This is a genomic window from Pirellulales bacterium, assembly GCA_019694455.1.
Classification (GTDB): Bacteria; Planctomycetota; Planctomycetia; order Pirellulales; family JAEUIK01; genus JAIBBY01.
Genome location: JAIBBY010000010.1, coordinates 57,672 through 104,509, shown reverse-complemented (window position 1 = coordinate 104,509; position 46,838 = coordinate 57,672). Strand labels below are relative to the sequence as shown.

The window sequence follows — 46,838 nt, the reverse complement described above, 5'->3', positions numbered from 1 at the left end:
CAGCCGACGCGCTTTCCAATCGGCGCTCGCCAGTTTGGGATCGGCCAGCCAACTCGCCAGCGGTCGCGCCTCCCACGTGGTGGCGGCAAATCGCCGTTCCAACAGTCCCGCGCGGCGCGCCGCCGCGTGATAGAGCCGATAGCCAAAGTTCCACGCGCCGTATTGCCGCCACAAGTCGTAAGCGATGCGAAGCTTGCCAACCGGTTGCGACATCAGTCTCGTTGAATCAAAGTCTATCGAGGCCGCCCATTCACGGGCGGCGCTTGGCGACTACTGGGTCAAGCGCCGCCGGGCATCGGCCGCAGTCCACCGCCGCTAGCGCCGGGCGTCAGCGGAACCCAAACGTAGCGCACGGCGGGGACAGTTTGCGCCTGTTCGCGGTGCATGATCCACAGCCGACCCACCATCACGAAGACAATGGTCAATGTGATCGTAGAGAAGTTGCTGGGCGAGTTGGCCGTTTCGAACATGCCGGCCGCGAACACCGCGATCAACAGCCCCAATAGCACGCGTCCCAGATCGCGCATGTCAGGATCGCGCGATTTGCGCATGACGGCAAACGCCTGCCAGGCCGCCACCCCAAAGGCGGCAAGATAGACAATCAATCCAAAAATCCCCGTCGCGTACCAAACCGCCAACAAAGAATTGTGAGTGGGACGCGCGTACTTGATGGCGAACTCGCGATCGCTGCCATGGCCGTGGCCAACCATCGGGTTCTTCATGCACTCGTGAATGGCGTTGGCCCAGATTTCGGTGCGGCCGGTGGTGCTGGACGAGAAGTATCGTTTCTTGAGAAAGTCGACCTGCTTCTTATTGGCGGTCGCCAGACCAAACGCCAGCGCCACGACCATGGCGGCCGCGGCAACCACGAAGATGAGGTTGCTCGCCCGCTTGCGGATCAGCATCGGCAGGCAGCCGAGCATGCCGGCAAAGGTGCCAGTGCGTTGTCCGCTGGCCAATAGCAGGGCCACGAGCGACATGGCCAGCGCGCCACAGATTGCCTTGCCCCACCAGCGCTTGCTACAGAGCGTTCCCCAGACCGCGATGACCAACAGCAAACCGCCGGTGATGACGAACAGCGGCGCCGAGGTGATCACGCCCGATTGCCGCCCCACGTCGTTTCCGGCGGCAACCAGTTGGCGTAGCGTCAACATGCCCAGCACAAACCAGCCGGAGGCCGCTATCAGGTAAAGGTAGAGGATGCGTCTCAAGTCAGCGGGAGTCACCATCACGTCCGACAGTGCGATGGCGGCCGCCATCGTAAGCAGAAGCAGCCCCCCCGTCTGGATTGACCAGACGATCACGTCGGACAGAGGGATCATGCTAATGCCAATGATGCCATAGAGCAGAAACAGCAACATCGGCGTGCCGAAGTAGACATTCAGTCGCAGGCAGTTGAACGCCAGCAAAATCAAGATGGTCCAGCGCAACAAGGTGCTGCCGGAGTCGACTGCGGACCACATGGCGCCCGAAAAGGTCGTGGCCACGATCAAGAGGAACATCAACTCGCGCCGGCGGCCGAATAGCGCCATGGTCACCAGCGCAAAGACCGCCAACAGGCCGATCATGATCCAGATCGGACCGGCCGTCTCCGCCAACCGGGTGATTCGTCCTATCAGGTCGTTGTTACGAGCCTGGACGTCGACATTCACGACTGTGGTTCCGAAAGAGCGTTAATGGCGGCGAACGACATTGCCAGCAGACGATCGGGACAAATCGACTAAGCGGCAACGCGCGAGAAAATGACCAAGATTCATCGTAAGCGAATCATGCGACCAGTAGAATGGCCCGACTACTTTGCCGCCGCCAATCGGCGCCGACCGGGACCGGATGCGCCGGCTGCGCCGGTCGCGCAATGCCTTTCGCACCAAGTATAGGCGATACAGGCGACTTTGGCGGCGAGTTTCTGGGGGCTACGATGGAAAATCAACTCCGCCAGCGATTTGCGCTTTTCTCACCTTTCTAATGACAGACAACATGCAATCTGCATCAGCTTTGCCGTCCAGCGAATCCAGCAATTCGGCCGCGCCTGCCGACCAACGTCAGAATCTATCTCAACTGCGCGTAGCTCTCACCTATCGCGTGTTGCAGTTTTGGCGGGTGCCTGTCTTTCGACGACTTACCAGCTACCTAAATGGCCGGTTCCGCGCGTTTCACGGAGGCGACTTTCCCGGCACCAAAGCCGTGAACGCCAAGGACTTGAGTGGTGTCGACCATTGCCAGTTGTCGACCATTCGCCTCAACTTGTCGCGAAAGGGAGACCATGTGGGCATCCCGATTTGTCCAACCCTGTTGTTTCATCTATTGCGCTACCGCCCGGACGTGATCCTGGCCGAAGGGGGGAGCAACCTGATCAACAATATTCAGGTTTGGCTCTTTTCCGCGTTGACCGGAACTCCCTACGTTTGGTGGACACTTGGCGATTTGCAACCCGAAAGTCGGGTGTCGCTGCCCCTGCGCATGTGGCGCGGACTGATGAAGTTTCAGGAGCAGAGAGCAGCGGTGTACCTGGGCTATAGCTCTCTGGCGCTGGCCTATTTTGACCGTATGGGTTATCCGAAGGATCGGCAGTTTCGCGCAGTGAACTGTGTTGACACCGATGCCGTCCTCGCGCGCATTCCGCGCTTTGAGACCATGGCCCACGAACTGCGCCGAAAATTTGATTTGGAAGACAAGCGGGTGCTGCTTTACGTCGGAGCAATGTACCCTTCAAAGCGGCTCGAGGATCTGGTCGAAGCCTACCTGACGCTGCGGCCCAAGTATCCCGATGTGCGCGTGATGTTCGTGGGCGATGGCCCGCATCGCGCCGCGCTAGAACAGTACTGTCGCCAGCGCGGCGCCGATGTGATCTTCGCCGGTGAACAAATCGAAAACGCGTCGGCTTATTTTCTGCTGGGCGATCTCTTCGTGCTGCCCGGCCTGGGGGGCCTGAGTATCTCGGAGGCCATGGCGCACGGGCTGCCGCTCATTGCCACTCAGGCCGATGGCTGCGAAGTCGATCTCATCGAGCAGGGCCAGAACGGCTTTATCCTCGAAGTCGGCAACGTGGCGCAGCTTACCAGCCAGCTCGACGAAATGCTGGCCGACCCAGATCGCTTGCGCCGCATGGGTGAGCATTCACGCTGGATCATCGACCACCGCTACAACATCAACACCTACATGGACAACGTGATCGCGGCGCTCAACCGCGCAAATGAACTCCGTCGCTCGCGGCGTTAAAAATCCAACTCCATTCGGTCCTCGCCAATCTCGACGCGCGGAAAGATCCGTCGCGCCGCCGCCAGGCCAATCGGGTCATCCGCTTCCGAAAGTGGATTCACATGCACCAGCACCAGCCGTCCCACTCCGGCCGCGCGCGCCAACTCGGCCACCGCGGAGGTATGGCTGTGCCCGGTTGTTTCCGCCCATTCCCGCTGTTCGTCGGGAAAATAGCACTCATGCACCAACAGATCGACGCCCCGCAGTTGATCGACATACGGCGCGTCGGCCCGTGCGGTGGTGTCGGTGACATAGGCCAGCGAATGGCCGGGCCAATCCAGTCGATACCCAACCGCGCCTCCGGGATGGTCGAGCAAAAAATGAGTCAGCCGCCCCCCCGAAGCAAGCCGTACCGTGGGGCTAGCAAGCACGGCGTAGTCGCACGGCGGCGCGGCGGGAAAGAGCGCCGGCGCCAGCAGATGCTCGCGCACCGCGGCCAGATGTTCCGCGGCGCCATGCACGGTGCAGCGCTCGATGGATCGCTCGAAGAACACATCAAACAAAAACGTGACGCCGACGATATGATCAAGATGCGCGTGCGTGAGAAAAATATCCAGCTCGGGCGTGGCCAGATAATCGCGCGCCCGGTAGAGCGCCGTACCGGCATCGAGCAGTATCCCCACTTCCGGCAGCATGAGGCAGGCGGTCTGCCGTCGATCGTTGGGATGATAGCCCGTGGTGCCGAGCAAGATCAGCTTCATGGCCGCCTCGCGGACGAGGCCTGCGACGATGCGTCTGTGGCGTCGGTCTTATCTGGCTCGCGCCGGGCGGCCCAACGGCGGAACTCGGCTTCGTCCAGAAAAACCGCCTCGCGCGTCAGTTGAAACATAAGCGGCGTCGCTGGCCAGCCGAGCGCGCCCAGGAATCGATCAAACTCTTCGACAGGGCAAGCTCCCTTCACATCGACGAACAATAACAGCTCGTTGCGATCGTACAGATTGCCATCCAGTTGCCACGCCGGCGCCCCGGCCGACGACACCCAGACAAACGAGCCATCCGGTTCGACAAACATCCGCTCCCAGTCACAAACGGCCTCGATGACCGACTCGAAGTCGCGTTCAAACGGCTGGCTCAACAGCGGCGGCGGAATATGCAGTGTGCGATACGTGTTGCCTTCCAGTTCAATTACCGCGGCGGGCGTGGCCTCGGCGGGTCGCGCGTGGATGGTGGCGAAAAATCGGTACATCACATCCGCACCTGCGCGTCGAGCCAGGCCAGATAATCAGCGCTGCCGGCCACGATCGGCACGGCAATAATTTCCGGCGTGTCGTAGCTGTGCAACTCGTGAATGGTCCGCTCAACTTCGCCAAAGCGGTCCGCCCGCGTCTTGGCAGTGCAAATCCACTCTTGGCTCGACTCGATTTGGTCTTGCCAGCGGTAGACGCTATCGATCGGTCCCGATACCTGCACGCAGGCCGCCAATCGGCGCTGGACCAAGGCTCGCGCTATGGATTGTGCCATCTCGTGGCTGGCAGTGGTGGTCACGACCTGTAGATAGTCGCTCATAGCGGCTTGATTCTAGCATCTGGCGACTGCCATTCGCAGCTAGCACCGGCCGATTGACGTTGGACGGCCGCCCTCGCTTGCGGATAATCGCCCCTCGGCCGCCAAGGATGGCGAACCACCCCGGCAAGGACACGACGCCATGCCCACCATGTACCCGCATTGGTTGCGACGCCCTTGGCGAACGCAGATGGGCCACGCCCCACGCGCCGCCGCGCAGGTGTTGGAACACGGCGGCGAGTCCCTTCCCTTCTGGCCGCGACTGGTCGACGCGGCCCAGCGCCGCGCTCGGCACTACGCTCAATTCGCCAGACCCCAATCCCCGGATTCGTCCACCGAGCGTGCGCTCGATTGGCTGGAACGTCACGTCGCCCAGTACGGCAGCGCCGCTACGCCTGGCGGGGCGCCATGCTCGGGGCTGGCGGGAGCGATCCTCGCCACTGCGTCTCGTTTTGGCCGCGAAGCCCTGGCGGCCCGATTGGCCGACTGGCTGATGGACATACAGCTTGCCGACGGCTCGCTGCCCGACGGCAACCGACAGGCCACGTCGCTCTGGAACACCGCGCTCGCCGCGCAGGGGTGGCTCGCGCACCTGCCCTCCGATCGCCGCCATACCTTCGCGGCCCGGCGCGCCTGCGACTTTCTGGCCGACCATATCGACTACCACGGACGCATCCACGCGCCGCAGTCCCATGCCTCGCTCGAGCGCTGGGCAGGCGCCGCCATGCACCTGGCCTACCTGCCGGCGCTCGTGGCCGCGGCGGAACACTGGCAAGCGCCGGAATACATGCAGGCGGCCCGCTCGTTGCTCAGCGCGCACCAGCGGCAAGCGCGTGTCGCATGGGGCGCGCCGCTGCGCATGCTGGCGGCGCAGGCCGAGGGAGCGCTCGCCTGCGGAGACGAACAACTCGCTCGCGATCTCTTGCGATTGCCAACTGCCAGCCAGCGGCCGACCGGCGCCGTGCCCGATCGTCTTGGCTCGCGCGAAGTCTCGCTCGCTGGCTTGGCACGCCTGGCCACACTTTGGCTTCGCCTGGGCGAGACCGATCGCGCCCACCGCGCCATCGGCTGGATCAGTCGACATCAACAAGTCGATGGTGGCCTGATTGCCCGCCGCGCGCCTGGCTGGCGGCGTGCTGAGCCTGCCTCGGCCTGGGCCGTCACCTGTTACCTCGATGCCGTGCATGCGCAGGTCGAGACCTGTTTTGAATGCGTCACGCCCGACCTGCCGCAGGCGATCGATCCCGCGGATGGTCGGCTGCGCGCGGTGGCGGCATTATTAGCGACCTTGCCAGCGGGCAGTCGCGTTGCGGATGTTGGCTGCGGCAGCGGCCGCTATCTGCATTGGCTGGCGCGGTGGTTTCCGAATCTTCGATTCACCGGCATCGATCCGTCGCACCGGTTGCTGGCGTCCTTGCCAAAGGAAGTGGAGGCCCGCGCCGGAGGTTTGCTTCGCATTCCGGCGGAAGCCGGCGAATTCGACGCCGTTTTCTCCGTGGAGGCGGTCGAACACGCGCTCGACGCTCGGCGCGCAGTTGCCGAACTGGTGCGCGTCACACGACCCGGAGGCCGAATCATCGTCATCGACAAGAATCGCGCCTTCCGCGCGCTGTCGCACCACCAGCCGTGGGAGCGCTGGTTCGATCGCGCGGAGCCGGCCCAGTGGCTGGCCGCCGGTTGCGATCAGGTCCATTGCATCGAGGTCGCCCACGGCGCGAGCTGTCAGCCCAGTGGGCTATTCTTAGCCTGGCTCGCCCAGCGCTGCGACGCGGTTGCGGTGCGCCGCGCCGCATGACTCGATCGGCATATTCCCTCGCGCCCAATCAACGCGTAGGCTCATGGGCTGCTTATGCCTTCCCTGTTGCCTGCCGAGCCGAATCGCGTGCGCCGTCAAAACCAACCTGATTGGGTCCACGATCTGGTGCTGCCCACCTTGCTGTTCGCCGCGCTAGGCGGCATGACCTGGGCGGTGCGCGGCAGTTCGGGCTATGGCGCCTCGGCCGGTTGCGTCTTCGCCGGCGTGCTCTGGGGAACGGCGTGGTGGTTCATCGCCCGCGATCCCGCCCGGCAGCAGTCGCGGCGGTATAGTTCGGGCTGGATCGTGCTCGCGCTCACCGTCGGCGTTGGCATCTCTGGGGCGCGCGGCTGGATGCAGTGGCCCAGCTTTTTCGAAGGCAAACTGCAAACCAATTTCGCGCGCGGAGAGTTCGTGCCGATCTCGCGGATGTATGGCTTTGTTTGGCTGTTCATTGCCGGAGTGCCGTGGGCCGGCGTCGGCGCGTGCCTCCTGGCCTGGACCGCTTCGCTCCGTGAAACCCGGGCATGGCACTGGGCGCTGCGAGTGGCGTGCGGAATTGGCGGCGCGCTATTGGCGAAGTTGCTCTTCGACAAATATCCGGGAATCTTCCTGCCGATGTATGACTCGCTAGAAGCCCGCTACCGCGATCTGGAACACAATCCCAATCTACGGCGGCTGATCAACGACAGCGGATCGGCCATGTTGCATCTGGGGCTATATCTCGGGCTGCTGTTGTACGAACTGTTGCGCCGTGACTGGAAGAACGTGTCGCTGATCGCGACGGTGGGCATGGTCAACGGCGTCGGCTGGGCGCTATTGCAAAATTGGAAATGGGCGCCCGACGTGTGGAGCGGCGCCAACTTCAACTGGTGGCGTTGCTGGGAGTCGTCGGCCGGCGTCAGTATTGGCATTGCCTACGGGCTGGCGTACTTCTTGGTGAACCGCCCCATGCCGGCCACGGAGCAGTCCGCATGGCGAGCCCGGCGCGTGATCGAGGGCCCCAATCTGGAGTGGCTGCTGGTCTTTCTGGGACTGGCCTCACTGATGGCAGTGCTGATGCTCGAGATGGGGGGCGCCTGGGGACCGTGGTACGTCGGCGTGGTCATGTTGTTTGGCGTGGCCTACTATCTGCGGCGGCGCGGAGCGACTGAAAGTGAACTGACCGCCGCTGGCGATCCCAATCTGGAGCGATTCGGCCTCTACCTGGGTCTGCTGCTCGGACTGGGGCTGTCGCTGCGCAGCGGCCTCAAAGGTTGGTGCAACATCTATCTCGGCAACGAGGAATATTGGAGCCGGCTGCTGTGGCAGGTCTTGGGGCCCCTCTACCTGCTGATCTTATTGGCCATCTGCGGCTGGATACTGTGGCGCCCCTTGCCGAGAAGCTTTCGCGGCGACCTGTTTCCCCGCGCCTACGGCCTGACGTGGCTCGCGCTCGTCCTGCAAAACGTCCTCGCGCAGCTTGTCACCGGGCCACTCAGCGCGTGGAACGAGTTCGCGTTCAGCGTCTACTACGCGCTGTTGTTCGCCATTTCGGCGGTCATCATCGTCCACTACCAGTACGTGAAGCGAGACCGCTTGCGCGCCGCGCCCCAGACTGGTTAGCGGCTATCGCTTTTCGTGCTTCAGCGCGGCCGAGTTGATGCAATAGCGCTGCCCCGTTGGCTGCGGGCCATCTTCGAACACATGTCCCAGATGCGCGCCGCACTGCTTGCACAACGCCTCGGTTCGCACCATGAAAAAGCTGCGATCGCTGTGCGTCGCCACGCCGCCCGGCAGCGCGTCGTAAAAACTGGGCCAACCGGTGCCGGAGTCGAACTTCGTCTCCGAGTCAAAGAGCTTGGCGCCGCAGCAAGCGCAGTGATAGACGCCCGGCTCCTTGTTGTTCCAATACTGTCCGGTGAATGCCCGCTCGGTTCCTTTCAGGCGGCATATGTCGAATTGCTCGTCGGTCAGTTCGGCGCGCCACTGTTCGTCGGTCTTTTGCACGGGGTGGTTTTCACTCATGGCGGTGTCTCGCGCGTTGTTAGAGCAGCCGCCGCCCAGCAAGCAGGCGGCAAACAATAAGCCGCAATGCTTCAGCCGACGGCGCATGACGATTCTGGTTGCGTAACGCATTGGCATCTATTGTAGCCGCGCCCCGGCTACGCGCTGCCCTGCGCGGAGAGCAACATTTCGAGATAGCTGCGGCGTTCGTTGCGCGACAACCCTAACCGCTGGGCCAGCGCCGCGATGGCGGCGCGGGCAGCGTCCAGTTCGTCGGCGGCGGCCTCGATTTCCAACTCGGCGAATGTGCCCACCTGGTCCACCGAGTCCAGCGCAATGACGATCTCGCGCCCTGCGCGCTGCACGATCGCGGTGCGGCGCGACTTGGACACTTTCGCCACCGAACGAAATCCCAGCGACGTGAGCAACTCAAAAAAGCCCGCGTAGCCTGCATCCCCTGTAGCCAGCGGCAACTCGATTTCGCGACGCGTCTTGGTGTGCGGATCGAGCTTGGGCCCCTTGTAGGTCACCCGGTTTTCGCCGCCTATGCGCCGGATGCGCAGCGCCTCGTCGCTGGCGGCGAAGTCGCGGCAGGGGTGGGCAAAGTACTCGTCAACCTGCCGCGCCGTGCCACGCCATTTGGCGGGCAACGCATCGACCGCGCTGGCGAAGCGCTCGGCGTCGTCCACCCAAAATTTCTGCTCCACCTCGAAATGCGCGCCAGCTTCCATGATGGTTCGTATTTCGCTTGGATCTACTCGCTTGGCTCGCTCGCGGCAGCGCTAGCTGCCGGCGCCCACCTCGGCCTCGGAACCCGGCGACTGCACGCGATCACGATTCCATTGGTCCCACTCGCTGCGCAGCTCGCGCTTGAGGATCTTGCCGGTCGGTCCCTTGGGCAGTTCCGCGCGAAACACAATCTCTTGCGGCCGCTTGTATTTGGCCAGATTGCGTTCCAAGTGGCTCATCACGTCGGCCGCTTCGAGTTGCTGTCCTGGCTTGAAGGCGACGACGGCCACAATATGCTCCCCCTTGGCCTCGTCAAAGGCGCCGATCACCGCCGCCTCGGCGACCTGCGGCAGTTGGAACAACACCTCCTCAATCTCGCGCGGATAGATGTTGAACCCCCCCTTAATAATCATGTCCTTCTTGCGATCGACGATGTAAAAGAAGCCGTCTTCGTCGCGCTTGCCCAGGTCACCGGTGTGGAACCAACCGCCGCGCAGCGCCTCGGCCGATTCTTCCGGCTTGTTTAGGTAGCCCAACATGACGTTGGGCGCGCGAATCACCACCTCTCCCACCTCGCCGTGCGCGACCTCATTGTCGTCGTCGTCAAAAATCTTCATTTCGACGCCCGCGAACGGCAGACCGATCGAGCCCACCTTGCGCGCCTCGGGCCGGTTGATGCACACGCTCACCGTGGTCTCGGTGAGACCAAAGCCCTCATAAATCGGCACGCCGGAAGCCTGCTCGAATTGATTGAGCACCTCCACCGGCATGGCCGCGCCGCCGGAAATGCAATACCGCAGGTTGCTCCCCTTGACCTGCGCGAACTGCGGGTGTTTGAGCATGTAAAAATACATGGTCGGCACGCCCGCGAACGACGTAATGCCGTCCTCGGCCAGACTCTTGAGGCAAGCGTCGAGCTCGAAGCGGGGATGCAGCGCCACGGTCGAACGATTCTTGATCGCCGCGTTCAAGATGCCATTGAGCGCAAATACATGGAACAGCGGCAACACGCACAGCCACTTGTCGCCCGCGTCGGTCGGTATGATCGACTCGAACATCTCTAGGTTGGCGATCACGTTGGCGTCGGTAATCTGCGCGCCCTTGGGCTTGCCGGTGGTGCCAGAGGTATAGAGCGTCATGATCGGCTTGGAGACATCGGTCTCCACCGGTCGGAAGTTGGCGTCGTCGCGCATCAACTCGTGATACAGGCGCTGGCCGTGCGCGTTGGCGCCCACCACGAAGATCTTGGGCGGGTTCTTGAGATGCTTGGTTCCCTCGATCACCTGCGGCGCGAACATCTCATAGGTGACGATAAGGCGGATATCGCTGTCCTGCACCAGGTACTCGATCTCCGGACCTTGCAGCATCACGTTGAACGGCACCACCACGCCCCCCGCCATCAGGGTGGCGTAATAGCAAGTGACAAACGGTGGAATGTTCGGCAACATCAATCCCACCGATTGGCCGGGCTCGATTCCTTCCGCCACCAGACCGACCGCGATCTGTCGGGCTTGCGCCGCCACCAACCCAAACGTGTACTGCTGCTCCATGAAATCCAGGGCAATCCGGTCCGGTTCCTGCTGGGCCGCGTCGAGCAAGTACTGATACATCCGCATGGGACTAAGATTCCCCCGCACAAAGAAGATATGGATGGTGGAGGCACGAACAGGCGAGGCGCGCTCGGCAAGCGGGCCGAATCGATCCCTGGCGCAATCGTCCTGGGAGCAGCCATCACTTTTAGCCACTGGCGCAAGCGGTGTCAAAGAGTTCGGACTCGACGCACGCTCGCGCCAGGTTCCCTACCGCGGCGCCGCGCTCGACCGAAAGCCAGTCGCCGGCGCGCTCTTGGCGGGCAGTTCGGGCAGCAGGCCGGCGCTAAAGCCAGCGTCGCGGCCATCGGTCGCTCCGCGCACGGCGCTGTTGCCGCTCGCTGCGTCGTCGAGCGCGTAGTCGGCCACAACAGCCTGATGCACCGGGAATTTGGCATCCGGCAACTGCTTCCACACCACGCGACCCCAACTGCGTTCGCCGCGCCAAAAACTGAACCACGGAAGTTCCACTTTCGGCGGGTCGCCGGCGCCACGAATCTCCCAGAAGTGATGAAACCCGTCGTAAAAGTTGTGGTCGCTGTCCCACACCAGTCGCCGCTTGAGTTCGACGATCGGCTCGATCCCCTCCTGCGTGATCAAAGTGGCCATAGGCCGTCCGAGCAAGATGCTGTTGGCGCATTTGATCTCGGTGCGCAGTTGATACGGCGCGTCGATTGTGGCCGCCACGCGGCACAAGCCGCGGCGAATATCGGCCGTCACATGCGCCAAGTCGAGTGTGAGTTGGTCTCCCGCCGTGGGAAGCGAACGCGCGCCGCTGGAATCGAGCAAGCGCTCGGTGGTGGCGAGCAAACCATTGGTCCAGGTGAATTGGCAGGCTTGCGCGTCGCGATGCGCAAGCAAGGTGGCCTCGCCCCGCGCGACGCAGTCGCGAAGCTGAATCGACAGCGAGCGGGCCAGTTCGGCGTCGGCGCCCATCAGCGACCCGCTCCCTGGCGCCGCGCTCACCGTGATGAACGCGACGCGGTCATGGAGCGGTTGGCCATCGTCGGCCGCGTTCAAGATGGTCAAAGAGCAGCGCTCCAGTTGCAGTGATTCCGCCTGCTGAACTTCAAACAGCGTCCACGACTCCGCGGCCACGTCGGCCGTCAGATCGAGTTCGACGGGCAGGTTGATCAATGTCAGCCGCCCCCCGGTCAACGAGATCATGCCCCGCGCGTACTTTTGCGGATCGGATTGTCGCGGCTGAAAGACGAGCACCGGCCGAAAACCGGCGGCCGGGCGAATCGTCACCCGCGAGTTGCGCAGATCGAGCGGCCGTTCGACCAGCCGGCCATCGAAGCGCAGTTCCACCACGTCGTGTGGTCCGGCCGCGGCGCAAGCGGCTTGCAGTGTGGGAAAGACATTCGCTCCGGCGCCTTCCGGTTCGACGATTAGCGCGCTGGTCGATGGCTTCTCGCCGTCCGCCGCGGCGGGCGCCACAATCTGCCCCGAATTCGACGCATCAACCCCTCCCGACAGCTGGTTGGCGGGATCAACCACGCTCACGCCCGCCGCCGTTTGAGGTGCGCTAGAGACACCGGCGGCAAGTCGTGGCGCGCCGGCGCCTTCGCTCCCTTGGCGCAACCGCGCCGCCAGTGAGTTCGGCGGGCCCGAAATCGAAGGCGCCAATCCTTCCTCGACTAGCGGCGGTGTCACGGGCCGAACTGGTGCTTCGACAGCCGGCGCCGGCTGCGTGCGGGGCGTGGCGACCTTGGTCTGGGGCGCGTCGCGTTTCGCATCGCTGGGGACCACGGTCTGAGGACGCGCCGCGGGCAACTCGCTCGGCGGCAGCCGCAAGGCCATTTCATCAGTGCGCCAATTTGCCAACTGCAGCATGCCGACAATCAGCGCCAGCACCAAGATCGGTATCGCCCACACCAGGTGCCGTTCCCAGCCAGCCGGCCGATCGAACACCGGCGAGCCAGAAATCATCGTCGTCGCCGATGGCTTGAGTCCTAGTTGATCGCACAAAACCAGCAGATCGCCGACCAGCTCTTCAGGCGTTTGATGCCGTTGTCGCGGCTCTTTGGCCATCATTTTGCGCAGCAAACGGACGACCGCCGGCTGTACGTTCGGGTTCAGCGATTGCGGATCGGGTGGTTCGTCTCCCTGATGCTGCAACAACTTTTGCAGCACCGTCCCTTCGGGAAACGGCGGCTGGCCCGTGAGCATGAAGAACAGCGTGCAGCCCAGCGAATAGATGTCGCTGCGCGTGTCGGCGCTACGCGGATCGCGGGCCTGTTCGGGCGAGATGTAGTCGAAAGTCCCGAGCGTGACGCCGGTGGCCGTCAGATCCTCGCTCGAACGGTCGATCTGGTGCAGCCGCGCCAGCCCCATATCGACCAATTTGGCGCGCCCCTCCTGCGTGATGATCAAGTTCGAGGGTTTGATGTCGCGGTGGACCACGTCGCGGCCGCTGGCATGGGCCAGCGCATCGGCCACCTGCAAGGTGAAATTGAGCGCGTCCGACACCGACAGCACGCCGCGCTCCACCACCAAATCGCGCAGGTTGCGCCCTTCGATGAACTCGTAGGCGATGAAGTGCAGTCCCTTGTCCTCGCCCACGTAATACACGCGCGCGATATGATCGTGATCGAGTCGCGCCGCCGATTGCGCCTCGTTGCGAAAGCGCCGTACGACTTCCTGATCGCCAGCCTGCTCGCGCGGCAGCACTTTGACCGCCACAATCCGGTTCAGCCGGTCGTCGAGCGCGCGGAACACCGCCCCCATCCCGCCCCCGCCAACAAACTCTTGCAACTCAAAATGCTCCAGCCGCTCCCCGACAAGCCATTGGCCCAAGTCGGCGGGGCGCAGAATCTCGCGGGGGGGCCCCCCCAAAGGCGGCCGGGAAGAGATTTGTGTCGGCTGCTCGCCCACTGGCCAGCCGACCGGTGGGGTGACGATCTCGGCTGGCTCCCCGCCAAATTGTCCCTCAATTTCCGCCGACCATCCGCCGTGGGTTGTGTCGACTCGCGCGGAGTCAGCCTCCGTGCGTGGCGAATCGGGGGAGTGTCGCGACTGCGAGTCGCTCATCAGGACTCCTCGATTCCTTCCTTGGATCGACTACGGGTGGCGCGGGGGCAAAACGGCAGCGAACTGCGCCAATTGGGGCGCCGGTTCGGGTCTTTTCTGGCTTTCTGCCGAACGAATGTTCGGGGACGAAGAGATTGTGAAAATTATAACTAGGAACGCCGCCGCCGGCAACGAATTGCCGCGGCTTTCCTATTCTACCCCCGCCAGGCTAAAACGCGCCAATCGATCGCTATTTTAGCGATTCCAAAAACGCCACCAGATCGCTCCGCTGCGCAGGGGTCATCGTCTTAAGCAACCCCTCCGGCATGATCGACTGCGTGGCCGGCGACATTTCTTCTATCTCCGCTCGCGGCAGGCGAACTTCTGATCGATCGGCCAGCCGTAGCCAGATTGCCTCGGGCGATTCTCGACGCAAGACACCGGTGAACACCTGCCCATCCGCCGTCGCCACCGCGTAACTTTCAAAGCCACGTGCAAACGACGCGCTCGGCAATGTCACCGCTTCCAGCAGATCGCGGCGCGTGCGTATGGATGCAATCTTGCTGAGGTCGGGGCCGATGTTGCTTCCTTCCCCCGCCACGGAGTGACACGCGCTGCAAGCAGCCTGCGCGCCAAAGAATATTTGCCGGCCACGCTCCGCACTGCCGGGCGCCAGTTCCGCCAGGGCCGCGTTGAGACGCGCCTGACTCTCAGCGGGCGAGGTCGCGCTGGTCGCCACCAATCGCTGGGCCGCTTGTTGAACTTCGGCCGGATACTCGCGCAGCGCCTCTTCCAAACGCCTGGCGCCAAGGCTCGGCAGGCCAGGCGCATGGGCCAGTGCCGCCACAAGCTGGTCTCCCAGTTGCGGCACAGGCCGCTTGGCGAACGCGCGCAGCGCCGCCGGCAGTTCCAGCGCCCCCAGATGTTCGATCTTGGCGACCAACTGGGCAAGTTGCCTGGCGTCTAGCTCCGCGGCGCCAAGCGCCTCGGCCGCTTGCAACCGGGTGAGCGGGGGAGAAGTATCGGCCAGCGCGTCCATCAAGGTGGCAAACGCGCTCGGCGCCAGCGCTGGCTTGTCGCGCGCGAGCGCCGCCGCGGCAGCCAATCGCGTGTCCGCCGGAGCGGCCTGTCGATCGACTACGGCTTGCAACTCACCATGGAATAGCTCCGGGTGCGGCGCCGCCGCGGCCAGCGCCAGCGACTGCTGCTCTTCGTCGCCATCCGCCAGTCGCTGCGCCAGAGGTTTGCGCCACACTTCAGGCAGGCGCTCCAGATCGCTCCGCGCGATCGCCTCGAGCAACACGCGCTGCGACCACCGCGGCAAATCGGCCGACAGCCAACCGGCGATGGCCTTCTGCAGTTCTGACTCGCGCAAGAAACCCAACAGCGCGCCGCGCGCCGTGGCCTGCCGCGAATCGCTCGCCTCTTGTTCCGTCAGCCATTGGCCAATACGCCCATCGATGCCTTCCGCCAATTGCGGACGGCGTTTAAGGATTTCGAGCGCCGCTCGCTCCAGGTCGGCATCGCTCGTGTCCAGCGCCGCCATCACCGCATCGCTCGATAGGTTGCCCGCCTCCATCTGGTCCAGCGCCACCAGCGCCGTGCGGCGAACTTGAGCATCGGAATCGGCCAGCCCGGCCGCGGTCGCCGCCGGGTCGTTCAGTTCGATCAAGGCGTAAACGATGGCGTGGTCGAGGGCGCGATCCACCTGGCGCCGCGCCGCTTCGAGCAGCGCCGGCGCCGCCCGACGGTCGCCGATCCGCCCCAGCGCAGTGGCCGCTTCGCGCCGCACTGGAGGTTCGTCCGCCTGCACCAACTCCAATAGCCGATCCACCGCCCCCGCGTCACGGGTGGTGCTCACGCTGGCCACGGCCGTCAGACGCGCCGCAGGGTCGGGATCGGCCAAGGCCACGCGCACTGCCGCGCACGCGGCCGGAGAATTGATGCGCGTTAGCGCCCAGATCGCATGCCGGCGCACAGCCAGGCTGGAACTGGGGTCGAGCGCTGTCGCTAGCGCCCCCACCGCCTCGTCGCCGCGCGCGGCGACCGCCGCAATCGCTCGGCCAGCGACCGGCGGACGCGGATCGTCCAACAGTTCCACCAGGCGCGAAATCGAAATCACTGGCCAGTCGATCAGCAGTCCACGCGGGTCGTCGTGATGGACGGTCTCGTTGCGGCGGATACGATAGATCGTTCCCAGAATTTCAGGCTTGGCGATCTGCGACGTGGGGCATCCGTTACGAAACCAGCCTCCCGTGTCAATCACAAGCAGGCTACCGTCGGCGTCTTGCAACACATCGGTCGGATGGCAATCTGGGCTGGGATGCGTCCAAAACTCTTCGGCAACGGCGCGATACGTGGCGCCTTCGCGCGCCAGCGTAATGCGCATCACCTTGTGCGTGTTGAATTCGGTTTGAAAGACATTACCGCGATAGGCATCGCCCCATTGGTTGCCGCGATAGCGAGTCATGCCAGAAACGGCGACATGACCCAGATCGAGCACTGGCGGCAGCAGGTCGCCGCTGCGACGAAACTCGGCGATCATCGCCTCCTGGTCGCGGCGCGGATAAACGCCGCCGTACAGCCAATGCACCAGGCAGTCTCCCCGCTTCTCATAAAACAAGTTGACGCTACCGAGCATCTCACCCTCGGCCGAGAAGTCGACCTCGACCGGATTGTCCATTCCGCCGCCGCAATGCGACTCGATATCGGAGCCATCGAGCCGGCAAGAAAAGATGCGGGCCGCCTTCCCTTGGCTGCGCACTTGCCCCTGTTCGTCGACGAACTCATGACCGTGTCGGCCGTCGCACCAGTACAAACGTCCGTTCGGGCCCAGGAAGCATCCATGAATATCGGCCGCGTTGCCCACAAAGCCGAACTTGCCGACAATCGCCTCGCGCCGGTCGGCCACGCCGTCGTCGTCGGTGTCTTCCAGTCGCCAGATATGGGGCGGGCTGGCCACATACAACGCGCCCTGATGCCATAAAGCTCCAGAGGGGAAGGTCATTTGATCGGCGAAGATGGTCGTGTGGTCGAACTTGCCGTCGCCGTCGGTGTCTTCGAGACGGCGGATGTAATTCGGCTTTTGCGTCAAAAGTTCGGCCGCGTCCAGATTCAGCCCCGCGCTTTCCGCCACGTAGAGCCGGCCGCGGTCGTCGAAACCCGCCATCAACGGATGCTGAACCAGCGGCGACGCCGCGGCAATCTCCACCGTAAAGCCATCCGGCACTGTGATGCCTGTCGTACCCTGGCCGAAGAGCGGCAGCCGCCCTCCGCCCAGCAAGAGCGTTACAGTCAAAACGATCCATTGGCAGCGTCGCACGGCGAACATCGGTCGGCTCCTCTTTAGGCAAGGCAGGAACAGACCGAGAATAGCCGCACGTGCCGGCGCGGGCAAATCACCCGCGCCGGCGCGTACCCTCACACCAGTGGGCAATATACAGCCAGTCGACTACGAAAATCGGCTGGCGATCGGCTCGGGCAGGTACTCCGCCAGGGCATCGAGCACTTTCTGCCGCACGCGTTCGGCCTTGTGTCGTCTCAAATAGCGCTCGCGAGTCGGCGCCGCGATCGATATGGCGTTGCCGATCAAAATCCCCAGGCCCAGTCCGACGCCAAACACAATCAAAGCAGAACTGGCCGGATGGCGCGTCACCAGATCTTCGGCGCTGTGATAGCCATGCTCGAAGTACGAGCGAGCTTGATCGGTGGCGCGGTGCATGGCGCCTGCGGCCTTTTCCTGCGCGCGGCCGGCGCCTTGGTTTCCATAGCGACTGGCGACATAAGATTCGTGACTCGACATGATTTTTTCTCCAGGCAAGGAAAAATGACACAGCTTTAATGCGACCCGGGTTGGGTCAGCGCTCGGTGCTGAGCAGGCTGATCCCCAAGCCAGCAATTAACCCCGCGCCAAACAGCGCCGCGAGCGAAGTGGCGGGGCGTTGTTCGACGAAGCGGCGCGTGTTGTCGTAGGTCTGACGCCCCATCTCGCCCGCACGCTCCGTCGCATGGCGCGCGAATTCGCCGAAGCGCGAAGTCCCGTCGGCGCCCTGCTCGACGAGATGGTTCAAGAAGTTCTCGATGGTCTCGCGCGAGTCGCCGGTCTTGCGCTGAATCATGCCCACCAGTTGATCCACGTTGCCACCAAAGGCCAGCACGTCGTCCTGATTGAGTTGCCCCCAATGCTTGCGCAATTGGCCTTGGATTTCGTTCCAACTCCCACGTAATTGTTGTTCGTTCACCATGACCAAAGGCTCCTGACAAAAGAGGTGATCGGGCGAGGCGTCGCCCGAAATTGGACAGCGATTTCATGCGTTTTTCAGCCCAAATCCAGGCTGAAACTCGCAACCGTGCATGCGGCGTGCCAGACGCGTGAGAAGCCACCCGCGACCGACAATCCAGCGCCATCCATCCGTCGCCTGGGCGAAACTCGTTCAGCATGAATGCCCGCTGCGCAGCGTCGCGCGGCAGTAAGCGCGCCGACGGTATTCCGTCCGCGGCGCGTCTCAACCATCGCTCGCGTCATGCGCAAGCGGACACGACGCATGCGCCGCGCTACCGACCGACACGGCGTGGCTTCTTGCTCGCGCGATAGCAATCAAAACTTGTCGCGCGCAGCGCAGCGCGAAACAAAAATCAGCATGCGCGCAATGTCGCAGCGCCGCGCGCTGTACGAGCGCAGCGAAGTAGCGCACAGCGACAACGATGAAAAAAATCATAGCGCGCGACACCGTCGCGCAGCGCGCAACATCGATTCGCGCTGAGAATCGTGCGCAAAGGGCCAAGGCCGCGCGGAAAAAATGCGCAAAAAATTTTCGCTGGCGCGGGAAATTTCTGTTGCAGAATTTTGGAGAATGCGTACAAATATTGTCCATAGTTCCCCAGCGCCTGGCACGCAAGACAGAAATCAGACGACCAACGCACCACAACAAGCCGCAGTCGTCCGACCAAATCAAGCGTGTCACCTGAAGGAGTGGTTAATGGTGGGACTCGCTCGTGGTCCTCAAATGTTTTGAGGCGCTGAGACGGATCTCGCCGAGTTTTTTAGGAGACTGAACGTGGCGAAGAAGAAGAAGAAGGCTGCTGCCCCGAAGAAGAAGGCCGCCGCCCCCAAGAAGAAGGCCGCGAAGAAGAAGACCGCGAAGAAGAAGAAGTAACTTCGATTCGCGTTGCTGACCGCGTCAGATTGGTGGCCGAACGCGGTTGGCGACAGCGATCCTTAGCGATTGCGGTCGTTTGTCACAACGAGAAAGAGCCGTCTCTGGATGAACCCGAGACGGCTCTAATTTTTTCCCCCTCGCGCCCCGCTGGGCCGCGAATCCACTACAAAACCGGCAGACTCGGCATCGGCGGGGCCGCCGCCCGCGACGCGCAAATCCCCCGCACCAGCCGCTGGCAAATCCCCTCCAGAAACGGGGCCGACGCCGGGTCGTCAAAGCTCGCCCCCACCCGACCCTCGTCGCCGTTCACGCGCATCTGGATATTGATCGGCACCTCGCCCAAAAACGGTATCTGCAACTCCGCGGCCCGCCGCTTGGCGCCTCCGCTGCCGAAAATCTCGTAGCGCTTGCCGCAATCGGGGCAGGCGAAGTAGCTCATGTTCTCCACCATGCCAAGCACTGGGATGTTCACCTTGCCGAACATGGTGATCGCCTTCATCGCGTCCAACAGCGCCACGTCTTGCGGCGTGCAGACCACCACTGCTCCCGTCAGCGGCAACAACTGCGACAAGGTGAGCGCGATGTCTCCCGTGCCCGGCGGCATGTCGATAATCAAATAATCGAGCGCGCCCCATTCGGTGTCGCGCAAAAATTGCGTGATCGCGCCATGCAACATGGGGCCGCGCCAGACCACCGCCTCGTTGGCCGGAACCAGAAACCCCATCGACATGACCTTCAGCCCATCGACCTCGATGGGCTGAATGCGCTTGTCGATCAGCGCCGGGCGCTCGTTGCGGCCCACCAGGTGCGGGATGCTGGGGCCATAGACGTCAGCGTCCATCAACCCTACCGCGCAGCCAGCGCGGCGCAGCCCATAGGCGATGCTCGCGGCGATGGTGCTCTTGCCCACGCCCCCCTTGCCAGAGCCAACCGCGACCACGCACTTGGCGGGCAGGCCCACCTCGCCCAATCGTTGCGGCGGACGTTCGTGCGCTTCGATCTCGATGTCGATGCGTTGAACTGCCGGAAACTTCGCCCGCAGCAGCTCCTCGACGCGGGCCCGCGTTTCCTTCCACAGCGGCGCCGAAAGCGTCGTCAGCCCCAGCCGCAGTTCAATCGCGTCGGCCGAAACGTTGAGCGCATTGACCTGGTCCATTTGCGTCAGGCTGCGCCCGCTTTCGGGATCGGGAAATTCGGACAACGCGGCGCGAACCTGCTCGGCGGAAATGCTCATAAGACTCTCGATGGAAGGGACAGATAGCGGCGGTGGCGGCGGACACAAACGGCCGCGCAATGTGATGGTCGCGTTCGTGGGGTGTGGCGTCGATCGCCCCCAGCAGTTGGTCGCGACGAAGGGTTCATGGTACGCCTCTCCCCCTCATTTCGACAAGGAGCCGCGCGATTCTGGCGCTCCTGTTTTGCGGCGCGGCGCCGTCACGGTTAACATCGGCCCAGCGAATCGAGCGCCGAAAACCGGATTCCGACCTATGCGCGTCCTGATCGTCTCCGCCGGCAGCCTGGGAGACACCCTCCCCGCCTTGGCCTGGGCCAAGGAGCTGCGCGCGCGCGGACACGAGGCAGTGATCCAGGGAAGCGGCTATTACCGCGGTCTGTTCGATGAGGCGGGCATCGAATTCGAGCCAATGTGGGACGCCGAGCAGCATCAAGAGATCGTCCGCGGCATCCAGCATTGGCCGCATGGCGAGGCCGCCGACGCCTGGATGAACGCGCTGCCCCAGACCATCGAGCGGGCTTACGACTTCGTGCTGCGCCGCTACAAACCAGGCGAGACTCTCGTGGTGGCGCAGTTCTACATGTTTGGCGCGCGCATCGCCAACGAGCATCTCGGCGCGCCGCTGGTCACCATGCACCTGCAACCGATGGTGCTGCGCAGCGTGTACGATCCCGTCGGCCTGCCGCGCTGGACACCACGCTGGACGCTGCGCGTAATCGACCGCGCCATCGACCTGGTGGTCGATCGCGCCGCCGGACCCATCATCAACAATTTCCGCGCGCGGTTTGGGCTGCCGCCGCAGCGGCGAGTGCTAAAGGGGTGGTGTCATTCGCCGCAACTGGGCATTGGCTTTTTTCCAGATTGGTTTTCGCCCCCCCAGCCCGATTGGCCTCCCAATACGCAACTGGTCGGCTTTCCCATTCCCGAATTCGACTCGGCCCGGTACGACCCGGCGCCGGTTGAAAAGTTCTTGGCCGCCGGCGATCCACCGCTGGTGTTCACCACCTCCTCGGTGGCGCGCGGACCAGAAGCGTACTTCGACGTGGCGGTCGAAGCGGCCAGGCGGTTGGGGCGCCGGGCGATTCTTCTGAGCACGCAAACCGATCGGCAAGCGACCGACCTGCCGCCGCACGTGCGCCAGTTTCCCTTTGTGCCGCTGAAGAGCCTGCTGCCACGCTCCGCCGCGCATGTGCATCACGCAGGCAGCGGCAGCATCGCGCAGAGCCTGCTGGCGGGAGTGCCGCAACTGACCGCCCCGCACGGTTTCGATCAGCACGATTTGAGCCGTCGGCTCGAACGGCTTGGCGTGTCGGCGCACTTGCGGGCCGGCGAATTCACCATCGAGCGCGTGACCAGCGAACTGGCCCGCCTGCTCGCCTCCCCCGCCGTGGCCGAGCGCTGCCAGTACTACGCCAACCGGCAACGCGAGTCGAATCCGATCGAGACAGCCAGCGAGCTCCTGGAATCGTTCTTCGCAACGACCCAGCGCGCGCCTTCCGCCGCCGCTCGCTAGTGCGGCGCCAAAACGGCCGCGGCCTCCGCCAGGCGCTCGCCAATCGCGGCGGCCTGTTCCCCAATGAACCGCAGCAGTCGGCAAATTGCTTCGATTTGCGCGGCGTCGACTCCCGTGCCGGTGGGCAGCGTCAATGTGCTGCCGCAAAGCCGCTCGGTATTGGGAAACTGACTCGGATCGGCCTGCGCCACGTACGGCTGGGCGCGATGCACGCCCGGATAAAAGTAGCGCCGCGCATGCACGTTCTCACTCGCCAATAGCCGCCAAAGCTGATCGCGATCGAGTCCAAACCGCCGCGCGTCCACGTCGAGCACCACATACTGATAGTTGCGGGCCTCCTGATCGCAGTACTCCATGAGCGTTAGACCGGCGATATCGCGTAGCCCCGCTCGGTACGCGTGGTAGTTCGACTGGTTGACCGCCACGAACTCCTCAAAACATTCCAGGTTGGTCAATCCCATGGCGGCGGCCGCTTCGCACAGCTTGCCGTTGGTGCCGATATCGACCACCTCGTCGGCCTCGTTGAAGCCAAAGTCGCGCATCTGCCTGGCGCGCTCGGCCAGTTCGTCGTCATCGGTGGCGATGGCGCCTCCTTCGAACGAATTGAGAAACTTGGTCGCGTGAAAGCTGAACACCTCCGCCAGGCCGTTTCCGCCAATCGGCCGACCGCGATACGAACAACCAAAGGCGTGCGCCGCGTCGAACAACAACCGCAGACCATGCCGCCGCGCCAATCGCGACAACTCGTCGACATGGCACGGCTCGCCCCAGGTATGCACCGCCAGTATCGCCGTGGTGTCGGGCGCGATCGCCGCCGCAACTCGGTCGGGATCGAGGTGATAGGTTCCTGGCGCCACGTCGCAAAGAATCGGGCGCAGGCCCATCCAAGATGCCGCGTGCGCCGTGGCCACGAACGTGAACGCCGGCACAATCACCGAGCCGGTGACGCCGGCCGCGCGCAGCGCGATCTGCAATCCCACCGTCGCGTTGCAAACGGCCACGACGTGCCGGGTTTCAACCTGGTCGGCAATGCGCCGCTCAAACTCTTGCGTCAGCTCGCCATGATTGGTGAGCCAGCGCCGCTGGAGCACGTCTTGCATGCGGCCAAAAAATTGTCGCGGATCGCCCAGATTGGGTCGGCCAACGCATACCGGTTGGGCAAATGCCGGCGGCCCGCCCAATAGCGCGAGGTGATCGATGTCGGTCTTGGCTGGCGACTGCGCCATCAGGCGGCCCGCTGTTCCCTCAATAGCGCCGCGAGAACCCGGCGCTGCGCTGTCTTACGCAGCTTGCCAGTGTACTACCCGATAGGGGGGTGGTTCAAAGCAATTCTCAGGCGCGCTGGAGTCCGGTCATGCCCCGGCACGGGCGTTTGACAGCTCGCGCCCATAATTCCTAAAATCTGGCCTTTCACGGATTTATGCACGGCGGCGCATGGCCAAAGTCACCTACAAGGATTCGGGCGTCGATCTCGATGTCTATCGCGAGTCGATGTCGCGCCTGCCAAGGCTGCTGCGCCGCACCCATTCCCCCCGCGTCTTGCCGCTCGAAGGGGGATTTGCCGGGCTGTTCCAACTCGATTTCGAAAGCCCGCTCTTCGCCCGCCGCTATGTCGACCCCGTGCTCGTCTCCTGCACCGATGGCGTCGGCACCAAACTCAAGGTGGCCGCGCTGTGCGGCGTGCATAACACGGTCGGCGTCGATCTGGTGGCGATGAGCGTGAACGACGCCTTGTGCTGTGGCGCCGAGCCGCTGTTCTTTCTCGACTACGTGGCCATGTCGCACGACGACCCCGCGCTGCTCGAACAGATTGTCGAGGGAATCACGGCCGGTTGTTTGGAAAGCGATTGCGCCCTGCTCGGCGGCGAAACGGCGATCATGCCCGACATCTACACCCGCGGCGATTACGATCTGGCCGGTTTCTGCGTCGGCGTGGTGGAGCGTCGCCGCTTGATCGATGGCAGCCAAATCGCGCCCGAAGATGTGGTGATCGGCGTGGCGTCGAGCGGATTGCACTCCAACGGCTTCAGCCTGGTGCGCAAGATCGTCTTCGAAGTCGCCGGGCTCCAAGCGAGCGACACGGTGGACGAACTGGGCACAACCGTCGGTGAGGCGCTGCTACGGCCCACGCGCATCTATAGTCGCGCCCTGCGCGCCATCCTTTCGCACTATCGCGTCAAGAGCGTGGTGCATGGCGTCGCCCATATCACCGGCGGCGGACTCCGCGAAAATCTCGAACGCATCTTCCCCGCCGGCGTGCAATTGCAAATCGATGCCAATAGCTGGCAGGCGCCCCCCATCTTCAACTGGCTTCAGCGACTGGGCGAAGTGCCAGACGACGAGATGGCCCGGGTGTTCAACATGGGTATCGGCCTGGCGCTAGTCGTTAGCCCCTTCTATGCCGACAGCATTCGCAGCCAACTTGCCGACCTGGGGCTGGAAAGCTGGCTCATTGGCCGAGCGACCAGCAAGAATTAGCAAGCCGACCCGAAACGGAGCCTACTTGGCGACCGACATCGCCGTTGGCGCAGCAGCCACTGTGCTCATATCCTTCGATGGGCCAGCCTGAGCCAGCGCGTCGAGATACTTGCCGCGCGCTTGTGGTCCGCGCAGCACGATCGGCCGCTTCCAATCGCCCGCCGGAAAGATCGCCACCACCGGTATCTGCTCGCTTTTGAGCTTTTCGAGCATGCGGCCCGTTTCTGGATACTCATCGATCCATTGCGCTTGCAGCGTGGCGACATTGTTCTTCTTGAGCAACTCGCGCATTGGTTTGGTGTCGAGCACGGCGCTCTCCAGCACCTGGCACGTCAGGCACCAGGGGGCGGTGAAGTCGACCAGAATGGTTTGGCCTGCCTGCGCCAACTCGTGAAAGCTCGCCAAATCGAATGGTCGCCAGTCGATGTGCCCCGCGTCGCTCGCTGCGACGGTTGTCATCGGCGTGGTCAACCGCTTGGCGAATTGGGCGTCAAACGATTGCGTCAGCCGCGCGTCCATCTCGCGCTGCAGATAGGTGAATGCGAATACGCCCACCACGCTGGCCAGCGCGATTCCTTGTCCCCAGGCCAGCCACTTCACGCGACTGCTGGTGCTCCATTGCTTGCGGCCAATCCACCAGCAGGCGGCCCATACGCCAAAGAGCAGCGCGATGGTCGGCACCACGCTGGCAAACGGCACGAGCGTCAGCAGGTAGACCAGCGTGGCCAACAGCACAAAGCCCATCGCCTGCTTGAAGGTTTCCATCCACGCGCCCGGCTTGGGAAGCCAGCGCACCAGTTGCGGAAACGCGCCAATCAGAAGATAGGGGCTCGCCATCCCTACTCCCACGCTGGCGAAAACCGCATACACCAGCGCGGAGCTGTTTTGCGAGGCGGCCCAAAAAAGCGCCGTGGAAAGAAATGGCCCCGTGCAGGGGGTGGCCAGCACCGTGGTGATCGCCCCTTTGCAAAACGCGCCGGTCGCCCCCTCCCGACTTGCCAACTGATGCGAGGTATGCCCACCGATAAAACCCGGAATCGGGATCTCCCACAAGCCGAGAAAGCTCAAGCTCATCGCAAACACCACCGTGGCCAGCACAATGTTGAACCACGGTCGCGAGAACATCTCTCCCCAGCCCATACCGGCGAATGCCGCCAGGGTGGCCAGCACCATGAACACCGAGATCAGTCCCAGCGAGTACCAGATGTTGAGGGCCAGGATGCGGCCCCGGCTCTGTCCGCTCTGCTCGACAAACGACAAGACCTTGAGTCCGATCACCGGCAGCACGCAGGGCATCAGGTTCAGCAGCAACCCGCCGAGAAAACCAAAGATCATCACCAGCGGCAGCGACATCCGGCTCAACTCGTCGTCGTCGGCAATCTCGAACACCACGCCCGCCAAGGGATCGGCCGCCGCCAAGCTCGCGGCGGGTAATGGCGCTGCCGCGACCACTCCCTTATCCGGCGCTTGCTCGGGCGCGCGGGCGAGTTGGCTCGCCTCCTTGTACTTGGCCGGCGAGAACGCCACCGGCAGCGCGCTGGCTGTCCCCGCGCTGGCATCCTTGGCAACTGTCACCGCCGCCTCAAAGCGAGCGGCGGTGGGACGATCGCATCCGCCGTCAAAGCAGCTTTGGTAGCCGATGACCCCCGCCAGCGTCTGTTGGCCCGGCGCGGCGTCGCGCGGCACGGCCAGTTCGATCGTCCAACTTACGGGTTTGTCGTAATACCGCTGCAGTTCTTCCTTGTCGCCACTGACTAGCTTCTTTTCCGTAGGCGCGGCGCTAGCGACCGGTTCACTGGCGGTCCAGCCCCCCGTTTGCGTCAGTTGGATCAAGGTTGGCTTGTACGCCCCCTTGCCGCTGTCCGCCGCCTCCAAGGCGTAAACATGGTACGGCGACTGCGGCTCGGCCGTGATCGTCAACCGCACCGTACCGCCGGGCATCGCCAGCGCCGGGTAGACTTCTCCGCGCAGCATGGTGTGCGTGCCCGGTTGGAGCAACTCGCCCAGCGCGGCCCCCTCGTTCGTTGCGGGCTTGTCGGCTGGTTTCTCGCGTTCGCTCTCCAAAGGCCCCACCGGGTCGGCCTCTGGCGGCAGCTTCACCCCTTCGCCCAGCTTGGCCACGAATTTATGTTTCTTTGGAGGCAGGCACCCTTGCTCGTTGCAGGCCTGCGCGGTGACGCTCCCTTCGATCGCAAAGGTCTTCAGATCAACATCCGGCGCGAACTGGACCGGCGCGTACCAAGTGACCTGTCCCTCGTGCGTCTCTATCGGCAGGTCCTTCCAAACCTCCTCGGTCTTGACATGCGGCTTGGGCCAAACTCTGGTGGCGCCCACGATCGAAAATTGCTTGGAGTAGATCGGCGCCACCCGCGTTGGCACGGGTCCGCCCTTCTGCTGGGTGATGGAATAAATATCCCAACCCTTGGCGATCTTGGCGGTCACGTAGAGCGCGCCAAAACCGTCCGCGCCCGGCGCCGTGAATTGCGCCGAGACTTCCAGGACTTCCTCGGCTGGTCCACCGGCGGCCAGCGAGCTTGCATCGGTGAACACGCCTTGCGCGTGGATCGCAGTAGGCAGAAAGAACATCGCCAAGGCAGCGACCCGTGCTATGCCGCGAGACATCATTGCATTCCGTTCTTTAAGACGCCCGACTCGTGTGGGGCAACAGCGCCCATCTGGCGACTCGTCCCTGTCCATTTCCAGCAACGCGGCGCTTGGCCGACACCCAAGTGGCTGCGCCAACGATTTGCTCGGCGCCGTCCGTCGAGCGCCGTCTGTGCGAGTGGCTGCTGTTCGTCGGAAACTCCGTCTGGGGCTTCATTTTACTAATCGGCGATTTCCAGGGTCAAACGCCAGCGCGCAGCGCCCCCGTGCCTGCCAATACGAAACACGGCACACAATGGTTCAGGCCAGCGAGACATTGAGACCCAATTCATGCGATCAAAAAGCGGCTAAGTTGGTGGCATTAAAAAGGAAAAGGCCACACGCCGAAACGTATGGCCTTTTCTTGGAATGCTGAACTTGCAGTGCTTTAGTAGCGCGAACGGCCGCCGCGGCCACCGCCGCCGCCGCCGCCACCACCATAACCACCGCCGCCGCCTCCACGTCCACCACGGAAACCACCGCCACCACCACGATCCTCGCGGGGTTTGGCTTCGTTCACCGTCAGCGGGCGACCATCATGGGATTGACCATTCAATCCTGAGATCGCGGACTGCGCCTCCTCATCAGATCCCATCTCGACAAAACCGAACCCCTTGCTGCGGCCGGTCTCGCGGTCCTCGATAACCTGAGCGCTCTGCACATTTCCATACTGTGCGAAAAGCGTTTGCAGGTCCGAGCTGCTGACACCGTAGCTGAGGTTCCCAACGTACAACTTCTTGCCCACCTGGACTTCTCCTATAGGGGCTTTTGCTGACCCGCAAGGGATAAACTTTCCCGGGTCAAGGAGGAAAGGGGCCGCGAACAAGCCGGCCCTACTGTTCAGAGGAGGGGGGACTGAGGCGTTGAACAAGATCGAACTTGAGACCGTCTCAAACAAACCCGACCACGAACCACGGGGAAGTATATCGTCGCCAGCGAACAGGACACAATGGCAAGCTGGCATTATGAGCTACTTTTATTCAGGCAAATCAGGCGGGCTAGGCAAACATCCCCCGCAGCCGGCTGGATTCTCCCGCCAGCGGATCAACCCCGCCATCCAGAAAGCGACGTAGTTCGCCGCCTGCTACGGGGCCGCTAGGCGGTCTACCCGCCAGGCCCCCCCCTCGTTCGCCACCAATATCCGCACCGAATGTTCGCCCCCTGCCGCTCGGTACAGAAACTCGGTCCTGGGCGCATCGCCAATCGCCACTGTCTGCACCGACCCAAACAGCAACGGTTGCCGAAGATAAGGCCGCGCTTGGACATACCGCGCAAATGACTCGCGCCCCTCGGCGCTCTTGAATTCCGCCGTGGTCGCTTGCCACGCCTCAGCCGCCTTGCCGCCGCGAATTTGCTCCAGGAACACGTCGCAAACCGCTTGCCCCGCCGCCATGCTCGGCTGCGACGGTCCGCGCCGCCACACCGTCCATAAGATCACCGCCAATAGCGCCGCCAATGCCACCAGTCCCACCAATAGCGCTTTGCCCGCCCGCCGCGCTGGCCGCAGCCGTGTCCGTTCGAAATGGCAAACGCGCGGCGTCATTCAGGTAGGCTCGCGGCTTCTCGACCGGCGCGGGTGCCTAGGGCGCGCCACACCCGCGCGTCGATGGTGTCTGGGATGCTCCGCGCCGATCCATCGAGCAACAGCACATTCACGATCCCCGGATGATAACTGCGCGCGGTGACGGCCGCATACGTCGGCGCAGTGGCCGATTCGCCGTCGCGCATCGATGTGAAGTCGATGCTGTACGTGATGCCCGAGTCGGTGTACGGCACATCCAAATTGGGCGTGAAGGTGGTGGTGAAGCCGCTCTCGTGTACGTCCCCTTCCACCCATTCGGTATGTCCATTGGAGTCGAACGTCCCGCCGTAGTAGGCGCTCAACTCATTCGGCGAGCTCGGCGCCGCCACTCCCAACGTGGCCGGTTGATTCGTGTCCCAAAGATTGGGTTGATAGGCCTTCACCTCGGCGGCGGCCAACGTGTTCGACAGTCCGTCGGTCATGTCCGCGGGACGATACGCGTGGTTGGGCGCGAACGCGCCGTCTCCCACGGCCCCGGTCTTGGGATCGTAGATGAACCACGTTCCCTCGTTAAAGCCGTAGTTCAGCGGATAGTGAACCAGCGTCGGCGTGTGGCGCTCGCGATCGTTGATTTCGCTCGGACACAGGTAGATCGGCACCCGCGTGCGCGCCGCCACCGCGTTCTCGGTGAATTCATTGCTGGCGCCAAAATCAATCAGGTTGGCCAGACTGGCTTGCTCCAAATATGGCAGCAGCCGCGCGTGGCCAGACCACGGCTCAAATGTCTGCCCCACCGGCACCACCGTGACGGGCGGAAATCGAGAAATGGCCGACAAGTAATTGTGCAGCGCCAGCCCAATTTGCTTGAGGTTGTTCTGGCACTGCATCCGCCTCGCCGACTCGCGCGCGGCTTGCACCGCCGGCAACAAGAGCGCGATCAAGATGCCAATGATGCCGATGACCACCAGTAGCTCCACTAACGTGAAGCCACGCGCGTTGCGAGGCGCCGTTCGCTGCGTCATGGGACGTGCGCTCCACTTGCTGTTGTTCGGCCGGCGCGCGGCCTTGCCCGCGGCAATCGCCGCGGGCAAGCACAGTGCGAACCTGACGCCGGAGTTGGTCATCCCCCAGCGGTCATTGTAGCGGGGCGTCCCCTGGCCGTCGCAATACTTACTCAAAAGCAAGCAGATCGTCGGACAGGTCGTCCTCGTCCAGGTTGCGAATCTTGCCGTCGGCCGTCATCACGAACTCAACCTCTTTGTTGGACGTAACCAGCTCGATCTCGTAGTCGGTGGCCACCGACTTGCCGTCTCGATAGCGCGTTTGCTTCTCGATGACGTGCAGCTTGGCATCAGGATAGGCCGCCTGGATCATCTCGCGCGCCGTAGCCGGCAGATCATCGACGCCGATATGACGCTCGACCTCGTGCAGCGTGCCGTTGGGCCACACCTTGACTTCCACCAGTTGGCCTTGGTCGACGAGATGGACCTCGTAATACACCACCCCATCATCCTCGTCGCGGCACGCCCGGCGCAGCTCTCCCTGGGGCCAATGCTGCTTCACGGTCCCGGCGACGGCTGGCGGCAGATCGCCCACCGGCATCGCCGCGTCGTCGGCCAACAGTGGCGACAGGCCCGCCAAGGCCAGAATCGCGAACAGGCCGCTTCGATTCTTGAAAGTTCCCATGACACAGACTCCTTGCTTCGTTTCCAGTGAACAGGCACATGAAACACTGAAGGAAGCCTATACCCACAACCTAAAACCACCGTGAAGCGAAGATAAGAAATGATTTATCGACCGGCCGCGCTAGCACGCCAAGCAGCGCCAGCCGTGCAGTGCCTGTCGGCTGGCATCGCGGCAAGGACATGCGCCCAGCGAATGGCGGCAAGCGATGTGGCCTACTGAATGGCCGTCAGCGCCGATTCCGATACTTGCTCCAAGCTTGCGCCGCCCCCCGCGCGCAACTGATGGCGATCACCAGCGCGATCGGCGATGCCGTCAACATCAGAAAATACACCAACGAAGCGCCAGACCCCATCTGCTGCGACTCGCGCAACATGCCCCCCAGCGCCGCCAACAAGATGCCCGCCAGCACCATCACGGCCAACAGCGTGGCGAGCGAAAATTGAAATCGAAACGGCAATCGCATGCCGCCGATCATACCGCGCCGCCCGAGATGCGTGCGGCCAGCGCGGCGACAGATCACTGCGCAAACCACGCCGACTAAGCAATATCGCCGGCCGGTATTGCTCAACCCAAGAACTGGACGCGCTGCACCATTTCGGCGTGTGTTAGCCGCTGCGCCACAGGCAGAATCAGATACGTCGCCTTGTCCGAACAACAATCCAAAATCACTTGTCGGTCGTTGGGCGCCTGAAAGCCGGCCGGACACGGGTCGTGTCCATTCACCATTAAGTCGGCATCGACCAGTTTGGCGAAGGCGTCGGCGTTTTCGGGCCGATAGTCGCGCCCCCACACCAGTTGAAAAACGTCGCCGTGCTCTTGGTAGTCCAGCGCGTCGAGCTCGCGCTCGAAGATCCCCCGGTCGAAACCGTGACGGTCCACCTCCTCCGGAAGGCTGTGCGAAATAAACACGCGGTTCTCCAGTCGCACCGCCAGCGGACAGGTGCGGATGAAGTTGAGATACGCGCCGCGCACCGTGTCGGTCGCCGGCCCATAAATCTCTTGCATGCCCAACCGAAACATCAGGTTGAGCATCTTCTTCGACTTGAGTATGGGATAGTCCGTCAGCTCGGCCAACTCGTGATTGCTGAGCAAAAAGTGGACGCGCTCCGGATAGCGGGTCTTCAGCCGCGCCACATCCTCCAACATGGCGTGCGACATGCAGCCGCCATTGGAAGGATACGTGGGGCCGCCGTGGCACACCTCCTGCAAGATGAGATGCCGCCGCGGATGCTCGTCGAGCGCGGCGATGCGCTTGATGAGGTTGAAGTTGCGCCGATGGCCGTGCAGATCGGCGGTGATCATCACGTCGTCCGCCGTCTCGCCCGACAGGAGCACCACGTTCCCCACGCGATCGGCGGTCGTCAGGTTGGCCTCGGAGGCGCGCCGATAGTTGGCGATCACCTCTTCGATGTAATCCAGCGTCGCGACCATCGGGTCTGCTTTTCCTGGCTGCGCTGAAATCCGATTTGCGATAAGCCGCTAACCTGCCCATTCGACGAGGCTACTGCGCCCCCGAGGTCGCCGCCGGCGCCTCCAGACTGGCCACCCACTCGCGGATGAGCGCCAATCCCTCTTGATGCACCAATCGCCGGCCGATCTCGGGCATCATGACTTCAGGATGGTCCGACCCAATCCGAAACACAAGCACCGACTCGTCCGGTTTGCCGGGCACAATATCGTAACGCAGCCCGCCCGATCCGCGACCCGCCGCCACTGGCGGCTTAAACACGCCAAACTCAAAGGGCCGCTCCGTGCTGGCCATCAGGTTCAGTCCCGAGTTGCGGGCATTTCCCCCGGGATTATGGCAATGCGCGCAGTTGATTTCCAGCCAGGCGCGGGCCCGATCGTTAAGCGAACCACTCGATGGGTCGTTCCACACCGCCATGCGCGGAGCGGCGGCGGGGTCAGCCGGGGCGCCTTCCAAGGCGCCAATACGCGTCCAATGCGTCAGTTGATTCTCGGTATACGGCTGGTCGCGATCGTGGTACACCAAATCGCGATTCATGTGTCGCGCCTTGGGGCCAATTGGCAGCATGGTGTCACGCTCCGCCTTGTGACACCCTTTGCACTGGTTGGCGTTGGGAATCAGATAGTCAATCGCTCGCTCGTTGCCGTCGGTGTGAATCCACTTGACCGGCTTGACGGCGCCCACCACCTCGAGCCGCGCTTCGGTCTGTTCGTCGTTCCAGACGTACGGCAGCCCCACCCAGCCATCGGCGCGGTGCAACAAGATGCGCGTCTCCATCAGGCGCTCCCCCTGGGTGGGATCACGCATGTCGTGCGGGTACGCGAATGTCTTGGCAATGATCGTGCCGACCGGAAAATCGAGCGCGCGGTCCGCGTTGTATTGGGCCTTGCCCCCCGCCGGCAGCTTTACAAAGCGGTACTTGGTGGCGTAGTCGGAGAACAGCGGCGTGTTGATGTCGTACGGAATCACCCCGGGCGCTGGCTGTTGCGAACGACCATCGCCCACAAAGATCCCCAGCGCCGTCAGCGACTCTGGCGGCTCGGCGTCCGACGCGGGATCAAAGCCGCTCGTTGAACGGCCGCAACCGGCGGCCGCCAATAGAGAAAAGAAAAGCAGCCCGAGAAGCCAAGCCTCCCGAGCTGCTTGTGTCCGACGCGGCATCTTATTCCACTCCGGCGATCTTGACCGCGGGCAGGCGGACCGGCTCTCCGGCAAAGGCCGCCAGGTCGGTCGAAACTTCGGGCTCCTCTCCCTTGAGCAGTCGGCCCAGGTCCAGATTGGCGAAGGTCACTTCGCCATTGTCGACCAGAATGATCTTCAGCTCTTCCGGCGCCTTGCCGTCCTTCAGCTTGGCTTCGTCCACAATGCCGTCGTAAACGATGTCCGGAAACTCCTTCAGCTCAGGCGCCTTGGCCTGTAGCAGCGGGGCCACCAGTTCGCCAAATGCGCCACCCGGCTTGTCGCCGCCCCCCTTAATACGGTTGTTGTGCACTGAGATGCCTTCCGGATACGGATCGTATTTGGGATCGTCGAACTTGTTCTGCGTGACGTAGTAGCTGCTGATCGAAACGTTGGCGGTGGCGTTGTCGTAAATGTCGTTGTCGAACAACTCCACATCATCGTTGGCCATGATGATCACGCCCGTTCCCGGCGGCACCGTGGCCACAATGTTGCCCGGCTTGGCGAAATTCTCGTGGTTATTGGCATACACCTGGTTTTTGAACGCCCGGCATTGCTTGCCGATTTTTTGCTCCAGCCCCGGCAACGAAAAGATCAATAGCCCGCCGGCGTTGTTAGTGGCGATGTTCTCATACACGTCGGCGCCAATGGTGTTCTCGATCTCGATGCCCGCCACGTTCTTCTCCGCGCGGTTGCGGCGCACAATCGCGTTCTTCGATTGTCCGACATACACGCCTGCGTCCGAGCAATCGGTGATGTGACATCCCTCGATCAAGATGTCTTCGCAGAGCACGGGGTATACGCCATAAGCGCCGTTGTCAGGATGCGGGCCGCGTGTCCACTCCACCTTCACGTTACGGAAAGTGATGCCCTTGCCGCCTTGCACCTTCACTCCATCTCCCTTGGTGTCTTGCACGGTGAGGTCCGAGATGGTGAAGTTGTCGGCCTTGACCAATATGCCTTCGGCGCCGGCGCCCGGCTGTTGATCTTTGAAGTTGAGCCGCGTCTTGTCCTGTCCCTTGCCGCGGATCGATACGCCATTCACGTCTTCCAGCGACAACGTTTGCGTAAAAGCAAAGTCCCCCTCGGCAAACTCGATCACGTCCCCTTCCTTGGCCTTGATCAACGCTTCTTGCGCTTCTTTCTGCGCGTTTTCGCCCGGCTGGATGACAATCACATTCTCTCTGCTCGCCGTGGCGGCGCCCTTCTCCTGCATGCATCCCACAAAGCCGGCGACGGCCAATACCGCCAACAAGCTGGTTGCCAAACGACGCATGGTGACTCCTTCAAAAAATTGGTTCGTATGCGAGGCGCAGGCGGCAACGGTCAAAGAATGCGTGACCGGCCGGCTCAAAGTAGTCAAGGCGATCCGAAGCGATTAATCGTACCGGCGTCAACCGCCGCAAGCAACGCACCCAAACGCTGCGATCCGCGCCCCAATCGCAATGGTCCAGCTAAGTCCCGCTGCCGGTCGTCTTACGCACCAACCAATCCCCCAGCCGAGCCGATGCTTGCGACGCCACAAACAGAATCCGCGCCTTCCGCGGCACGACCAACTCGATCTCCCGCCGCTGGCAGGCCAACAGCGTGCGCTCTGCCAGCCAGGCCGGATCGATCGCCCGCACCGCCACGCCCCCCCCCGGTCGGCGGGCGCTCTCGGGCAACCGGTCCATCACCTCCTTGCTGTATCGCCCCTCTCCGCCCCCCGCGATGGGGCCAGGGCATACCAGTAGCACATGCAATCCGTCGGCCGACATTTCCAGCCGAAGCTGCTGCGTATAGGCGCTCACCGCGAACTTCGCCGGCGGATACGCCCCTAGCCAGGCCGCCGCCGACTTGCCGGCCAAAGACCCGATGTTCACCAGATACCCACGCGACTTCAGCAGGTGTGGCGCCGCGGCGCGCGTCATCCGTACCACCGAAAGGAAGTTCAAGTCCCACGCCGCCTGAAACTCCTCGGGCGTCGTCTCCAACACCCGCCCCCGGGCCGAGCGTCCGGCGTTGTTGATCAATAGATCAAGTCCGCCAAACTCGCCGACAGCGCGCTCGACCAGCCGTTCGACCTGTTCCTGGCGGGTGACGTCGGTTGGCACGGCCAGCGCCTTGGCGCCTAACCGCTGCAGCTCATCGGCGACCCGCTCCAGCGCCTCAGCGCCCCGCGCGGCGATGACCACGCGCGCGCCGTGCCGCGCCAGCGCCTGGGCCAGCGCCAAGCCAAAGCCAGACGAGCCACCGGTGACCAGAGCCGTCTTGTCGCGCCAAAAATCAGCCATGTGCGGCGCGCCGCCGGTCGGTGTCGTGCGCGGGCTGTGTCACTTATCCCTCGATGGTGTACGGCGCCCGTTGCGGCCGCGACAACATCGAGTTGGCCTCGCTGTCGTCCACAAACTCTTCCTTGGCCGGGTCCCAATTGAGCTTGCGCCCCAGCCGCATCGAGATGTTCGCCAGGTGGCACGCGCTCACCGACCGGTGCTGACTCACCACGTCCGATACTGGCTGCTGCCGCGTGCGCACGCTGTTCACAAAGTCGGCCATGTGATCGTCGCTCGCGTGCAACTTCACCGCGCGATCGTCGGGCAGCGGGTTTGTGGCCAGTTCTTCGTACGGCTTGCCGGTGATCCGCCCGCGGTTCACATACACGCGGCTCTTGTCCCCTTCGAACAGCACGCCGTTGTCCCCGATATTGACATGCAGTTGCACGTCGTCGGGATACAGCATGTCGATGGTGAACTGGTTCGGCGTGTTGTAGCCGTTCTCGATATGCGGCAAGTTGGCCTTGCTTTCGATCGTCAGCGGGCCGCTGTTCTCCATGCCCATTCCCCAGTGCGCGATATCCATATGATGCGCCCCCCAGTCGGTCATGATGCCGCCTGAGTACTCATACCACCAACGAAACTGGTAATGGCAGCGCTCGGGGCAATACTCCACCAGCGGCGCCTGACCGAGCCACATGTCCCAATCCAATTGCGGCGGCGTCGGTTTGTTGGCGAACGGGCCACCGGCGGGCGAGTCGGGCAGCGTGACCGTCACCTTCTTCAGCTTGCCAATGCGGCCATTGCGGACCAGCTCGCAGGCCGTGCGAAACCGCTCGTCACTGCGCTGCTGCGTCCCCACCTGCAAGATCTTGCCCGTGTCCTTGACCGTGCGCACCAAAATCTTGCCTTCGTCGATGGTCAAGGTCAGCGGCTTTTCACAATACACGTCGCGCCCGCTGCGCAAGGCCGCCAGGCAGACGGCGGTGTGCCAATGGTCGGGCGTGCCGATGGTCACCGCGTCGATGTCTTTGCGATCGAGCAACTTGCGAAAGTCTTGATACACCTCGGCCTTGCCGCCAAACTTGGCCTTGGCCTCCTCGGCGCGTCCCAGGTCGACATCGCACACCGCCACAATGTCGCCAAACCGCCGCGACTGATCGGCGATCGACGACCCTTGCCCCCCCACGCCAATCGCTCCCAGCACCAGCCGGTCGTTCTTCGACTTCGGCTCCAAGGCGCGCGCCAATGGCGTGGTGAATCCTTGTGGCCCCAACAGGCCGGCGGCAAACAAACCAGCGCCGGTCTGAACGAAACGACGACGACTAACCGAAGATCGAGACATCGCAACTCTCGCAGCGGGTGATAAAGGCGGGAAGTTTGGCTGGGGCGGTCCGCGGATGAGACTATACAAATCCGCAGCCCGCGCGTCGCCAGTGTACTGCCCCGCCAAGCGGTTTTCCAATTTCTCTACGGCGAGACCACTTCAAAGTGGGTAATCCGCCAACCCACGTCCAGATCGGCGCCCAGCACCGTGCGCTGATATTCCGCCGGATAGCCATAGCGCGGGTCAAACCGCGCCCGCAGCAGCACCTGCTCGGGTGAATCGACCCCGAACGCGCTGCGCGGCGACTCCGCCGATCGCATGTCTTGCGCCAATGTCGCGAACTGATTCGGCACGCTCCAATACTCCCAGGTGCGTCGCTGGCTCGGCGCGCGGCCATCGCGCGTCATCCGCGTCACGCGTCCGTCGCGCACCTCCACATGCACCCGGCCCGCGCGGGCGCCCGAAATCTCCAAATCAAGCGCATAACTGGCTGGCCCGTTCTTGCTCCAGCGAGCGCGCGCCGCCTCGAGCGCGGCCTGCGTCAACGGCGGCGCGCCCCCCTGAGCCATAGTCACCACCACGGCCAGCACCCCCGCCAATCCCAGCAATATCCCTAGCGCGATGCCCACCAGTAACGTGGCCGGTCGCCAACGGCGGCGCGGCGCCACCGCGGCGGCTGCAATCTTCAATTCGTCGCCTGGCTCGTGCATGCGGTTGCCTGTTCGATTGGCGCGCTGCGATAACAGGGGCGCACGGCGCGCCCGGGCGAATTGTCACTCTGGCGCGGTCGTCGCGTCAACGGACTCGCGCGAGGGTACTGCATGATGGCAATTAGCGAAGCGGAAGGTCGCCCCGGCAAGGCGCGCACCAAGATCGTGGCCACGGTGGGCCCCGCCTGTTCAGATCCGTTGGCGCTGGGCCGCCTGATCGACGCCGGCGTCGATGTCTTTCGGCTCAACATGGCGCATGGCACGCTCGATTCGCATGGCGCGGCGATCGCCGCCATCCGCGCCCTCTCCGCAGAGCGCGGCCGCCCCGTCGCCGTGCTGGTCGATCTCTCTGGTCCCAAGATTCGCCTGGGCGAGTTGCCCGGCGGCAAGATCGAATGTCGCCAAGGCGAAGAATATCGCTTCGTCCGCGGCGCAGCGTCCGATCAGCCGGGCGAACTGGTCACCAGCTACGAAAAGCTGGTCGACGAACTCGATGTCAACGATCGTGTCATGATCGCCGATGGCTCCGTCGGCATGCGGGTCATCGCCCGCGCGCCCAACTCCGCCATCTGCCGCGTGACGCAACCCGGCCTGATCCGCAGTCGGCAAGGGGTGAACCTGCCATGCGTCAAACTGAGCACCCCCGCCATGACGCCCGACGATCGCGCGCACGCCATCTGGGCGGCGCGGCAAGAAGTCGATTTCGTCGGCCTCAGTTTTGTCCGCGCGCCGCAAGACATCGAACAACTCAAACAGTTGCTGCGCGAGCATCAATCGTCGGCCCGCACCATCGCTAAGATCGAAAAGCCCGAAGCGCTTGCCCATCTGGATGCGATCATTCGCGCGGCCGGCGGCGTGATGATCGCGCGCGGCGATCTGGGGGTCGAGATCGACATCGCCCGCGTCCCGCTGGTGCAAAAGGAGATCATCGCCGCCTGCCGGCGCCTGCAAAAGCCGGTCATCACCGCCACGCAAATGCTCGACAGCATGCAGGTCTCCTCGCGCCCCACGCGCGCCGAGGCCAGCGACGTGGCCAACGCCATCCTCGATGGCGCCGACGCCTGCATGCTCAGCGGCGAGACGGCCATCGGCAAGTATCCCGTCGAAGCGGTCGAAATGATGAACCGCATTGCCGTCGTCACCGAAAGCAGCCTCTCGCATCAAGACCACGTCTACACCGAGAGCGAAGCCGCCGAAGGCCTGCACCCCGTCACCGAGGCCGTGGTGCATGGCGCCAGCATTATGGCCCATCAGCTCGACGCGCGGCTCTTGGTGGTCGCTAGCCACTCTGGCGCCACCGCCTTGGCCTTGGCCAAGCAGCGCAACATCGTCCCGGCGGTCGGCGTCAGCGAGTTGCGCGGCACGCTGCGGCAGATGTGCCTCTACTGGGGCATCATTCCGCTGCCAGGGCTTGGCGACGGTGGCGCCGCCGAATTGATCGAGCAGGTCGTGGCCTGGGGCCGACAGCGGCAACTGCTCGACTCGGGAGATCGTCTAGTGGTCGTCAGCGGCACGCAAACGCGCGTCTCTGGGCACAACCTGGTAATGGTTCATCAAATCGCCTGACCCACGACTGCTGCCGATCGGTCCTAGTGGCCGCTGGCCAAAAACTCTAAAATCGGCGGCGGTTGTCCCTCCCCTTTCGTCTCCCACCTTGGTTGCGATCCTATCATGGCAGAGCGCGTCTACAATTTCTCTCCCGGCCCCGCGGTGCTCCCCGTTAGCGTGCTCGAAGCGGCCCAGCGCGACCTGCTGGCACTGCCCGGCGTCGGCATGTCGGTGCTCGAAATCAGCCATCGCTCACCGCCGTTCGAACGCATCTTGCAAGAGACGCAAGACAACCTCCGCACGCTTCTGGCGATTCCGGCAAACTACAAAATCCTCTTTCTCCAAGGGGGATCGCTGCTGCAGTTCTCGATGATCGCCATGAATTTTCTGCGCGGCCAGAAACTGCCGGCAGACTATGTCGTCACCGGCACGTGGGGCAAAAAGGCCCTGGCAGACGCTAAGCTCGAAGGCCCAGCCCGTGCGGCCTGGGATGGCGCCGCCAGCAAGTACGACCACCTGCCCGCGGCGACCGACATCGACTTCAGCCCCCAGGCGGCCTACATCCACACCACGTCGAACGAGACGATTCAAGGGGTGCAGTTCGCGGCCGCGCCCCCATTTGCCGGCGCCGCGGGCAAAGCGCCGATTATTTGCGACGCGTCGAGCGATTTTCTCTGCCGACCCATGCCGGTCGATCAGTACGGAATGATCTACGCCTGCGCCCAAAAGAACGCTGGCCCGGCCGGAGTCACTGTCGCCATCGTCCGCGAAGACTTGTTGGCCCGCTCCCCCAGTAACCTGCCGGGCATCTTGAGCTTCGCGGTGATGGCCGAAAACAACTCGCTGTTCAACACGCCGCCGGTGTTTGGCATCTATGTGGTGATGCTGGTCACGCGCTGGCTCTTGAACGACGTGGGGGGCCTGGCGCGAATGGAAGAACTCAATCGCGAGAAAGCGAAGCTGCTTTACGACGCGATCGACGGCAGCGGCGGCTTCTACCAGGGGCATGCCCATCAAGATTGCCGCAGCCTGATGAACGTGACCTTCCGCCTGCCCGACGCCGACGCGGAGAAGACATTCCTTAAGGGCGCCGAGTCAAAGGGACTGTATCAACTCAAGGGGCATCGCTCGGTCGGCGGCATCCGGGCGTCGATCTACAACGCCATGCCGCGCGAAGGGGTGGCGTTGTTGGCCGACTACATGCGCGACTTCGCGGCGGGGCGATAGTTCAATCGCACGCGCCCAATTGGAGAATAAACGCATGCGACACATTGGATCGAGCACCGCAATCCTGCTGGCCCTGGCAATGGCTCTATTGTCCGTCGGAGGGACTCGGCAGGCGCTGTCGGCGCCGTCGCCCCAACTAATGGTCGGCAGCGCGAGCACCAGCATCACCCCCGATCGGCCCGTCGCCCTTTCCGGGCAGATGCACACGCGCATCTCGCAACAGGTGCAAGCCCCCTGCACCGCCACCGCGCTGGCCCTCGAATCGAAGCAGGCGGACACGGCGCTCGATCAGGCCATTTTTGTCTCCTGCGATCTGGCGGCCATCGACGAAGGAATCGCCGAAGGCGTCCGCGACGCCGCGCGCGAGCGCCTGGCCGGCTTCGACCTGCAAAAGCTGATCCTCAGCGCCACGCATACCCACACGGCGCCTGTCACGGATGAAACGCTCTACGCCATCCCGGAGCAAGGAGTCATGCCGGTCAACGAGTACCGACAGTTTCTCATCCAGCAGTTGGCCGATGTTGCGGCGCGGGCCTGGACCCACCGTCAGCCGGGCAAGGTCGCTTGGGGACTGGGGCACGCGGTCGTCGCCCACAACCGCCGCGCCTGGTACGACGACGGCCATGCCGAGATGTACGGAGCGACCGAAGTCGCCACCTTTCAAGGAATCGAAGGGCACGCCGACCATGGGGTCGAGGTGCTGTTCTTCTGGAACAGCGACGGCGAGCTAACCGCCACCGCGATCAATCTCGCCTGCCCCGCGCAAGAGGTCGAAGGACTCTCGGCGGTCAACGCCGACTTTTGGCATCCGGTTCGAGAATCGCTGCAAAAGCGCTTTTCCAAAGACCTGCATGTCTTGGCCTGGATCGGCGCCGCCGGCGACCAATCGCCCCATCTCATGTTTCGCGATCGGGCCGAAGAGCGCATGCAAAAGCTGCGCGGCCTCAACCGCCTGGAGGAGATCGCCCAGCGCATCATCGCGGCCTGGGACGAAGCCTACGCCGGCGCCAAACAAGAGATCCACACGGAGGCGCCGCTGGTTCACCACGTCGAACAAGTTGCCTTGCCGGTGCGCCAAGTCACCCAGGAAGAATACCTGAATGTGAAAGCGACGCTGGCCAGCATCGGCGACGATCCTAAGCGCCACACCGAGCGCGTCTGGCATCAGCGCGTGGTCGACCGCTTCGAGAACCAAAAAGAGCGGCCCACATACCAGATCGAATTGCACGTGCTGCGATTGGGAGATGTCGCCATCGCCACCAATCCGTTTGAGTTGTTCAACGACTACGGCATTCAGATCAAGGCCCGCAGCCCGGCGATGCAGACCTTTGTCATCCAGTTGGCAGGGCCGGGCACCTATTTGCCAACGGCGCGGGCCGTGCAAGGGGGCGGCTACAGCGCGATCGTCCAGAGCAGCCTCGTCGGCCCCGCGGGGGGCAAAGCCCTGGTGAACAAAACGGTCGAGTTGATCGACTCGCTATGGAAGTAAGCGCGGGCGAAGAATGCTCCAGTAGGTTGTTACCCTAGACAACCAACAGTGCTCTGGCCTGTTAACGGCCTCGTCGCGCGAAGATCAATAGCGCGCCCAGGCCAGCCAGCGCCAGGGCCATCGCCGCCGGCTCGGGGATCGGGGTGAGCAGAAAGCCACGGCTTGCTCCGTTGCGCAGCCCCCAGCCTACGATTTGCCCCTTGCTGTTGATGTCGTTGGCGTACAAGAGTTGCCAGCCGGAATCTGACGGAAGCAATTCGTCGAGCTGCTTCATGCCTCGTGTCGAATCATACACAAAAGCACGAACTTCGAATTCGCCGGGAATCGTTTGCGAAACCCCAACAACTGTGCCCGCATCGTTGATTCCCAGAGCGGTGCTGCCGTCGCCGCCTAACGTGCCCAAATCAAGCAGACCCTCGTTTTCGCTCCAAAGAAAACCGTGGCTTCCTGATACGCCAACGACCTGCCCGTACTCATTAATCTTGTAGGCAGCACCCGAAGTTGATGAGGGGTCGAGGATCGTCAGTTCGCCATCCTGGTAGAAAAATGCGTTGGATTGCTCGCTTGATGAACCAACGGTGCCAACGACCTGTTCCAACTCGTTGATGCCATATGCCGCGTTGAAGCCGTCGTAGTCGTCGCCAATTTCTTGCAACCCGGACTCAGGAGAATAAAGGTACGCCCGGCGATGACCGACGCCGGCAATCCATCCGGTGTTGGTGATAGATTGGGGCACAAAAGGACGATCCAATGGCAGGTCGCGAAATCCTGTGATTGCATCCCAAAGGAAAACGGTGCTTGTGCCCGGTATCGCCGAATACGACCCGACCGTCACGCCCAATTGATTGATGGCGTACGCGCTGCTGGTGAAGGCCCCCGGCGGCACAAGACTGGTACGCGCTCCGTGTTGATAATGAAACGCATGTTCGTAGCCATCGTTGCCCGAAACTGAAATTCGACCGACAACCGCGCCCATGTCGTTGATCGCGGCTGCCTCGATAAGTCCATCGTCTACAGCGCCAAGATCGGTGATGCGGTACTCGGCGGCACTCGCGATCGCAGATTGGAGGGTTAGAGCGCCCGCAATTGCGACCGATAGTCGACGCAGATTCACTTTTGCTTCTCCAATTCGGCGAGCGCTTCTACAACGGCAGAATCATATCGGCGGTTTACGAGTGGCCCAATAGGTGTACCGTGTTGATTGCCAATCGCTTATCGTTACCATGTTTGTTCCTTCATAGCATCGCCGCAATTGACTTGAGAAATCCCGTTGATGATGGACTCGAAACGGCTGCACGTGTCGCGCATTGAGATGCTCGAACGCCGAGAAGTGTTGACTCCCACCTTCTGGGTCTCTCATACCGGTGGGAATGTCAACCAAGTTGGGACATTGGCATGGTGCGTAAATCAGGCTAATTTGCGGCCCGGATACGACGAGATCGGTTTCGATGATACGCAGCTTGGGACGGCAATCACGTTGAATTTCAGCGGATTCACGCAACCAGCTATCACGTCAACCACAAGCATTCTTGGCAAAGCTAGCAGGAGCGGCGCCAACATCAACGTGCAAATCATTGGCGGAGCCACGCCGCCGAGCTACGCGATTCGTTTTTCAACGACCAATTCTGTGTACGGCGTGAGCGTCGTAGACTCGCTGGAAATCAGCGGTTTCGCCGCAGGCGGTATCTCGGCCGCCACCACGGATTCGGTGCCATCCTATTTCCGCTTCGCGAACAATGTGATTCATGACAACGGCGCCGCCGTGATGAATGGAGCGGCGGGTATTAAACTGGATGGCGTAGCTCGCTGGGAGATTCAGAACAATCAGATTTACGCCAATCAATCTAGCGGCATTTACGTTGGCGCCAACGCAATTGGGGGCGTCGGCACGCAAATCATCTCAGGCAACTACATCGGCACCAACGCCGCCGAGGCGCCCAATCTCGGCAATGGCCAACACGGCATCTATTTCGACGGCTTCAGCGCTGCGAATCAACAGTCGAAGAACTGGTCGGTCACCAACAATCGCATTTGGAACAACGGTTTCCTCACGGGCACGCTGCGCGGTCCGGGAATGTCGTATTATGGCGGCTTCGATCAGGTCGCGCTGAAGTACGAGCCCATCGTTGCCGCAAACCCCTACGCGGCGGGCGATCAGATTTCGATCACCAACAACAGCTTCAAGCTGCTCTACGAGCCCGATGGCGATCCTGTCGGCATTCCGATCGACCTGGGAGACTCTGTTCAGAAGACCAATAGCTGGCATCCGTATGAGGGGCCGACCGCCAACCTACCCGCAAACGTCGGCTCGACCATCAATGGGCTGTTGAACCATCCCGAAGTCGATGTGGCCGGATTCACGATGTCGGGCAACACCTGGACGGTGCGCGGGACAGTGCCGATCATCGGCAGCGCTCAAATCTTGATCTACAAGAAATTGGCGGATGGCAGAATCATTCAGATTGGCTCCACGAACAACACCGGAACTGTTTGGTCGGAGACGTTTGCGAACGGCACGGCGGAAAATCAACTCAAACCCGGCGATGAAATCGCCGCGCTGACGGTGCAGGGCACCAACACCTCGGAAATGAGCGCGTTCACCAAGGTCTATCTTGTGCCGCAGGTCATCGCGGTCAAAGTCAGCAACAACGTCGACGGCGTGCTTACCAACACCTATTCGGTGCCGGCAGGCAGCGGCGAACAGATTCGTACCGTCCCCGTTGGCGGCATGGACACGCTTTCGATTACTTTCAACACGCCGCTCGACGTGACCATCAACCCGATCTCCGATATTTCGATCCATGGGCAGGGCGGAGGGGGCTTCGCTAGTCGATTTTACTCTAGCACCAACTTTGTATGGGACGCGGCTACGAACACTGGCGTCTGGACGCTGGTGCCGACGCAAAACCAACGCCCTTATTTATACGACCAGATCGTATGGACATTGATCGACGGGTGCGCAATCCCAATGGCGTGGCGCTCGATGGCGAATGGTCGAACCCGTCTTCGCTCACCGATACGGGCACGAGCGTTTTCCCTTCAGGCAACGGGACGCCCGGCGGCAATTTCGTGTTCCGCATGACCGTCCTGCCGGGCGACGGCAACCGAGACAATGTGGTAAACGGCGCGGATTACACCCTTTGGTCTGATCACTATCAACAGTCGGGGGGATTCGGCGAAGGCGACTGGAATGGCGACTCCTATGTGGATGGCGCTGACTATTCGATATGGGCGGATCGCTTTCACCTGGACTACACCACTTGGCCCACGGGCGGGTCAGGGCTGATGGCGATGGGCGGCGGCGAGTCGGAAATGAGCGACGAAGAGCGACAACAGGCAATCCATGACGAACTTTTGGCCCTCTATCAAACCAAGCAACGCTCGCTGGCCAAAGACGCCGCTGCCTTGTTGGGATTGAACGCGCAGGCCGCCAAGGTGATGTCGTTTGACGCGTTCTTTGCAGAGTTGAGTCAATGGTAGTGCTTCAGCCGCCTGTGCATTGGCGTCCTCGAATTCAGTGGACCGCTATGCGAACCGCGTTTGCAATATCGATTCTATTTGCGCTTTCTACCCCCTGCCGCGCCGCGGACCCAGAGACGCTGCTCGTCTGGCCGCAAGGGGCGCCCGGCGCGGTCGCTGCGGAAGAAGTCGACCGGCCCACGCTCGCCATTTACCAGCCGCCGGCTGAAGGTCGGCAGCGGGCTGCGATTGTGGTCTGTCCGGGGGGCGGCTACTCCGGTCTGGCGATGGACCACGAAGGCCAACAGATCGCCGACTGGCTCAACGCCCACGGCGTCACCGCCTGCGTGCTCAAGTATCGGCTCGGCCCGCGCTACCATCATCCCGCGCCCCTGAGCGACGCCCAGCGCGCCATCCGAATCGTCCGCGCCCAGGCTAGCGAGCTGGAAATCGATCCCGACAAGATCGGCATCCTCGGCTTCTCCGCCGGTGGGCATCTCGCCTCAACCGCAGCCACCCATTTCGATCGCGGACAGAGCGACGCCCAGGACCCCATCGACCGGCAAAGCTGCCGACCCGACTTTGCGGTGCTTCTGTATCCGGTGATCGCGCTAGCCACCGAATACGCCCACGCCGGCTCGCTCAAGAATCTGCTCGGCGACGCGCCAGACGCCAAGCTCTTGGAAAGCCTCTCCAACGAGCGACAAGTAACGGCCGAAACGCCCCCCTGCTTCTTGGTCCACACCAACGAAGACAAGCCGGTGCCAGCCGAGAACAGCGTCCTCTTTTATCTCGCGCTGCGTAAGGCGGGCGTGCCCGCCGAGATGCACATCTACGAGTTTGGCCGCCACGGCCTGGGACTTGGCAAAGTCGATCCCGCCTTTTCCACCTGGCCGGCGCTGTGCATCCAGTGGATGACCCGGCACGGTTGGCTGGCCGCGCCCGAGCCAAACCGCGCTCGCTAGCCCCCGCGTTGCTGGTCAAAGCTCGCGCCGTTGACCGTACGCTGTACACCTGTTACGGTCGATGGCTTGGCAATCTGCTACAATCGGCTGCACAAATCCCTGCCCTCTTTTTTCCGCCTTTTCTTGCTGGTGAACCCTTGAGGTCCGAGCCCACGCCCCCTTCCGCCACGCCCCAATCAACTGCTGCGGCGCCCGCCGACGCCGACACCGCCGACTTCACCACCCTCGGCCTGTCCGACGTTACCCTCGCCGCGCTCGAACAGGCCCAGTATTTTAGCCCCACGCCAATTCAGGCCAGTTTGATTCCGCTGGCGCTTACCGGCGGCGACGTGCTCGGCCAGGCGCGCACCGGCACCGGCAAGACCGCTGCCTTCGTCATCCCCGTGCTCGAGCGCTTGCGCCCGCGCAAAGAATCGTCCGACCCGCAGGCCCTGATTCTGGTCCCCACCCGCGAACTGGCGGTGCAGGTCCGCGACGAGTTCGCCAAGCTCTCGCATGGCCGGCGCGTCAACACCGTCGCCCTCTACGGCGGCAAACCCATTCGCAGCCAGATCGAAAAGCTCCGCCGCGGCGCCGAGGTCATCGTGGGCACCCCCGGCCGTGTGCTCGACCACATCGCGCGCGGCACGCTGACGCTGGAGCGTCTGAACGTCGTGGTGCTCGACGAGGCCGATCGCATGCTCGACATCGGCTTTCGGCCCGATATCGAAAAAATCTTGCGCCGCTGCCCGCGCGAGCGGCAAACCCTGCTGCTCAGCGCCACGGTGCCGCCGCCGGTCGAGCGACTCGCGGCCCGCTACATGGGCGAATACGAAAAGCTCGATTGCTCGACCAACGACATGTCGGTCGAGACGATCGATCAGTATTACTTCACAATCGATCCCGAGCGCAAGTTCGAACTGCTCGTCAAACTGTTGGATCGCGAAGAGCCGCACCAGGCGATCATCTTCTGCCGCACCAAGCGCGGCACCGATCGAGTGCACCACAATCTGAAAAAGAAGTTCGACAACGTGGGCTGCATCCATGGCGACCTGCCGCAACGCGCGCGCGATCGCGTGATGACCCAGTTTCGCGAGAACGGCGTGCGCTATCTCATCGCCACCGACG

Annotated in this window: 40 protein-coding genes (1 of these 40 only partly in view); 13 read left to right on the top strand and 27 right to left on the bottom strand. The window is 62.9% G+C overall.

The features are described 5' to 3' along the window. A partial coding sequence (locus K1X71_06410; GenBank protein ID MBX7072764.1) for a hypothetical protein occupies positions 1-213 on the bottom strand: 213 nt, incomplete at its 3' end. A 65-nt stretch (positions 214-278) separates the two neighbouring features. Beyond that, positions 279-1,652, bottom strand: coding sequence for a hypothetical protein (locus K1X71_06405; GenBank protein ID MBX7072763.1), 1,374 nt, complete (start codon positions 1,650-1,652; stop codon positions 279-281). A gap of 325 nt (positions 1,653-1,977) precedes the next feature. Between K1X71_06405 and K1X71_06400 the strand changes: the two genes are divergently transcribed. Continuing rightward, complete coding sequence (locus tag K1X71_06400) at positions 1,978-3,219, top strand: glycosyltransferase family 4 protein (GenBank protein ID MBX7072762.1); 1,242 nt, start codon at positions 1,978-1,980, stop codon at positions 3,217-3,219. On the opposite strand, the gene K1X71_06395 is transcribed toward K1X71_06400, so the two are convergent. The 3 genes from K1X71_06395 to K1X71_06385 are packed head-to-tail and all read right to left on the bottom strand — an operon-like array spanning position 3,216 to position 4,764. Next, positions 3,216-3,959 (bottom strand): MBL fold metallo-hydrolase, encoded by a 744-nt coding sequence (locus K1X71_06395; protein MBX7072761.1) that lies wholly within the window; start codon positions 3,957-3,959, stop codon positions 3,216-3,218. The two genes, K1X71_06400 and K1X71_06395, sit on opposite strands and share 4 nt — an antisense overlap. Continuing rightward, the gene (locus K1X71_06390) at positions 3,956-4,444 is read right to left on the bottom strand and encodes a hypothetical protein (GenBank protein ID MBX7072760.1); all 489 of its coding nucleotides are present in this window, start codon (positions 4,442-4,444) and stop codon (positions 3,956-3,958) included. Before K1X71_06390 ends, K1X71_06395 begins: the two co-directional genes overlap by 4 nt. Further along, positions 4,444-4,764 (bottom strand): divalent-cation tolerance protein CutA, encoded by a 321-nt coding sequence (locus K1X71_06385; protein MBX7072759.1) that lies wholly within the window; start codon positions 4,762-4,764, stop codon positions 4,444-4,446. Before K1X71_06385 ends, K1X71_06390 begins: the two co-directional genes overlap by 1 nt. A 139-nt stretch (positions 4,765-4,903) precedes the next feature. Between K1X71_06385 and K1X71_06380 the strand changes: the two genes are divergently transcribed. Next, the gene (locus K1X71_06380; protein MBX7072758.1) at positions 4,904-6,556 is read left to right on the top strand and encodes a class I SAM-dependent methyltransferase; all 1,653 of its coding nucleotides are present in this window, start codon (positions 4,904-4,906) and stop codon (positions 6,554-6,556) included. Positions 6,557-6,610: 54 nt separating this feature from the next. Next, positions 6,611-8,161 (top strand): hypothetical protein, encoded by a 1,551-nt coding sequence (locus K1X71_06375; GenBank protein MBX7072757.1) that lies wholly within the window; start codon positions 6,611-6,613, stop codon positions 8,159-8,161. A gap of 3 nt (positions 8,162-8,164) precedes the next feature. Here K1X71_06375 and msrB read toward each other — a convergent pair whose 3' ends face one another. The 7 genes from msrB to K1X71_06340 form a co-directional block, all read right to left on the bottom strand. After that, entirely contained in the window at positions 8,165-8,563 is a 399-nt protein-coding gene (gene msrB, locus K1X71_06370; protein ID MBX7072756.1) for a peptide-methionine (R)-S-oxide reductase MsrB, read from the bottom strand. A 137-nt stretch (positions 8,564-8,700) separates the two neighbouring features. Next, positions 8,701-9,273, bottom strand: a complete 573-nt coding sequence (gene cyaB, locus K1X71_06365) for a class IV adenylate cyclase (protein MBX7072755.1) — start codon at positions 9,271-9,273, stop codon at positions 8,701-8,703. A gap of 51 nt (positions 9,274-9,324) precedes the next feature. Then, entirely contained in the window at positions 9,325-10,887 is a 1,563-nt protein-coding gene (locus tag K1X71_06360) for a long-chain fatty acid--CoA ligase (GenBank protein ID MBX7072754.1), read from the bottom strand. A gap of 183 nt (positions 10,888-11,070) precedes the next feature. Then, positions 11,071-13,893 (bottom strand): protein kinase, encoded by a 2,823-nt coding sequence (locus K1X71_06355; protein ID MBX7072753.1) that lies wholly within the window; start codon positions 13,891-13,893, stop codon positions 11,071-11,073. Between the two features lie 229 nt (positions 13,894-14,122). Then, positions 14,123-17,203 (bottom strand): HEAT repeat domain-containing protein, encoded by a 3,081-nt coding sequence (locus tag K1X71_06350; protein MBX7072752.1) that lies wholly within the window; start codon positions 17,201-17,203, stop codon positions 14,123-14,125. A 120-nt stretch (positions 17,204-17,323) separates the two neighbouring features. Next, positions 17,324-17,674, bottom strand: a complete 351-nt coding sequence (locus K1X71_06345; GenBank protein ID MBX7072751.1) for a hypothetical protein — start codon at positions 17,672-17,674, stop codon at positions 17,324-17,326. Between the two features lie 55 nt (positions 17,675-17,729). Beyond that, positions 17,730-18,116 carry a hypothetical protein gene (locus K1X71_06340; protein ID MBX7072750.1) on the bottom strand — a complete coding sequence of 129 codons (387 nt, stop codon included), beginning with the start codon at positions 18,114-18,116 and terminating at the stop codon, positions 17,730-17,732. Positions 18,117-18,576: 460 nt separating this feature from the next. Between K1X71_06340 and K1X71_06335 the strand changes: the two genes are divergently transcribed. Beyond that, on the top strand, positions 18,577-18,840 hold the full coding sequence (locus K1X71_06335) for a hypothetical protein (GenBank protein MBX7072749.1): 264 nt from the start codon (positions 18,577-18,579) through the stop codon (positions 18,838-18,840). Between the two features lie 354 nt (positions 18,841-19,194). Here K1X71_06335 and K1X71_06330 read toward each other — a convergent pair whose 3' ends face one another. Beyond that, positions 19,195-20,265: an Mrp/NBP35 family ATP-binding protein gene (locus K1X71_06330; GenBank protein ID MBX7072748.1), complete on the bottom strand. Its 1,071-nt coding sequence runs from the start codon at positions 20,263-20,265 to the stop codon at positions 19,195-19,197. A 253-nt stretch (positions 20,266-20,518) separates the two neighbouring features. On the opposite strand from K1X71_06330, the gene K1X71_06325 reads away from it, so the two are divergent. Further along, complete coding sequence (locus tag K1X71_06325; GenBank protein MBX7072747.1) at positions 20,519-21,778, top strand: glycosyltransferase; 1,260 nt, start codon at positions 20,519-20,521, stop codon at positions 21,776-21,778. Here the strand turns inward: K1X71_06325 and K1X71_06320 are convergent. After that, positions 21,775-23,004, bottom strand: coding sequence for an aminotransferase class I/II-fold pyridoxal phosphate-dependent enzyme (locus K1X71_06320; GenBank protein ID MBX7072746.1), 1,230 nt, complete (start codon positions 23,002-23,004; stop codon positions 21,775-21,777). The two genes, K1X71_06325 and K1X71_06320, sit on opposite strands and share 4 nt — an antisense overlap. A gap of 208 nt (positions 23,005-23,212) precedes the next feature. On the opposite strand from K1X71_06320, the gene purM reads away from it, so the two are divergent. Next, a complete protein-coding gene (purM, locus tag K1X71_06315; GenBank protein MBX7072745.1) occupies positions 23,213-24,256 on the top strand; it encodes a phosphoribosylformylglycinamidine cyclo-ligase in 1,044 nt (347 codons plus the stop codon). A 21-nt stretch (positions 24,257-24,277) separates the two neighbouring features. On the opposite strand, the gene K1X71_06310 is transcribed toward purM, so the two are convergent. The 12 genes from K1X71_06310 to K1X71_06255 all read right to left on the bottom strand — a co-directional run bounded on the left by K1X71_06310 (position 24,278) and on the right by K1X71_06255 (position 37,043). Next, a complete protein-coding gene (locus K1X71_06310; GenBank protein MBX7072744.1) occupies positions 24,278-26,878 on the bottom strand; it encodes a thioredoxin family protein in 2,601 nt (866 codons plus the stop codon). Positions 26,879-27,287: 409 nt separating this feature from the next. Continuing rightward, positions 27,288-27,644: an RNA-binding protein gene (locus tag K1X71_06305; GenBank protein ID MBX7072743.1), complete on the bottom strand. Its 357-nt coding sequence runs from the start codon at positions 27,642-27,644 to the stop codon at positions 27,288-27,290. Positions 27,645-27,983: 339 nt separating this feature from the next. Further along, positions 27,984-28,442, bottom strand: coding sequence for a hypothetical protein (locus tag K1X71_06300; GenBank protein MBX7072742.1), 459 nt, complete (start codon positions 28,440-28,442; stop codon positions 27,984-27,986). Then, complete coding sequence (locus tag K1X71_06295; GenBank protein MBX7072741.1) at positions 28,439-29,443, bottom strand: DUF1559 domain-containing protein; 1,005 nt, start codon at positions 29,441-29,443, stop codon at positions 28,439-28,441. The genes K1X71_06300 and K1X71_06295 overlap by 4 nt, the downstream gene beginning before the upstream one ends. A gap of 148 nt (positions 29,444-29,591) precedes the next feature. Then, positions 29,592-30,107, bottom strand: coding sequence for a PepSY domain-containing protein (locus K1X71_06290; protein ID MBX7072740.1), 516 nt, complete (start codon positions 30,105-30,107; stop codon positions 29,592-29,594). 226 nt (positions 30,108-30,333) lie between these two features. Further along, on the bottom strand, positions 30,334-30,570 hold the full coding sequence (locus tag K1X71_06285; protein ID MBX7072739.1) for a hypothetical protein: 237 nt from the start codon (positions 30,568-30,570) through the stop codon (positions 30,334-30,336). Between the two features lie 101 nt (positions 30,571-30,671). Further along, positions 30,672-31,538: a hypothetical protein gene (locus K1X71_06280; protein MBX7072738.1), complete on the bottom strand. Its 867-nt coding sequence runs from the start codon at positions 31,536-31,538 to the stop codon at positions 30,672-30,674. A gap of 70 nt (positions 31,539-31,608) precedes the next feature. Then, a complete protein-coding gene (locus K1X71_06275; GenBank protein MBX7072737.1) occupies positions 31,609-32,736 on the bottom strand; it encodes a hypothetical protein in 1,128 nt (375 codons plus the stop codon). A 1-nt stretch (position 32,737) separates the two neighbouring features. Beyond that, entirely contained in the window at positions 32,738-34,030 is a 1,293-nt protein-coding gene (locus tag K1X71_06270) for a right-handed parallel beta-helix repeat-containing protein (GenBank protein MBX7072736.1), read from the bottom strand. A gap of 178 nt (positions 34,031-34,208) precedes the next feature. Further along, positions 34,209-35,027, bottom strand: a complete 819-nt coding sequence (locus K1X71_06265) for an SDR family oxidoreductase (protein ID MBX7072735.1) — start codon at positions 35,025-35,027, stop codon at positions 34,209-34,211. Positions 35,028-35,070: 43 nt separating this feature from the next. Continuing rightward, positions 35,071-36,351: a Gfo/Idh/MocA family oxidoreductase gene (locus K1X71_06260; protein ID MBX7072734.1), complete on the bottom strand. Its 1,281-nt coding sequence runs from the start codon at positions 36,349-36,351 to the stop codon at positions 35,071-35,073. 125 nt (positions 36,352-36,476) lie between these two features. Further along, entirely contained in the window at positions 36,477-37,043 is a 567-nt protein-coding gene (locus tag K1X71_06255) for a hypothetical protein (GenBank protein ID MBX7072733.1), read from the bottom strand. A gap of 114 nt (positions 37,044-37,157) precedes the next feature. Between K1X71_06255 and pyk the strand changes: the two genes are divergently transcribed. The 3 genes from pyk to K1X71_06240 all read left to right on the top strand — a co-directional run bounded on the left by pyk (position 37,158) and on the right by K1X71_06240 (position 41,307). Continuing rightward, the gene (gene pyk, locus K1X71_06250) at positions 37,158-38,609 is read left to right on the top strand and encodes a pyruvate kinase (GenBank protein ID MBX7072732.1); all 1,452 of its coding nucleotides are present in this window, start codon (positions 37,158-37,160) and stop codon (positions 38,607-38,609) included. A 105-nt stretch (positions 38,610-38,714) separates the two neighbouring features. Further along, positions 38,715-39,818 carry a 3-phosphoserine/phosphohydroxythreonine transaminase gene (gene serC, locus K1X71_06245; protein MBX7072731.1) on the top strand — a complete coding sequence of 368 codons (1,104 nt, stop codon included), beginning with the start codon at positions 38,715-38,717 and terminating at the stop codon, positions 39,816-39,818. A gap of 34 nt (positions 39,819-39,852) precedes the next feature. Then, positions 39,853-41,307, top strand: a complete 1,455-nt coding sequence (locus tag K1X71_06240; GenBank protein MBX7072730.1) for a hypothetical protein — start codon at positions 39,853-39,855, stop codon at positions 41,305-41,307. A 61-nt stretch (positions 41,308-41,368) separates the two neighbouring features. Here the strand turns inward: K1X71_06240 and K1X71_06235 are convergent, their stop codons facing one another. Next, positions 41,369-42,421 carry a DUF3466 family protein gene (locus K1X71_06235; protein MBX7072729.1) on the bottom strand — a complete coding sequence of 351 codons (1,053 nt, stop codon included), beginning with the start codon at positions 42,419-42,421 and terminating at the stop codon, positions 41,369-41,371. 159 nt (positions 42,422-42,580) lie between these two features. On the opposite strand from K1X71_06235, the gene K1X71_06230 reads away from it, so the two are divergent. From K1X71_06230 to K1X71_06215, 4 genes are all read left to right on the top strand, one after another. Next, positions 42,581-44,389, top strand: a complete 1,809-nt coding sequence (locus K1X71_06230) for a right-handed parallel beta-helix repeat-containing protein (GenBank protein MBX7072728.1) — start codon at positions 42,581-42,583, stop codon at positions 44,387-44,389. Beyond that, positions 44,386-44,787, top strand: a complete 402-nt coding sequence (locus K1X71_06225) for a hypothetical protein (GenBank protein MBX7072727.1) — start codon at positions 44,386-44,388, stop codon at positions 44,785-44,787. The genes K1X71_06230 and K1X71_06225 overlap by 4 nt, the downstream gene beginning before the upstream one ends. A 47-nt stretch (positions 44,788-44,834) precedes the next feature. Next, complete coding sequence (locus K1X71_06220) at positions 44,835-45,731, top strand: alpha/beta hydrolase (protein ID MBX7072726.1); 897 nt, start codon at positions 44,835-44,837, stop codon at positions 45,729-45,731. Positions 45,732-45,961: 230 nt separating this feature from the next. Next, a protein-coding gene (locus K1X71_06215; GenBank protein MBX7072725.1) for a DEAD/DEAH box helicase crosses the window boundary here: on the top strand, positions 45,962-46,838 show its 5' portion. The gene runs 365 nt beyond the window's last position; only the first 877 of its 1,242 coding nucleotides appear in the window; the start codon lies at positions 45,962-45,964; its stop codon lies off the right edge, out of view.

What these genes read in the sequence shown, in the direction of transcription:
- K1X71_06325 (MBX7072747.1), top strand. Translation starts at nt 20,519, where the DNA reads ATGCGCGTCCTGATCGTCTCCGCCGGCAGCCTGGGAGACACCCTCCCC.
- K1X71_06280 (MBX7072738.1), bottom strand. Translation starts at nt 31,538, where the DNA reads ATGGTCGCGACGCTGGATTACATCGAAGAGGTGATCGCCAACTATCGG.
- msrB (MBX7072756.1), bottom strand. Translation starts at nt 8,563, where the DNA reads ATGAGTGAAAACCACCCCGTGCAAAAGACCGACGAACAGTGGCGCGCC.
- K1X71_06355 (MBX7072753.1), bottom strand. Translation starts at nt 13,893, where the DNA reads ATGAGCGACTCGCAGTCGCGACACTCCCCCGATTCGCCACGCACGGAG.
- K1X71_06335 (MBX7072749.1), top strand. Translation starts at nt 18,577, where the DNA reads ATGAAAAAAATCATAGCGCGCGACACCGTCGCGCAGCGCGCAACATCG.
- serC (MBX7072731.1), top strand. Translation starts at nt 38,715, where the DNA reads ATGGCAGAGCGCGTCTACAATTTCTCTCCCGGCCCCGCGGTGCTCCCC.
- K1X71_06310 (MBX7072744.1), bottom strand. Translation starts at nt 26,878, where the DNA reads ATGTCTCGCGGCATAGCACGGGTCGCTGCCTTGGCGATGTTCTTTCTG.
- K1X71_06275 (MBX7072737.1), bottom strand. Translation starts at nt 32,736, where the DNA reads ATGCCGCGTCGGACACAAGCAGCTCGGGAGGCTTGGCTTCTCGGGCTG.
- K1X71_06330 (MBX7072748.1), bottom strand. Translation starts at nt 20,265, where the DNA reads ATGAGCATTTCCGCCGAGCAGGTTCGCGCCGCGTTGTCCGAATTTCCC.
- K1X71_06230 (MBX7072728.1), top strand. Translation starts at nt 42,581, where the DNA reads ATGATGGACTCGAAACGGCTGCACGTGTCGCGCATTGAGATGCTCGAA.
- K1X71_06240 (MBX7072730.1), top strand. Translation starts at nt 39,853, where the DNA reads ATGCGACACATTGGATCGAGCACCGCAATCCTGCTGGCCCTGGCAATG.
- K1X71_06360 (MBX7072754.1), bottom strand. Translation starts at nt 10,887, where the DNA reads ATGCGGATGTATCAGTACTTGCTCGACGCGGCCCAGCAGGAACCGGAC.
- K1X71_06400 (MBX7072762.1), top strand. Translation starts at nt 1,978, where the DNA reads ATGCAATCTGCATCAGCTTTGCCGTCCAGCGAATCCAGCAATTCGGCC.
- K1X71_06260 (MBX7072734.1), bottom strand. Translation starts at nt 36,351, where the DNA reads ATGTCTCGATCTTCGGTTAGTCGTCGTCGTTTCGTTCAGACCGGCGCT.
- purM (MBX7072745.1), top strand. Translation starts at nt 23,213, where the DNA reads ATGGCCAAAGTCACCTACAAGGATTCGGGCGTCGATCTCGATGTCTAT.
- K1X71_06380 (MBX7072758.1), top strand. Translation starts at nt 4,904, where the DNA reads ATGCCCACCATGTACCCGCATTGGTTGCGACGCCCTTGGCGAACGCAG.
- K1X71_06300 (MBX7072742.1), bottom strand. Translation starts at nt 28,442, where the DNA reads ATGACGCCGCGCGTTTGCCATTTCGAACGGACACGGCTGCGGCCAGCG.
- K1X71_06395 (MBX7072761.1), bottom strand. Translation starts at nt 3,959, where the DNA reads ATGAAGCTGATCTTGCTCGGCACCACGGGCTATCATCCCAACGATCGA.
- K1X71_06290 (MBX7072740.1), bottom strand. Translation starts at nt 30,107, where the DNA reads ATGGGAACTTTCAAGAATCGAAGCGGCCTGTTCGCGATTCTGGCCTTG.
- K1X71_06350 (MBX7072752.1), bottom strand. Translation starts at nt 17,203, where the DNA reads ATGTTCGCCGTGCGACGCTGCCAATGGATCGTTTTGACTGTAACGCTC.
- K1X71_06390 (MBX7072760.1), bottom strand. Translation starts at nt 4,444, where the DNA reads ATGTACCGATTTTTCGCCACCATCCACGCGCGACCCGCCGAGGCCACG.
- K1X71_06320 (MBX7072746.1), bottom strand. Translation starts at nt 23,004, where the DNA reads ATGGCGCAGTCGCCAGCCAAGACCGACATCGATCACCTCGCGCTATTG.
- K1X71_06270 (MBX7072736.1), bottom strand. Translation starts at nt 34,030, where the DNA reads ATGCGTCGTTTGGCAACCAGCTTGTTGGCGGTATTGGCCGTCGCCGGC.
- K1X71_06375 (MBX7072757.1), top strand. Translation starts at nt 6,611, where the DNA reads ATGCCTTCCCTGTTGCCTGCCGAGCCGAATCGCGTGCGCCGTCAAAAC.
- K1X71_06225 (MBX7072727.1), top strand. Translation starts at nt 44,386, where the DNA reads ATGACCGTCCTGCCGGGCGACGGCAACCGAGACAATGTGGTAAACGGC.
- pyk (MBX7072732.1), top strand. Translation starts at nt 37,158, where the DNA reads ATGGCAATTAGCGAAGCGGAAGGTCGCCCCGGCAAGGCGCGCACCAAG.
- K1X71_06255 (MBX7072733.1), bottom strand. Translation starts at nt 37,043, where the DNA reads ATGCACGAGCCAGGCGACGAATTGAAGATTGCAGCCGCCGCGGTGGCG.
- K1X71_06340 (MBX7072750.1), bottom strand. Translation starts at nt 18,116, where the DNA reads ATGGTGAACGAACAACAATTACGTGGGAGTTGGAACGAAATCCAAGGC.
- K1X71_06285 (MBX7072739.1), bottom strand. Translation starts at nt 30,570, where the DNA reads ATGCGATTGCCGTTTCGATTTCAATTTTCGCTCGCCACGCTGTTGGCC.
- cyaB (MBX7072755.1), bottom strand. Translation starts at nt 9,273, where the DNA reads ATGGAAGCTGGCGCGCATTTCGAGGTGGAGCAGAAATTTTGGGTGGAC.
- K1X71_06385 (MBX7072759.1), bottom strand. Translation starts at nt 4,764, where the DNA reads ATGAGCGACTATCTACAGGTCGTGACCACCACTGCCAGCCACGAGATG.
- K1X71_06265 (MBX7072735.1), bottom strand. Translation starts at nt 35,027, where the DNA reads ATGGCTGATTTTTGGCGCGACAAGACGGCTCTGGTCACCGGTGGCTCG.
- K1X71_06345 (MBX7072751.1), bottom strand. Translation starts at nt 17,674, where the DNA reads ATGTCGAGTCACGAATCTTATGTCGCCAGTCGCTATGGAAACCAAGGC.
- K1X71_06220 (MBX7072726.1), top strand. Translation starts at nt 44,835, where the DNA reads ATGCGAACCGCGTTTGCAATATCGATTCTATTTGCGCTTTCTACCCCC.
- K1X71_06295 (MBX7072741.1), bottom strand. Translation starts at nt 29,443, where the DNA reads ATGACGCAGCGAACGGCGCCTCGCAACGCGCGTGGCTTCACGTTAGTG.